The 57671-nt window shown below is 45.3% G+C and carries 55 protein-coding genes, 13 tRNA genes, 1 riboswitch and 1 other annotated feature (1 of these 70 only partly in view); of the genes, 50 read left to right on the forward strand and 18 right to left on the reverse strand.

From position 1 onward, the window contains the following. Positions 1 to 104 precede the first annotated feature (104 nt). The 13 genes from H509_RS0121000 to H509_RS0121060 all read left to right on the forward strand — a co-directional run bounded on the left by H509_RS0121000 (position 105) and on the right by H509_RS0121060 (position 1279). A tRNA-Val gene (locus H509_RS0121000) sits at positions 105 to 180 on the forward strand. Between the two features lie 6 nt (positions 181 to 186). Further along, positions 187 to 263 (forward strand) — tRNA-Met (locus tag H509_RS0121005). A 10-nt stretch (positions 264 to 273) separates the two neighbouring features. Then, positions 274 to 350, forward strand: a tRNA-Asp gene (locus H509_RS0121010). Positions 351 to 389: 39 nt separating this feature from the next. Further along, positions 390 to 465 (forward strand) — tRNA-Phe (locus H509_RS0121015). A gap of 12 nt (positions 466 to 477) precedes the next feature. Next, a tRNA-Thr gene (locus H509_RS0121020) sits at positions 478 to 553 on the forward strand. A gap of 4 nt (positions 554 to 557) precedes the next feature. Further along, positions 558 to 643, forward strand: a tRNA-Tyr gene (locus tag H509_RS0121025). A gap of 4 nt (positions 644 to 647) precedes the next feature. Next, positions 648 to 721: transfer RNA gene (locus H509_RS0121030), tRNA-Trp, on the forward strand. A 38-nt stretch (positions 722 to 759) separates the two neighbouring features. Beyond that, positions 760 to 835 (forward strand) — tRNA-His (locus H509_RS0121035). Between the two features lie 8 nt (positions 836 to 843). After that, positions 844 to 918, forward strand: a tRNA-Gln gene (locus tag H509_RS0121040). A gap of 3 nt (positions 919 to 921) precedes the next feature. After that, positions 922 to 996: transfer RNA gene (locus H509_RS0121045), tRNA-Gly, on the forward strand. A gap of 4 nt (positions 997 to 1000) precedes the next feature. Beyond that, positions 1001 to 1075: transfer RNA gene (locus H509_RS0121050), tRNA-Cys, on the forward strand. Positions 1076 to 1106: 31 nt separating this feature from the next. Further along, positions 1107 to 1183: transfer RNA gene (locus H509_RS0121055), tRNA-Arg, on the forward strand. A 14-nt stretch (positions 1184 to 1197) separates the two neighbouring features. After that, a tRNA-Leu gene (locus H509_RS0121060) sits at positions 1198 to 1279 on the forward strand. Positions 1280 to 1505: 226 nt separating this feature from the next. Here H509_RS0121060 and H509_RS0121065 read toward each other — a convergent pair. After that, entirely contained in the window at positions 1506 to 3023 is a 1518-nt protein-coding gene (locus tag H509_RS0121065) for a flotillin lipid rafts scaffold protein FloT (RefSeq protein ID WP_028546808.1), read from the reverse strand. Positions 3024 to 3139: 116 nt separating this feature from the next. Then, complete coding sequence (locus tag H509_RS0121070; RefSeq protein ID WP_028546809.1) at positions 3140 to 3655, reverse strand: NfeD family membrane protein; 516 nt, start codon at positions 3653 to 3655, stop codon at positions 3140 to 3142. 258 nt (positions 3656 to 3913) lie between these two features. Here H509_RS0121070 and H509_RS0121075 point away from each other — a divergent pair, with 258 nt between their 5' ends. From H509_RS0121075 to H509_RS0121105, 7 genes are all read left to right on the forward strand, one after another. Next, positions 3914 to 4216, forward strand: a complete 303-nt coding sequence (locus H509_RS0121075) for a LiaF transmembrane domain-containing protein (protein WP_028546810.1) — start codon at positions 3914 to 3916, stop codon at positions 4214 to 4216. Between the two features lie 40 nt (positions 4217 to 4256). Next, positions 4257 to 4925: a PspA/IM30 family protein gene (locus tag H509_RS0121080; RefSeq protein WP_028546811.1), complete on the forward strand. Its 669-nt coding sequence runs from the start codon at positions 4257 to 4259 to the stop codon at positions 4923 to 4925. Between the two features lie 7 nt (positions 4926 to 4932). Then, a complete protein-coding gene (locus tag H509_RS0121085; protein ID WP_028546812.1) occupies positions 4933 to 5421 on the forward strand; it encodes a PspC domain-containing protein in 489 nt (162 codons plus the stop codon). A 1-nt stretch (position 5422) separates the two neighbouring features. Further along, positions 5423 to 6100, forward strand: a complete 678-nt coding sequence (locus H509_RS0121090) for a PspA/IM30 family protein (protein WP_028546813.1) — start codon at positions 5423 to 5425, stop codon at positions 6098 to 6100. 112 nt (positions 6101 to 6212) lie between these two features. After that, positions 6213 to 6860: a cell wall-active antibiotics response protein LiaF gene (gene liaF / locus H509_RS0121095; protein WP_028546814.1), complete on the forward strand. Its 648-nt coding sequence runs from the start codon at positions 6213 to 6215 to the stop codon at positions 6858 to 6860. Positions 6861 to 6900: 40 nt separating this feature from the next. Beyond that, positions 6901 to 8019 carry a sensor histidine kinase gene (locus H509_RS0121100; RefSeq protein WP_028546815.1) on the forward strand — a complete coding sequence of 373 codons (1119 nt, stop codon included), beginning with the start codon at positions 6901 to 6903 and terminating at the stop codon, positions 8017 to 8019. Next, complete coding sequence (locus H509_RS0121105) at positions 7967 to 8629, forward strand: response regulator transcription factor (RefSeq protein WP_425414253.1); 663 nt, start codon at positions 7967 to 7969, stop codon at positions 8627 to 8629. Before H509_RS0121100 ends, H509_RS0121105 begins: the two co-directional genes overlap by 53 nt. A gap of 283 nt (positions 8630 to 8912) precedes the next feature. Here the strand turns inward: H509_RS0121105 and H509_RS0121110 are convergent, their stop codons facing one another. After that, on the reverse strand, positions 8913 to 9299 hold the full coding sequence (locus H509_RS0121110; RefSeq protein ID WP_028546817.1) for a hypothetical protein: 387 nt from the start codon (positions 9297 to 9299) through the stop codon (positions 8913 to 8915). 138 nt (positions 9300 to 9437) lie between these two features. Here H509_RS0121110 and H509_RS0121115 point away from each other — a divergent pair, with 138 nt between their 5' ends. From H509_RS0121115 to H509_RS0121135, 5 genes are all read left to right on the forward strand, one after another. After that, entirely contained in the window at positions 9438 to 10223 is a 786-nt protein-coding gene (locus H509_RS0121115) for a YwmB family TATA-box binding protein (RefSeq protein ID WP_051287504.1), read from the forward strand. Between the two features lie 112 nt (positions 10224 to 10335). After that, entirely contained in the window at positions 10336 to 11877 is a 1542-nt protein-coding gene (gene zwf / locus H509_RS0121120) for a glucose-6-phosphate dehydrogenase (protein ID WP_028546819.1), read from the forward strand. A 30-nt stretch (positions 11878 to 11907) separates the two neighbouring features. Next, a complete protein-coding gene (locus H509_RS0121125; RefSeq protein ID WP_028546820.1) occupies positions 11908 to 12531 on the forward strand; it encodes a cyclase family protein in 624 nt (207 codons plus the stop codon). A gap of 175 nt (positions 12532 to 12706) precedes the next feature. Then, entirely contained in the window at positions 12707 to 13159 is a 453-nt protein-coding gene (locus tag H509_RS0121130; protein ID WP_028546821.1) for a hypothetical protein, read from the forward strand. A gap of 60 nt (positions 13160 to 13219) precedes the next feature. Further along, positions 13220 to 14806, forward strand: coding sequence for a peptide chain release factor 3 (locus H509_RS0121135; RefSeq protein ID WP_028546822.1), 1587 nt, complete (start codon positions 13220 to 13222; stop codon positions 14804 to 14806). A 200-nt stretch (positions 14807 to 15006) separates the two neighbouring features. Here H509_RS0121135 and mgtA read toward each other — a convergent pair whose 3' ends face one another. Continuing rightward, complete coding sequence (gene mgtA, locus H509_RS0121145) at positions 15007 to 17655, reverse strand: magnesium-translocating P-type ATPase (protein ID WP_028546823.1); 2649 nt, start codon at positions 17653 to 17655, stop codon at positions 15007 to 15009. A 353-nt stretch (positions 17656 to 18008) separates the two neighbouring features. After that, positions 18009 to 18177: riboswitch (M-box (ykoK) riboswitch) on the reverse strand. Positions 18178 to 18358: 181 nt separating this feature from the next. Here mgtA and H509_RS0121160 point away from each other — a divergent pair. Then, complete coding sequence (locus tag H509_RS0121160) at positions 18359 to 19414, forward strand: MerR family transcriptional regulator (protein ID WP_028546824.1); 1056 nt, start codon at positions 18359 to 18361, stop codon at positions 19412 to 19414. A gap of 76 nt (positions 19415 to 19490) precedes the next feature. Here H509_RS0121160 and sspI read toward each other — a convergent pair whose 3' ends face one another. After that, positions 19491 to 19709, reverse strand: coding sequence for a small acid-soluble spore protein SspI (gene sspI, locus H509_RS0121165; protein ID WP_028546825.1), 219 nt, complete (start codon positions 19707 to 19709; stop codon positions 19491 to 19493). Positions 19710 to 19863: 154 nt separating this feature from the next. Here sspI and H509_RS0121170 point away from each other — a divergent pair, with 154 nt between their 5' ends. The 8 genes from H509_RS0121170 (at position 19864) to bshB2 (ending at position 28504) form a co-directional block, all read left to right on the forward strand. Then, positions 19864 to 20532, forward strand: a complete 669-nt coding sequence (locus tag H509_RS0121170) for a potassium channel family protein (RefSeq protein WP_028546826.1) — start codon at positions 19864 to 19866, stop codon at positions 20530 to 20532. A gap of 8 nt (positions 20533 to 20540) precedes the next feature. Continuing rightward, positions 20541 to 21347 carry a TrmH family RNA methyltransferase gene (locus tag H509_RS0121175; RefSeq protein ID WP_036698513.1) on the forward strand — a complete coding sequence of 269 codons (807 nt, stop codon included), beginning with the start codon at positions 20541 to 20543 and terminating at the stop codon, positions 21345 to 21347. Positions 21348 to 21947: 600 nt separating this feature from the next. Beyond that, positions 21948 to 22517 (forward strand): RNA polymerase sigma factor, encoded by a 570-nt coding sequence (locus H509_RS0121180; RefSeq protein ID WP_028546828.1) that lies wholly within the window; start codon positions 21948 to 21950, stop codon positions 22515 to 22517. After that, positions 22510 to 23991, forward strand: coding sequence for a DUF4179 domain-containing protein (locus H509_RS0121185; protein WP_028546829.1), 1482 nt, complete (start codon positions 22510 to 22512; stop codon positions 23989 to 23991). The genes H509_RS0121180 and H509_RS0121185 overlap by 8 nt, the downstream gene beginning before the upstream one ends. 398 nt (positions 23992 to 24389) lie before the next feature. Next, a complete protein-coding gene (locus tag H509_RS0121190; protein WP_028546830.1) occupies positions 24390 to 24884 on the forward strand; it encodes a hypothetical protein in 495 nt (164 codons plus the stop codon). 263 nt (positions 24885 to 25147) lie between these two features. Continuing rightward, complete coding sequence (locus tag H509_RS0121195; RefSeq protein ID WP_051287505.1) at positions 25148 to 27211, forward strand: methyl-accepting chemotaxis protein; 2064 nt, start codon at positions 25148 to 25150, stop codon at positions 27209 to 27211. 126 nt (positions 27212 to 27337) lie between these two features. Next, entirely contained in the window at positions 27338 to 27742 is a 405-nt protein-coding gene (locus H509_RS26220) for a YojF family protein (RefSeq protein WP_051287529.1), read from the forward strand. A 111-nt stretch (positions 27743 to 27853) separates the two neighbouring features. Continuing rightward, positions 27854 to 28504, forward strand: a complete 651-nt coding sequence (gene bshB2, locus H509_RS0121205) for a bacillithiol biosynthesis deacetylase BshB2 (RefSeq protein WP_028546832.1) — start codon at positions 27854 to 27856, stop codon at positions 28502 to 28504. Positions 28505 to 28688: 184 nt separating this feature from the next. Here the strand turns inward: bshB2 and H509_RS0121210 are convergent, their stop codons facing one another. Continuing rightward, on the reverse strand, positions 28689 to 29615 hold the full coding sequence (locus H509_RS0121210; RefSeq protein WP_036698619.1) for a DMT family transporter: 927 nt from the start codon (positions 29613 to 29615) through the stop codon (positions 28689 to 28691). Positions 29616 to 29873: 258 nt separating this feature from the next. Between H509_RS0121210 and yunB the strand changes: the two genes are divergently transcribed. After that, positions 29874 to 30950: a sporulation protein YunB gene (yunB, locus tag H509_RS27375; RefSeq protein WP_084159331.1), complete on the forward strand. Its 1077-nt coding sequence runs from the start codon at positions 29874 to 29876 to the stop codon at positions 30948 to 30950. A 132-nt stretch (positions 30951 to 31082) separates the two neighbouring features. Here the strand turns inward: yunB and H509_RS0121220 are convergent, their stop codons facing one another. Next, the gene (locus H509_RS0121220) at positions 31083 to 32201 is read right to left on the reverse strand and encodes a M23 family metallopeptidase (RefSeq protein ID WP_169450981.1); all 1119 of its coding nucleotides are present in this window, start codon (positions 32199 to 32201) and stop codon (positions 31083 to 31085) included. Positions 32202 to 32331: 130 nt separating this feature from the next. Here H509_RS0121220 and lipA point away from each other — a divergent pair, with 130 nt between their 5' ends. Further along, complete coding sequence (gene lipA / locus H509_RS0121225; protein ID WP_281169765.1) at positions 32332 to 33261, forward strand: lipoyl synthase; 930 nt, start codon at positions 32332 to 32334, stop codon at positions 33259 to 33261. A 91-nt stretch (positions 33262 to 33352) separates the two neighbouring features. Next, positions 33353 to 34159 (forward strand): YutD family protein, encoded by an 807-nt coding sequence (locus tag H509_RS26940; RefSeq protein WP_084159332.1) that lies wholly within the window; start codon positions 33353 to 33355, stop codon positions 34157 to 34159. Between the two features lie 82 nt (positions 34160 to 34241). On the opposite strand, the gene H509_RS0121235 is transcribed toward H509_RS26940, so the two are convergent. Both H509_RS0121235 and ylbJ read right to left on the reverse strand, forming a co-directional pair. After that, positions 34242 to 35063, reverse strand: a complete 822-nt coding sequence (locus tag H509_RS0121235; protein WP_028546836.1) for an NAD kinase — start codon at positions 35061 to 35063, stop codon at positions 34242 to 34244. 84 nt (positions 35064 to 35147) lie between these two features. Continuing rightward, positions 35148 to 36395, reverse strand: a complete 1248-nt coding sequence (ylbJ, locus tag H509_RS0121240; RefSeq protein ID WP_028546837.1) for a sporulation integral membrane protein YlbJ — start codon at positions 36393 to 36395, stop codon at positions 35148 to 35150. A 483-nt stretch (positions 36396 to 36878) separates the two neighbouring features. Between ylbJ and H509_RS0121245 the strand changes: the two genes are divergently transcribed. Together H509_RS0121245 and H509_RS0121250 are read left to right on the forward strand one after the other, a co-directional pair. Next, the gene (locus H509_RS0121245) at positions 36879 to 37262 is read left to right on the forward strand and encodes a globin domain-containing protein (protein ID WP_028546838.1); all 384 of its coding nucleotides are present in this window, start codon (positions 36879 to 36881) and stop codon (positions 37260 to 37262) included. A 51-nt stretch (positions 37263 to 37313) separates the two neighbouring features. Next, entirely contained in the window at positions 37314 to 38045 is a 732-nt protein-coding gene (locus tag H509_RS0121250) for a DUF2225 domain-containing protein (RefSeq protein WP_028546839.1), read from the forward strand. 115 nt (positions 38046 to 38160) lie between these two features. Here H509_RS0121250 and H509_RS0121255 read toward each other — a convergent pair whose 3' ends face one another. Both H509_RS0121255 and H509_RS0121260 read right to left on the reverse strand, forming a co-directional pair. Beyond that, positions 38161 to 38397: a hypothetical protein gene (locus H509_RS0121255; RefSeq protein ID WP_028546840.1), complete on the reverse strand. Its 237-nt coding sequence runs from the start codon at positions 38395 to 38397 to the stop codon at positions 38161 to 38163. Next, positions 38394 to 38573 (reverse strand): YycC family protein, encoded by a 180-nt coding sequence (locus H509_RS0121260; RefSeq protein ID WP_028546841.1) that lies wholly within the window; start codon positions 38571 to 38573, stop codon positions 38394 to 38396. Before H509_RS0121260 ends, H509_RS0121255 begins: the two co-directional genes overlap by 4 nt. A 202-nt stretch (positions 38574 to 38775) precedes the next feature. Between H509_RS0121260 and H509_RS0121265 the strand changes: the two genes are divergently transcribed. Continuing rightward, positions 38776 to 40566 carry a M3 family oligoendopeptidase gene (locus H509_RS0121265; protein WP_028546842.1) on the forward strand — a complete coding sequence of 597 codons (1791 nt, stop codon included), beginning with the start codon at positions 38776 to 38778 and terminating at the stop codon, positions 40564 to 40566. A 29-nt stretch (positions 40567 to 40595) separates the two neighbouring features. Beyond that, positions 40596 to 41786 (forward strand): MFS transporter, encoded by a 1191-nt coding sequence (locus H509_RS0121270; RefSeq protein ID WP_028546843.1) that lies wholly within the window; start codon positions 40596 to 40598, stop codon positions 41784 to 41786. A 108-nt stretch (positions 41787 to 41894) separates the two neighbouring features. On the opposite strand, the gene H509_RS0121275 is transcribed toward H509_RS0121270, so the two are convergent. The 3 genes from H509_RS0121275 to H509_RS0121285 form a co-directional block, all read right to left on the reverse strand. Continuing rightward, positions 41895 to 43151 (reverse strand): methyl-accepting chemotaxis protein, encoded by a 1257-nt coding sequence (locus H509_RS0121275; RefSeq protein ID WP_028546844.1) that lies wholly within the window; start codon positions 43149 to 43151, stop codon positions 41895 to 41897. Between the two features lie 209 nt (positions 43152 to 43360). Then, positions 43361 to 43585: an alpha/beta-type small acid-soluble spore protein gene (locus H509_RS0121280; RefSeq protein WP_028546845.1), complete on the reverse strand. Its 225-nt coding sequence runs from the start codon at positions 43583 to 43585 to the stop codon at positions 43361 to 43363. Between the two features lie 138 nt (positions 43586 to 43723). After that, complete coding sequence (locus tag H509_RS0121285; protein ID WP_028546846.1) at positions 43724 to 44689, reverse strand: aldose 1-epimerase; 966 nt, start codon at positions 44687 to 44689, stop codon at positions 43724 to 43726. A gap of 192 nt (positions 44690 to 44881) precedes the next feature. Further along, positions 44882 to 45155, forward strand: a binding site (T-box leader). A 69-nt stretch (positions 45156 to 45224) separates the two neighbouring features. Here H509_RS0121285 and trpS point away from each other — a divergent pair. Continuing rightward, positions 45225 to 46214 (forward strand): tryptophan--tRNA ligase, encoded by a 990-nt coding sequence (gene trpS / locus H509_RS0121290; RefSeq protein ID WP_028546847.1) that lies wholly within the window; start codon positions 45225 to 45227, stop codon positions 46212 to 46214. 63 nt (positions 46215 to 46277) lie between these two features. Here the strand turns inward: trpS and H509_RS0121295 are convergent, their stop codons facing one another. Next, positions 46278 to 46469 (reverse strand): DUF5325 family protein, encoded by a 192-nt coding sequence (locus H509_RS0121295; protein WP_028546848.1) that lies wholly within the window; start codon positions 46467 to 46469, stop codon positions 46278 to 46280. 150 nt (positions 46470 to 46619) lie between these two features. Between H509_RS0121295 and H509_RS0121300 the strand changes: the two genes are divergently transcribed. After that, positions 46620 to 46844: an alpha/beta-type small acid-soluble spore protein gene (locus tag H509_RS0121300; RefSeq protein WP_028546849.1), complete on the forward strand. Its 225-nt coding sequence runs from the start codon at positions 46620 to 46622 to the stop codon at positions 46842 to 46844. Between the two features lie 296 nt (positions 46845 to 47140). Here the strand turns inward: H509_RS0121300 and H509_RS0121305 are convergent, their stop codons facing one another. Further along, positions 47141 to 48121 carry a metal-dependent hydrolase gene (locus tag H509_RS0121305; RefSeq protein ID WP_028546850.1) on the reverse strand — a complete coding sequence of 327 codons (981 nt, stop codon included), beginning with the start codon at positions 48119 to 48121 and terminating at the stop codon, positions 47141 to 47143. Positions 48122 to 48208: 87 nt separating this feature from the next. On the opposite strand from H509_RS0121305, the gene H509_RS0121310 reads away from it, so the two are divergent. The 3 genes from H509_RS0121310 to H509_RS0121320 all read left to right on the forward strand — a co-directional run bounded on the left by H509_RS0121310 (position 48209) and on the right by H509_RS0121320 (position 50216). Beyond that, on the forward strand, positions 48209 to 48502 hold the full coding sequence (locus H509_RS0121310) for a hypothetical protein (RefSeq protein ID WP_245596222.1): 294 nt from the start codon (positions 48209 to 48211) through the stop codon (positions 48500 to 48502). A gap of 138 nt (positions 48503 to 48640) precedes the next feature. Then, positions 48641 to 49570 carry a heme o synthase gene (cyoE, locus tag H509_RS0121315; RefSeq protein WP_028546852.1) on the forward strand — a complete coding sequence of 310 codons (930 nt, stop codon included), beginning with the start codon at positions 48641 to 48643 and terminating at the stop codon, positions 49568 to 49570. Between the two features lie 34 nt (positions 49571 to 49604). Further along, complete coding sequence (locus H509_RS0121320) at positions 49605 to 50216, forward strand: SCO family protein (protein WP_028546853.1); 612 nt, start codon at positions 49605 to 49607, stop codon at positions 50214 to 50216. 7 nt (positions 50217 to 50223) lie between these two features. On the opposite strand, the gene H509_RS0121325 is transcribed toward H509_RS0121320, so the two are convergent. Beyond that, positions 50224 to 50580: a toprim domain-containing protein gene (locus tag H509_RS0121325; RefSeq protein WP_028546854.1), complete on the reverse strand. Its 357-nt coding sequence runs from the start codon at positions 50578 to 50580 to the stop codon at positions 50224 to 50226. Between the two features lie 526 nt (positions 50581 to 51106). Next, positions 51107 to 52348 carry an MFS transporter gene (locus H509_RS0121330; protein ID WP_028546855.1) on the reverse strand — a complete coding sequence of 414 codons (1242 nt, stop codon included), beginning with the start codon at positions 52346 to 52348 and terminating at the stop codon, positions 51107 to 51109. 274 nt (positions 52349 to 52622) lie between these two features. Here H509_RS0121330 and H509_RS0121335 point away from each other — a divergent pair, with 274 nt between their 5' ends. From H509_RS0121335 to H509_RS0121350, 4 genes are all read left to right on the forward strand, one after another. Then, positions 52623 to 53057, forward strand: a complete 435-nt coding sequence (locus H509_RS0121335; protein ID WP_028546856.1) for a hypothetical protein — start codon at positions 52623 to 52625, stop codon at positions 53055 to 53057. Beyond that, positions 53057 to 54277: a transglutaminase-like domain-containing protein gene (locus H509_RS0121340; protein ID WP_028546857.1), complete on the forward strand. Its 1221-nt coding sequence runs from the start codon at positions 53057 to 53059 to the stop codon at positions 54275 to 54277. Before H509_RS0121335 ends, H509_RS0121340 begins: the two co-directional genes overlap by 1 nt. A gap of 99 nt (positions 54278 to 54376) precedes the next feature. After that, positions 54377 to 56419, forward strand: coding sequence for a peptidoglycan D,D-transpeptidase FtsI family protein (locus H509_RS0121345; protein ID WP_028546858.1), 2043 nt, complete (start codon positions 54377 to 54379; stop codon positions 56417 to 56419). A gap of 335 nt (positions 56420 to 56754) precedes the next feature. Then, positions 56755 to 57671, forward strand: partial view of an endo-beta-N-acetylglucosaminidase gene (locus H509_RS0121350; RefSeq protein WP_028546859.1) — the start only. 1492 nt of this gene lie beyond the right edge of the window; 917 of the gene's 2409 nt are visible here — the first part of the coding sequence; it begins with the start codon at positions 56755 to 56757; the stop codon falls past the right edge of the window.

A 57671-nucleotide genomic window follows, 5' to 3' on the forward strand; every position in this document is an offset into this window, starting at 1 on the left:
CTACGGGTCACCATTACAATCTCTCAACTGGTAATAATTGAGGGTTGAACAAGAGTTAAAGATTTGATATGATATAAAAGTCGCTGATGAAACAACGACAACATGGACGCTTAGCTCAGCTGGGAGAGCATCTGCCTTACAAGCAGAGGGTCGGCGGTTCGATCCCGTCAGCGTCCACCATAATATCGCGGGGTGGAGCAGTTCGGTAGCTCGTCGGGCTCATAACCCGAAGGTCGTAGGTTCAAATCCTGCCCCCGCAACCAAATGAATCGTGGAGCTGTGGTGTAGAGGCCTAACATGCCTGCCTGTCACGCAGGAGACCGCGGGTTCGAATCCCGTCAGCTCCGCCATTTAATTAATATTGGTTAGGACGATTTAATCGAAAGTAAGGCTCGGTAGCTCAGTCGGTAGAGCAGAGGACTGAAAATCCTCGTGTCGGCGGTTCGATTCCGTCCCGAGCCACCATATAAGTAATATGCCGGTGTAGCTCAGTTGGTAGAGCGGCTGACTTGTAATCAGTAGGTCGAGGGTTCGACTCCTTTCGCCGGCACCATCTTGGAGGATTAGCGAAGTGGCCAAACGCAGCAGACTGTAAATCTGTTCCCGTCCGGGTTCGGTGGTTCGAATCCATCATCCTCCACCATTATAGGGGCATAGTTTAAAGGTAGAACAGCGGTCTCCAAAACCGTTAGTGTGGGTTCAATTCCTGCTGCCCCTGCCAAGAGCATCTTGGTGTAATTGAATATTTTTAGGAATGTGGCGGTCGTGGCGAAGGGGTTAACGCACCGGATTGTGGCTCCGGCACTCGGGGGTTCAAGTCCCCTCGATCGCCCCATATACCTTTGGGGATTAGCCAAGCGGTAAGGCAACGGACTTTGACTCCGTCATGCATAGGTTCAAATCCTATATCCCCAGCCATTTGCGGACATAGCTCAGTGGTAGAGTATCGCCTTGCCAAGGCGAGGGTCGCGGGTTCGAATCCCGTTGTCCGCTCCATTATGGCGCCATAGCCAAGTGGTAAGGCAAAGCTCTGCAAAAGCTTTATTCCCCAGTTCAAATCTGGGTGGCGCCTCCATAATTTTTTATTGATTGAAATGGCTTCATATGTGCCCTTAGCTCAGCTGGATAGAGTATTTGACTACGAATCAAAAGGTCGGGAGTTCGAATCTCTCAGGGCACGCCACTTAAATTTAATATGCCGGTGTGGCGGAATGGCAGACGCGCGCGACTCAAAATCGTGAGGGAAACCGTGGAGGTTCGAGTCCTCTCACCGGCACCATTTCAAACATTCAGACCCATGATGATTCTTGGGTTTTTTTATTGCGTACAAAGACTACTTAGCAGTTAGGCAACGGGATTTGACTCTGTCATGCAAAAGAATGGTTTATAGAATTCATAACTTATGCATAACGAAGATATACATAGCAAAAACAAACAACCATACAAAAGCCAAGCAGACGTGAGCGTAAGCTCCGCAGCTTGGCTTTTATACTTCATATAATTAATTATTGCGTATCACTGTTAGCAACCGGTGTATTTGCAATGGAAGGAATTTCTGTACGACTTGATTCACTTCCTGCACCGTCTGTTAATCTTTTGATCATTTTCTCGATATCGAGTCCTGAGACATCTTTAAGCATCTGTGGTGCTGTTGCCATAAGCTGGGTGACATAGTTACTAACTCGTGCTGCGCCTTCACCATTGCCAGTATCTACTACCGTTAATTTGTCAATTGACTTGATCGGCTCGGCTACCTTACCAGCTAATTCAGGGAGCATCTTCACGACAATGTCGAGCACTGCTGCTTCGCCAAATTTCTCGAATGCTTCCGCGAGCTTCTGTTTGGCTTCAGCTTCAGCTAGACCTCGCAAGCGAATAACATCAGCTTCCGCTGTACCACGAGCGCGTTCAGCGTCTGCAATTGCAAGACCTTCAAGCCGCTTCTGCTCAGCTAATGCCTTTGCTTCGGCTTCGATGCGGTATTGCAGCGCATCAGCTTCAAGAACTTTGCGTGATTTCTCCGCTTCCGCAGCTTGAACGACGGAATAACGCTCTGCATCGGCCTTTTTCTTCACCTCAGAATCATATTGCTTCTCGCGACGCAATATTTCTTTGCCCTCGAGATCGATCTCACGTTCTTTTCTAACGAGTTCAACACGCATTTGCTCTTCAACTACACTTTGCTTGGAACGTGCTTCCTGAATATGATAGGCCTGATCCGCTTCTGCTCTTGCTTGATCCTGTTCTTTCTTAAAGGAGGCAATCTTTAATTCTTTCTCTTTGCCGGCTTCAGCAATATTCGTATCACGAAGCAGTTCCGCTTTCATACCTTCTTCTTCTGCCTTTGCTTTCTGGATTCGAGAATCACGAATGGCTTCTGCTTCAGCAATGTCAGCATCACGTTTGACAGCTGCGATACGAGGCTTTCCGAGTGCCTCTAGGTATCCGTGTTTGTCACGAACATCTTTAATAGTGAAAGAGACAATTAGCAGCCCCATCTTCTTAAGATCTTTAGCTGCTACGGATTGAACCTCTTGTGCAAAGCGATCACGGTTGCGATATACTTCTTCAACGGTCATCGATCCAAGAATGGCTCTTAGGTGCCCTTCCAATACTTCTTGCGCTTCACTTTGTAATGCCTCGGTAGGCTTCCCAAGAAATTGCTCCGCAGCTGTGGCCACATCTTCCACTGAGCCTCCGATCTTAATGATCGCTACTGCGTCTGTCAGAACGGGAACTCCCTGCTCGGTGTACACTTCAGGTGTTGAGACGTCTAGCTTGTGAGAAAGCAAGGATAGAAACTGTGACTGTTGGAAAATAGGAAGTATAAAAGCACCGCCACCCCGCACGATTTTCATCTTACGGCCAGTTTCATCAGAGGACACATTGCGGCTCCCTAAATATGAGCCTGTCACAATCATAGCTTCGTCAGGACTAACAGTTTTGTAGCGTGCCCAAAATGCCAAGCCTAGTACAATGATAACACCCACTACGATAAGAGGAATCAATAAATAATCTTCCATCCTAATCTCTCCTTTTTATTCATATATGTATGAGAAAAACTTCGACAAGAAGCATTTCACAACAAACGAATGTATGGATTGACAATTGCAGTAAAAGATAAAGATTGAATAAGCGTTTATTCAAGAAGAGATACATATACGGTGTGTTCTTTTACCTCAATAACGACAACTCGGCTATTCTGCGCTATCACAACGCCATCAAAAGAGGCTGCGATTTGATTGGTGTTGCTTACCCCTACTTTAATGATCACTTCTCCGTATCCCTGAGCGGGTATCGTAATACTGACATCCCCAATGGAGCCCACCAAGTCCTGCATGGAATAACCAATAGAATTCTCACTGTTCTCCATCGGCTTAATATAGAGGAAGTAAACGAGCACGGCTAATATAATAGCTCCTGCTACGGCGATAGTGAGAATAATGCCCGTATGAAGTAAGGAGTATCGGGTGAGTAAAATACCGATTGCGCCAATTGTCGTTAAGCCGCTGACAAGTATAGTGGGTTGTAGAAATGGAACATGAGCATCACCGACTACAAAATGAAAGGCATGTTCCAATAAATCGCTAAATAGTAACGTCACTAGCGCATATACAACACCAAATACGAGTAAACCCCAATATAAAGTTTCCATCGCATCACTCCTCACATGAGAGCTGCCCCTCGGGTTACCATTTGGTAATGGAACCACTCTAATGGACAGTTATGGAATTATATACGTTTGAAACAGGTGTTAGTTTCAAGGGGCGAGGCTCATGCAGAACTGGAGTCTATGGAGTTCCCCGACTTCAGTCTAGGTTTAAATACCGTCCACAGCCTGTTTTGAGATGACAAGAAACCACCTAAAATAAAGACATAAGCAAACGACATATGAAAGGTGGTGACGAACACAATGCAAAAGAAAGGAAATACTCTAGCATTACTGTTGATCGGACTTGGGGCATTCCTCTTGTTGAGTAAGCTTGGTTTAAGCTTTGGAGGATTGTTCGGATACCTGATACCAGTTGCGATGATTGCACTTGGGTATTACGGCGTCAAAGAAGGAAATTCATTCTTTGGCTGGATATTCATTATCATCGGTGCCATTTCCTTAATCGGCAAGTTGTCCTGGATTATCGGCTTACTCGTTGCAATCGGTATGATATGTTTTGGTATATCCATGCTAGTAGGCAAACGTAAAGGGTATCCCTATTAAACATAAGCTATAAAATTCGAAATAAGGAGGGTTAAGCAGCATGAGCAATATATTCCGGCGAGTACGAGATATTACGCTTGCCTCACTAAATGAACATTTAGAGAAGTCGGAAGACCCGATTCGCCTCATCGACCAGTTTCTAATGCGTACTCGTCAAGAGATTACGGAAGCGGAGCGATTGTATCAACAGTATGTCATGCATGCGAACCAAATGAAACAGCAGCTTAATCAAGCAGCAGAACTTCGTGATCGTAGAGAACAGCAAGCTTTGTTGGCTCTGAAAGCGAACGAAGAATACGCAGCTAAGCTAGCCCTTCAAGAGAAATTAATGCATGAAGAGAAAGTGTTAAATTACACAGACTTATATGATAAAAGCAAGCAGGCGATTCTCGATCTGGAGGAACAACTGCACACGTTAAAAAGCGAATTCCAAACGGTGTATGACAAGCGTCAAATGTACATCGCCCGTATGCAGACGATTCGTTTGCAGCAGCGTATGAACGAACGTGGATTTGGTAATCCGAATCAGGTTGATGGTATGTTCCGCCGATTGGATGATCGTGTAACTGATATGGAGTGGGAATCCCAAAGCTTACGCGACGTTCGCCGTATGAATGATGCCAGCTATAGAGGTTCTTATGAAAAAGATGCGCAAGTGCAGCAAGAGATGGAGCGCTTGAAGCAGAAGCTGAACACACCTAAGGAGTGATTGAAGGATGAACAAGAAGCTGTATCGTTCCACACGTGATTCTAAAATGTGCGGACTGTGTGGCGGACTTGCGGAATGGCTGAATATCGATGCAACACTCATCCGTGTGTTGTTTGTGATCGGAGTCATATTTTCCGGATTCACTCTGCTCTTTGTCTACTTTGTCATAGCGCTTGTTGTTCCAAAAGAGCCGCGGCCGTATGGCCCGATGGGATTTAACGGCTCGAACGGATACGGTCCTAACAATTATGACCCACAAGGCTATAACGGTGGCTATGCAGGTGAAGGATACTCACATGACCGCGATGCCCAATACAATCGCAATAGTTATCGTAATCGAAACGATTATCGCTCACAGCAGCAATATAACAGTTCGTACGATAATAACAGTTCGAATATCGACTCTATGATGAGTGATATTGAGAAGAAAGCTATGATGAACGAATTACAACAATTGCGCGAGAAACTCGCAAAGTACGAGAAAGGGGATAAGTAAAATGGGAGTATTTAAACGTATTAAGGATATGACAAAAGCATCTGTACATGATTTGTTGGATAAGGTTGAGGATCCAGTAGTAATGTTGAATCAATATCTACGTGATATGGAGCAAGAAATTCGTGAAGCAGAAGTAACAGTCGCTAAGCAAATGGCTAACGAGCGCCGTATGAAACAACGTTATGAGGAAGCTGTACGTGTTTCAGGTGAACGCGAAGCACAAGCAGGGCGTGCTCTGACTTCTGGTCAAGAGGAACTGGCAAGAAAGCTGTTGGAAGAGAAATTGTACTATGATCAAAAAATAGTAGAATTCGGCGATCTTCATGCTCAGGCAAAAGCACAGGCAGATGAGTTGATGCATCAAATGCACGTCATGAAGGATGAGTTCTACAAACTCCGCAACAAACGAAATGAATTGGCTGCACGTGCTCAAATGGCACAAGCCCGCAAGCAAATGTCATCCATCAACACACTGCATACGATTGAAAGCGGAAGTGCATCACTTGGTTTCCACCGTATGGAGGAGAAGATTATGCAGCTAGAAGCAGAAGCTGATGTTCTGCGTGTGCCTTATAGCTCAACTTCATCAGTTTATCAACCGCCGGTTGATCCTGAAAAGCAGTTAAAGGTAGAAGAACAGCTTGCTGCCTTAAAGCAAAAGCTTGGCAAAACGGAATAACTTCTTGGGGTTTAGTGATTGAGTATGATATGCTAAACATTGGGCTAAATACGGCGATGCATCCTGCATCGCCGTAAGTGCCTTTGTACAATGACAGAACAGGAGGTGCGACATGAAGTCGAATAACCGAGTACTTGCTTATGTTCTTATAGTGCTGGGGCTGTTTATATTAATCGGAAAATGGCTAAGCTTCGGGACATTTGTCGCCCTTGTGCTGATCGTTGTTGGTATGCGTAAAGTACAGTTAATGGAGACCAAAATCGGATATGTGCTGCTAGGTGTTGGTGGCGCCATACTTCTGCTGGAGCATCTGCCGTTGTTTATCGGCATCGTTCTTATCTCACTAGGCTTATTTTATGTTCGATCACGTAAGGTGCAGTCGAATGAGCAAGTTATAAAGCGTCAAAACTTATCCACTAGTTTAAAGTGGGACCGCGAGCCTTATCATTTGTATAGTCAAAGCTTATGGCATCTTGTCGGGGAAAGTGATATCGACCTGTCACTTGCGATTTTAGAGGAACCAGAGACAACACTGCTCTTCCAAGGTGTTATGGGTGACATTGATATTATTATTCCAGATCATATCGGTGTTGAGATTGAAGCAACCGTTTTGTTTGGACAAATCGATGTGGGCCATGACAGAGATACGGGATTTTTTAATAAATGGATGTGGCGATCTCCAAATTATGAGAAAATGGACCAGAGAGTGAAACTGTATCTTTCTTATATCGTAGGAGATATTGACATTAAATTGCATTAAGTAAATTGCATTAAGTCAGGTGAAAGGAGAAGCTTTCCGCATGAATAGCAAGAAGAATGCAAATATGGTCATACGATTTATGGGAGAAACGCTGCTCCTTTCCTTTGCTTTGTTTTTTATTATCGTATACATGCTGCAATCAGCTGGGTATGTTCAGCCCTTTGATACATGGGCAATTGGAGTAAAGGCAACGTTATCAGCTCTGCTGGTCGTAGCGGTTATTGCAACGCTGTTTGGTTTCTATCAAGGTTACAAGATTAAGCGCAGAATTGAGCTGCTGCGCGAATCGATGGTGCTCTTAGAGAAAGGCAACCTGTCCAGACCGATGCCGGAGCTTGGTAATGACGAGCTCGGACAGCTTGCTGAACAATTAGGTCGGGTTAGTAAGCGCTGGGAAGAGCAAGTAACCTCTTTGCAGCGTCTATCGACCAACAATGCGCAGCTTGCAGAACAAGCGCGTATTACGGCTATCATTGAAGAGCGGCAGCGATTGGCGCGGGAGCTGCATGATGCGGTCAGTCAGCAATTGTTTGCGATCTCGATGACCGCAACGGCAGTGAAACGTACGTTGGGCCGTGATTTTGATCGGGCGGAGCGTCAGGTAGAGCTGATTGAAGAGATGGCATCGGTAGCGCAATCGGAGATGCGGGCCTTGCTGCTGCATTTGCGGCCGGTCCATCTGGAAGGTAAAGGACTAGTTCAAGGTTTACGGGAATTGGTACATGAGTTGCAGTCCAAAGTTCCGATTGATATTCATTGTGAAGTGGACGAGGATATCCAACTGCTAAAAGGTGTGGAAAATCATCTGTTCCGTATTATTCAAGAGGCATTATCGAATACGTTGCGGCATTCCAAGGCGGAGCGGATGGAAATAAGGCTTCAGAATCGTGAGGATGCTGTAAGGCTAATGATTCGTGATAATGGGGTTGGCTTTCATTGGGAGGATCATAAGCAGGCAAGTTACGGTCTGCGTACAATGCAGGAGCGTGTTAACGAGATTGGAGGCTCCATTCAATTTGTAACGGCCCCTGATAAAGGAACACGAATTGAGATTCGGGTTCCTGTATTAAAAGACGAACCGGCTTGGAAGGAGGATGAGGTTAGCGATGGCGATAGAAATGGATATCGAGACATCGATTCGAGTGCTGCTCGTGGATGACCATGAGATGGTTCGTATCGGTCTTGCGGCTGTATTAAGTACGGAAGATGGCATCGAAGTTGTTGGGGAAGCAAGCAATGGTGAAGAAGGAATTAGGCTTGCCCAGGAATACAAGCCCGATGTTGTGCTGATGGATCTTGTCATGGATGGCATGGACGGTATCGAATCGACGCGCAAACTGCTGCAGCTTTATCCGGAATGCAAAGTAATCGTATTGACCAGCTATCTGGATGACGAAAAGATGTATCCCGTAATTGAAGCAGGGGCTTTCAGCTACTTATTGAAGACTTCACGAGCAACTGAGATCGCAGAGGCGATTCGTGCAGCAGCAAGAGGGCAATCTGTTCTGGAGTCGCAAGTGGCATCCAAGATGATGAACCGTTTTCGTCAGCCCAAGCCGACCCAAGCCGCTCACGAACATCTCACAGAGCGTGAGATGGATGTATTACGATTGTTGGCACAAGGCAAATCCAACCAAGATATTGCGGATGATTTGTTCATCGGAATAAAAACTGTAAAATTTCATGTGACAAATATATTGGCGAAGCTTGGTGTAGAAGATCGAACGCAAGCCGCTATATATGCGTACAAGAACGGATTAAGCGAATAAATGACAAGGCAGCTCCACTTACTGTGCATACAGTAGAGGGCTGCCTTTTCTTTTGGGCTGCTGCAAGAAGCAAGCAGTCGGGATTATTGGTTCGCCTTGTGGGATAAGCTATTTATCCGTTCACAAGTGGATGAAGGCCTCTGCCCAATATGACTTCACCTAGTCCAATTAAACAAAAAGTAAGTGTGAGCACCTGCAAAATTTACCGAATTAAATAGGTCGATTTTCGTAGGAAATGCTCGATAAAGCTTGATGGAATGAGCATTTATAGAAAGCAGGAGTCTTACAAAACAAGCAGAAACAATAAAGAGACTAGTGCTAAATCCAAGTCCACTCGGGGGCCATAATGTAATGGTTGATAAGGATACGAGTATCTTGCAGTCGCGGAAGGATGTGCAGTATAGCTTGCAGCGGCTGTAATTGGAGTTGGAGTTGGGCCAGCATCAGGAGCAGTGTTAGCCTTTGATTTTTTGGCCTTCTTTTTTTTCGGTGTTGCGTCTTTTGTTTCCCCTGCCAAATGTGCTGGTGAGGAATCAGCGTTTAAAATGAGTTTGCCGTTCTCACAACGACTCAAACGACCAACATACTCACGACCATCTTTGGTCACAACACCAACTGAACGTCCACAAAACTGCGAAATCGTTTTCTCATCCAAAGGAATAGGGATCATCTTGTCAGTCTCCTTTCATCAAATGTTTTGCTACTTAATGTATTCAAGACGTGACAAACGTGTATGGACGTTTACCTACGGTCAGTAACTTATTTGGGCAGTAACAGACATTATCTTGTAATGGAGGTCGATGACAGGATGAAACGACAAGGAAGATGGATTGCTGTGCTTAGCTTGACTTTATTTGCGCTGTGCGGAGCCGCAGCATCCTGGGGGGGGCCTATGCTCAGCAGCGCTGCGGTAACTGTAGCTAAAGCGGATCAGAAGCAGGTACCGTCCATTTCGGAACGGGTAAGCATGTTGTGGGTGTTAGCCGAGCTTAGCGGCGAGCGTAAGTTTAACACGACCATTACGGTGCAGGGGAGCTTTCAGACGACAGCAGAAGACTGGAAGGATGAACGAAATGAATGGTCAGTTGCCATTAAACATAAGGAGTCGTTTGTGGAAGTTACAGAGCACGGGCGTACCGTGTACCGTTCTCATTACGGGACTTCCTCTTGGGAAGGCGATATTCTTTTATTTCGGGAAAAGGATGGACGTGCTTATTATGTCGTTACTATAAAAGGGGCTGCGAATGGCGGGATGAAGCAGAGCGTGGAAGAAGCGGATCGTCTTCGCAGCTTATTAACGGCGGGCGGCTTCGAGAACGATTGGAATGCAACTGTACAGACCGAAACAAACTTAAAACGTGACGCAGCATGGGCAAAGGCAGAGCTGGCCATTAAAGAATGGGGCAGCGCTAATCCACTAGATATATACGAGGATGACAGAACGATTAGTGCTTCTTATGAGACTAGTTATATGGGGGAAGGGGTTGCGATGAAGGAAGGGCATGCGAACCTTCAGGTTGCTGTGCAGGAGAATGGCATTACGGGAATAACACGAATCTCATTTGGAACGCCCTTAATCTCTGGAGAATACTAGTAATGATTTGTCTATAAAGATGGAATCCTGCAGATTTATGTGCTAAAATGGCATCACATTCGAAATAAAAATGTTGAAGTTCTATAAACGAGTGTAAGGATGATGGAGAGAGATGACTGAGATGCATAATCAAGAATCGATATTGTCCGATGGCGCCGTCTTTTTCATTTTTGGTGCTACCGGAGACCTTGCGCGCCGTAAGCTGTTCCCTGCCATATACAGCTTATATCGTGAAGGCAAGCTTGGCGAGCGCTTTGCCGTTGTAGGACTTGCGCGTCGCCCGCGCACGAACGATGAGTTCCGTGTAGATGTTCGTACATCGATTGATGAGTTTTGTCGTTACGATGTGAAGGATAATGGAGAGTGGGAGCGATTTGCTGAGCACTTCGAATACAAACCTCTCGATATCAACAATGTGGACGGTTTCCGCGAGCTGAATGTGCAGACGGAAGAGATTGAACGTAAGTTCGACGTTCCCGGCAATCGTTTGTTTTATATGGCGCTTGCGCCAGAATTGTTTGGCAGTGTTTCACATAACTTGCGTGATGGTGGAATGCTGGATACAGAAGGCTGGACTCGTCTCGTCATTGAGAAGCCCTTCGGATATGATCTGGAGTCGGCGGAACGGTTGAATGAGCAGCTCAGCTCTGTCTTTAAAGAAGAACAGATTTACCGTATTGATCACTATCTCGGCAAAGAGATGGTTCAAAATATTGAAGTGATTCGCTTTGCGAATGCCTTCTTCGAGCCGCTCTGGAACAACAAGCACATTGCCAATATTCAAATCTCTTTATCTGAGACCGTAGGCGTGGAAGAACGCGGCGGTTATTATGACCATGCTGGTGCTTTGCGCGATATGGCTCAGAATCATATGCTGCAAATGCTGACGATGATCGCAATGGAGCCACCAAGCCGTCTTCATCCGGAGGATATTCGTGATGAGAAGGTTAAAGTGCTTCGTTCCTTGCGTCAATATCATACTGCTGAGGAAGTACATGAGCATGTGATTCGTGGTCAGTACGCTGCTGGTGCTATGAAAGGCAAAGCTTTGCCTGGTTATCGGGAAGAAGAGAAGGTGAACCCTGCATCCGTTACGGAGACATACTTTGCCGCACGGGTATTTGTGGACAACTTCCGCTGGGCGGGAGTACCCTTCTACATTCGTACAGGCAAGCGTCTTCCTGTGAAGACTACGGAAGTGGTTGTGGAATTCAAGAGTATGCCATCCAACGTTTATCTGGGTCGTAAGCATAAGCTTGAGCCGAATCTTCTTGTCATTCGGGTTAACCCAATGGAAGGGATCTATGTCCGTATCAATGGTAAGAAGCCTGGAGCTGAAGGCGGCATTCAACCGCTTGCGATGGACTTTTGCCAGAGCTGCATGATCGGCATTAACACGCCGGAAGCATACGAGCGTCTAATCTTTGACGCTGCGCGCGGCGATTCCACCTACTTTACCCGTTGGGATGAAGTGGCAGCAGCGTGGTCCTTCGTGGATAAGATCGCTGAGGCTTGGCGCGAATCGAACGACGATCTTCACCAATATCCGGCAGGATCATGGGGGCCGCAGGCTGCTAATGAGCTGTTGGAGCAAGACGGTTATCGCTGGTGGCCTGTGAACGGGCAAGAAGAAGATACCGTGGTGTGGAAATAACGATCGACGACCGACTAGGAGGCGAAAGCGTTGTTTAAGATTTACGATATCTCGATGACGATTCAAGACGGCATGCAGGTATATAAGAATAAAGATGAGAAGAAGCCCGTTATTCGTAACGTACAAAATTTCTCTAACGCCAAAGCGTATGAATCGCGGATCGATATTGATGTACATTGCGGTACGCACGTTGATGCGCCGTTACATATGTTGGAGAATGGCGATACGATTGAGTCGATTGGACTTGATCAACTGGTTGGACATGCGCGTGTGTTGGACTTGACACATGTGCAGGACAGTATCGGTCGTGAAGATTTGGAACCATTTGGCTTGCAGCGCGGAGACTGGGTACTGTTTAAGACACGGAACTCTTCTTCGGAAGAGTTTGACTTCGAATTTGTATTTCTGAATGAGACGGGAGCTCAGTATTTAATTGAGCTTGGTGTAAAAGGTGTTGGTACGGACGGGCTCGGTATTGAGCGTGCGCAGCCGAACTATACGACTCATCGACCGCTTTTCCAGAACGATATTATCATTGTAGAAGGTTTACGTCTGAAGGAAGTGGAGCAAGGCACCTATTTTATGGTGATCGCTCCGCTTAAGCTGACGGGTATTGAGGCGGCTCCGGCACGTGCATTCCTAATAGGCTCCTAACATATAGGCGGATGAAAGAATGGACTGTGCTCTCTTATTTAGAGGCACAGTCTTTTCCGTACTAGAGCTGGGATTAGATCAGTCAGTAGGGGAGACACGCCAGCTGAGCTTTAACAGGTATAAAGCGGGTTATCGATAGACATAACAAGAATATGATGGAAAAGGATGATCATACATGACAACTCCTGTACGTATTTCCCAAAATAGCGCGGTGCTGCTCGAAAAGGCACGTCGGTTCGGTCTGTCTGACGAACAACTGCTTCAAGTCATTCAACATAACGACGTTGCTTTATTAAGTGAAGCGGGCAACTATACGGAATGGGTAACTTACGCTCGTGAGCATGGCGAAGATCTGGAATCAGCAGTGACAAAGGGCTACAAAATGACATTTAATACGGTGTACGGTTTGAAAAATTGGGTGCGGGAACGCTTGGGCTTCGAAGCAGGCTCCGATTATACTGAAAGTGAGGGGCGCATGGATGGCCTTCGAGTAAGTGAGAAGGACGCTGCTATGCTCGAGTCTACATTAGCGACGAACTGGGTTGTCGTAGATCAAAGCGGGGATGGTGAAATTCGTGATGTGACTTTGGTTATGCGAGCATTTTACCAACCAGAATCCCGTTTCTAAGATACCCTCTTTTATGTTAGAATAGATGTTATGTGATTTTGAGATGAGAGGGCTAATGTGATGAGTAAATCGTTAACAGACCAATTGATTAAAGAGGTCGATAAGCGTCGTACGTTTGCAATTATTTCTCACCCGGATGCTGGTAAGACTACGCTTACAGAGAAGCTGCTTTTATTCGGGGGAGCTATTCGTCTCGCAGGGACGGTAAAGGCACGGAAAGCAAGCAAGCACGCAACGAGTGACTGGATGGAAATTGAGAAGCAGCGCGGTATCTCGGTAACTTCATCCGTCATGCAATTCGATTATAATGGGCATCGGATTAACATTTTGGATACACCAGGTCACCAAGACTTCAGTGAAGATACGTATCGCACATTAACAGCAGCAGATAGCGCTGTGATGTTGATTGACGTGGCTAAAGGCGTCGAGGCACAGACGATCAAGCTGTTTCAAGTCTGTGCGAAGCGGGGTATTCCGATCTTTACGTTTATTAACAAATTGGATCGTGAAGGCCGCAGTCCGTTTGAACTGATGGAAGAGTTGGAAAATGTGCTCGGTATTCGTTCCGTTCCGATGAACTGGCCAATCGGTATGGGCCGCGGGTTATGCGGCGTGTATGATCGGATGAAGAAACAGGTCGAGCTGTTCCAAGGCGATGATCATTCCACAATCCAAGTACAGAAGGTTGAAGATTATCGAGATCCGGTAATACGTGAGATGGCTGGTGATTACTTGCATGATCAGTTGTGCGAGGAATTGGAACTGCTGGATGTTGCCGGAGATGAATTTGATTATGAAAAAGTAATGAACGGTGAGCTGACGCCTGTATTTTTCGGCAGTGCAATTAATAACTTCGGCTTGCAGACGTTCCTGGAGAACTTTTTGCAGCTGGCACCTAAACCATCTTCCCGTCAGACAACAGAAGGCGAGATCGAGCCGACCAATGAGAAGTTCTCGGGTTATGTCTTTAAGATCCAAGCCAATATGAACCCTGCTCACCGGGATCGAATTGCTTTCCTGCGTATTTGCTCAGGCAAATTCGAGCGTGGCATGAGTGTAAAGCATGTGCGCGTAGGCAAAGATATTAAGCTGGCTCAGCCGCAGCAATTTCTTGCGCAGGACCGAGATATCGTGGATGAGGCATTCCCTGGCGATATTATTGGTTTGTTTGATCCGGGTATATTCCGTATCGGTGATAGCTTGAGCCAAGGCATGTCGGTTGTGTTTGATGAGCTTCCAACTTTCTCGCCAGAAATTTTTGCGCGTGTAACCGTCAAAAATGCACTTAAGCATAAGCAATACCAAAAAGGTGTAGACCAATTAACCGAAGAAGGTACGATTCAAGTATTCCATAATGCTGGAGTATTTGATGAGACGATTCTTGGTGTTGTCGGTCAACTCCAATTTGAAGTATTCGAATATCGAATGAAAGCAGAATACGGAGTGGATGTGCAGCTTCAGCGGTTGACTTTCCAATTTGCTCGTTGGGTAGTCGCTGATCATATCGATCCAACGAAGTTCCGTATTAATTCGCAGCTCGTGAAGGACAAGAACGGCAATTTTGTTGCTCTGTTCGAGAACGAGTACGCGATGCGTACAGCGATGGAAAAAATGCCGGACGCCAAGTTTTTGGAGATGGCACCTTAGTCGGATACGAAGGACTAATACTAGGAACAAGGCGGCGCACCTGATCTATGAACTCAGGGGCTGCTTCTATGCAAATATACAAAACCTTCAATTCCGCTCGTCTTGCGGAACTGAAGGTTTTTGTTCGTTCACAGACAACGTATAGGCATAAAGCATATCAGATTCGTGCTGCTCTTATACCAACGAACGTAGATGTGGCATTATAACCACTCGTTAAATTTACGAATATACCAACGTTTAACCAATTGGGTTAACAGACAATAACCAAGTAAAATGCCGATTAGCCATGGGAAATAAGATAACGGCAGCGGCTGCAAACCGATTTCCTCACCGAGCAGTGTAAACGGAATACAGATGCCTGCAACCATGATGAGTCCAGTCAGCAGCAGAACGGGCCAACTGGCGCGGCTTTGGAAAAATGGTATTTTTTGAGTTCGTATCATATGCACGATTAACGTTTGTGAGAGCAGTCCTTCTATAAACCATCCCGATTGAAACAGTGACTGTTCTCCAATCGTATTGGCAGCAAATACGTAATACATAACAAAAAACGTCGTATAATCAAAGATCGAGCTAATGGGACCTATGCAAAGCATAAAACGACCGATTGATTTGGCATCCCATTTGCGAGGCTTAGATAAAAACTCTTTATCCATATTGTCCCACGGAATTGAAAGCTGGGAAATATCGTAGAACAGGTTCTGTATGAGCAGATGTATGGGCAGCATTGGCATGAACGGAAGGAAGGCGCTTGCACCAAGCACACTAAATACGTTTCCAAAATTAGAACTGGCTGTCATTTTAATGTATTTTATAATATTGCCAAACGTTTTTCTGCCCTCTATAACCCCTTCTTCTAGCACCATCAAACTTTTCTCCAGCAAAATAATGTCCGCCGATTCTTTGGCAATATCAACTGCCGTATCTACAGATATTCCGACATCTGCTTCTCGCAGCGACGCAGCATCGTTAATTCCGTCACCCATAAATCCAACGGTATGTCCCCTGCTCTGCAAAGTACGTACAATTCGTGCTTTTTGCAGTGGATTCAGCTTCGCAAATACGGAAGTTTGCTCTGCCAGATCAGCCAGATGATCATCCGACATCTCGTCGATTTCACTACCCAGCACGATACGATCAACAAACAGGCCTACATCTTGGCACACTTTGCGGGTTACGGCTTCATTGTCGCCTGTCAGCACTTTCACGGTTACACCATTCTCATGCAACGCTTGGATAGCCGGTGCTGCGCTTTCTTTGGCAGGGTCTAGGAAGCAGATGTAACCTATGAGCGTGAGGTTGCATTCATCGTGAACTGTATATTGATCTTTTGCTGCGTCTAGCTCTTTGGTTGCTACCGCCACAACACGCAGGCCATCGCTGTTTAACGACTGCACGATCTGCTGTATGCTTGCACTTATCTCACCTGTCATGGGCATAATCTGCCCTTGATCAGAGACATGGGAACAAATGCGGAGCAGCTCTTCCATTGCTCCTTTGCAAATGAGTAAATGACGGTTGTCCTTTTCTAAGATGACAGACATGCGGCGACGGTTAAAATCAAATGGGATTTCGTCTACTTTTTGGTACAAGCGTTCCGCGCCAAGCATATGTTGCAGTTCGGCGTGCTCAAGCACCGCAACGTCTAATAAATTTTTCAGACCCGTCTGGTGAAAGCTGTTTAAATAGGCGTGTTGTAGTACGTTTTCGTCCTCATGGCCATGAATGTCGAGATGCTGCTTCAACACAATTTTATCCTGAGTTAGCGTTCCCGTTTTATCTGTACATAAAATGTTCATGGCGCCAAAATTTTGAATGGCGTTTAGACGTTTCACGACCACTTTGTTGCGAGCCATTGTATTTGCTCCTTTTGCGAGATTAGAAGTTACAATGACGGGTAGCATTTCAGGTGTTAAGCCGACAGCAACGGATAAACCAAAGAAAAATGCGTCGAGCCAATCGCCTTTCGTGAACCCATTCAGGAAGAAGATGATGGGAACCATTATGAGCATAAAGCGGATCAACAAGAAGCTGACACTGTTCACGCCTTTATCAAAGCTAGTCATGGGACGTGAACCAACTAAGGTTTTGGCCATCGCGCCGAAATAAGTGCGGCAGCCGGTAGACACCACGATGCCTGTGGCTGAACCACTTATAATGTTGGTGCCCATATAACACATGTTAGGCAACTCAATGGCGTTATATCGCTGCTGGCGCTTGTGCGTGGAGAATTGGGCATGACGCGGCAGCGTATCTTGCTTCTCTACAGGCAGCGCTTCGCCAGTAAGCGATGACTCGCTGACGAACAGGTCCTTAGACGTCAGCAGTCTAATATCGGCGGGGACTAAGTCTCCGGCAGACAGATGAATAATATCTCCTGGAACGAGTGCCTCCATATCGATCTCGTAAGGTGCGGAATGTCTAATGACGGAGGCGGTTGACTTAACCATTTCTTTTAGTTTCTCTGCCGTGCGCTGAGAGCGGTATTCTTGTGTAAAGGAAATAAGAACGCTAATCGTTACCATCACGCTAATGATGATAGCCGCCTCGGTATCTTTGGTGACGATTGAAAATAAGTCTAGCCCGAGCAAAATCAAAATGAACGGATTTTTAAAGCAGGCAAGCAACTGCATATACCAAGCGGGAGTCTTGTCCTGAACAATACGATTGCTCCCGTATTGTGTTTGCCGAAGTGCAGCCTCCTCTTTGGGGAGCCCTTGCAGCGTTGTTCCGTATTCTTCGAGCACATCGTCTTCATGCCAGCATGAAATTTCAATTAAGCGGGTTGAGATTTGTTTAATTGTGTCTGTGTGATGTACCTGTTTCTTTTTGAATCTGCTTGTAAACATAGTGGTATTCCTCCTTCGAGTGGCAGCAATGCGAAGGAGATTCATAAAAAAACAGCCCTCCAATAGGAGAGCTGTTCGTTCAATTCTTGAAAGCTGATGGAACCGGTGACAGCTTTAAATACACCTGCTTATGTACAAGAGGTGGGAAAAGTTGACATATTCCTGTTCGCAGCTGCAAGAGTTGATTCTCTCCGCAATGCTTTTGCCAATTAAATGTGTAAAAAAGGTAACTAACATAAAAGGTCGCCAACTACTGCTGCCGTCCATCAGACTTTTCCCTCCTCTGACTTATAAAAATAGGCCCCCTAGGCATAGGGGGCCTTGTTGATTGCGCACGCGCAAATAAAATACCAACTAGAGCCCCCTGGTCGAGTTTTGGCACTATACAACGTAAAGACTGCTGTCTTAGCCACCTTATGAAAAGCCTTAATCCGGCAATTCCTGTTCTACCCGTGGGCATCTTTCGATATTTCTGGGCAGTGGCCTGTGTTTGTATAGGAGCCTCACCTAACGAGGTCATTTGACACCCCTAATAGTAGTCTGGACATTTGTCTTTGTCAACTGTTTTCAAACCGTTTAACATTGTAATTATTGGATATATGGTTACTTCTTTATGTTCCAGCACTTTACTTTAACGCTGCGTTAACGTTTACAATGAACGTATCACGTGAAAATGATTTGGGCGAATAGAGGTGACGTCACCATGAAAATACAGGAAGCTTCACGATTGTTGGGGATGACCCCACGATCGATTCGGTACTATGAAGAACGGGGACTGCTTGCTCCTTTAAAAAAAGAGGACAATGGGTATCGAGTGCTTACAAATGACGATATGGAACGATTGCGGATGATTGGCAGGCTGCGGGAGTTAGATCTGCCTATAGACGATATTCAACGCTGCTTAAACGATGCTATGGCGGGAGAATTGGCTAAGCTGCGTCCCTTTTTGTTACGTAAACGAAATGCGTTAGCAGAGGAATTTGTGCAAATGAGAACTTTGATGAAGCTGATGGATCATATGATCCATGCCACCGACGATATGGAAGGAGAAAAGGCGCTTATGGAATTGGAACAAATAACGGAACAAGCGAAGCGGGTAAGAGAGCTGCGGGGAAATTGGCAGGACCGATGGGATTTCGATAAGCAGGCACAAGGATATGACGCATCCGTAAATCGTATTCACGGGAGTTCCGATGTTCATGCCGATTATGAGAGCGTGTTACAGCGAACCAGTGGAATAATACAAGTAAAGCCAGGAGAACGCGGACTTGATTTGGGGATTGGAACAGGCAATCTGTCTGCTCGTTGCTGGGAGCAGGGCGCACTCATAACTGGGGTTGATCAGTCGGAGGAGATGTTAAAGCAATGCCGAGCCAAGTGGCCAGAGTTCAGGCTATACTTGGGAAATATGATGTCTTTGCCCTTGGCAGATGAGAAGTTTGATTTTATTATATCAACGTATGCACTGCACCACCTAACGGAAGAACAAAAGTGGATTGCGTTAGATGAGATGGATCGCGTGCTTGTATCAGGCGGTCGTATTGCGATTGGTGATCTGATGTTTGAGACGGAACAGCACCGCAATGAATATATGATCCGTTTAAAGAAAGCAGGAAAGTTTGAAGAAATTACGGGAATATTGGATGAGTATTATGCAGACCGTTCCCGACTGTTGGCTTGGTGGGAGCAGCACGGATATGAAGTTTATGCAGAGCAGCTTGGCCTGTTAGTTCATTTGGTATATGCGCGAAAAAAATAAAGTGGAACAATATATATGGCGGACGCGGTTATGCTTAGCATAGCCGCGTCTTTTGATTGACATTTTATCGAGGAAGCTAGTGGTTCTTTGTTAAATGTTGCTGAATAATCGTAATGTATTGCTGCTGCTGCTCAGGACTGCTTTCTTTCCATATTAGCTCAAACAGAACACCAAGACCAGGCAATGCACGCTCATCGCCGTCAACCGAGCCGACGATCATATCCTCTACATCTGCATCGGTTTTGTTTGAGATTTTCTGAATGATGGCCTGACGCAAGTTAATTAATACACTCATTCATATGCGCCTCCTTCTGTCATCGCTTTCATCCCTTAGCGTAACCATACGGCGGACGAACCATGCATGCGGAATATGGAGTGGGTTAGGACAAGCAGGGTGAGCTATGATATAATATTTCACAAAACGTGACGGAACACGGGAAGGTGAACCCATGGCAAATAAGAAGCAATATGCAATTATAGGTATGGGGCGATTCGGCTCCAGTATAGCACGCAGCTTAAGTAATCTCGGCTTTGAAGTGCTGGCGATTGACTCAAGTGAGCAGCGAATTCAAGAAATTGTGAATATGGTAACTCACGCTGTATCGGCGGATTCTACCGAGGAAGAGGCTTTAAAAGCGCTTGGCGTTCGGAACTTTGATGTCGTAGTTGTTGCCATTGGTCAAGATATTCAAGCGAGCATTTTAACTACCCTTATTTTAAAAGATTTAGGTGTGCCTATGATTGTAGCTAAGGCGCAAAATGAACTGCACGGCAAAGTGCTAAGCAAGATCGGTGCGGATAAAGTCGTATTCCCAGAACGCGATATGGGAACGCGTGTTGCACATAACCTCATTTCGCCTAATATATTGGATTACATTGAATTGTCTGATGATCATAGCATTGTGGAGGTTCGTGCTACGGGCAGTATGCTGGGGCAGAACTTGATTGAATTGGATATTCGCGCAAGGTTCGGCTGCAACGTAATGGCGATCAAAAACAATGGACATATTAACATTTCACCATTGGCGGATTACCGATTGCGTGAAGAGGATATATTGGTCATCGTTGGTCAGAACGACAATTTGAAAAAGCTGGAGTTGGCATATTCGGGAGCATGAGAAACAACATGAGCATAAATACAATTACATCTTTACACAATCCGCGTGTTAAGCAATGGTCGCAGCTTCAAGAGCGGAAGCATCGCAACCGTGAAGGGCGCTTTATTGCTGAAGGCGTGCATCTCGTGCAGGAAGCGCTGCGCTCTGAAAGTACAGTGGAATGTGTTGTTTACGATATGGACAAAGGTATTCCGAACGAGTTAAGAGTGGCTGCTGCGACTGAGGGAGAGGTCGAATGGATCGGTGTGACAGATGCGATTATTCGCAAATGTACGGACACGGAGACCCCACAGCCTTTATTTGCGGTTTTGAAGAAGCCTGCAACGGACTGGCGTTATTTGTTCGAAGACAAGCAGGCATTGGTTGTAGCTGTTGATGGTGTGCAGGACCCGGGAAATCTGGGCACAATTATACGTACAGCAGACGCAGTAGGCGCAACTGGTGTTGTTGTTGGCAAAGGGACGGTTGATTTATATAACAGCAAGACGGTTCGTTCTACAATGGGCTCTTTGTTCCATCTTCCTGTTGTTGAGGGAGATCTGGAGGAGCTTATTCCTGAGGCGAAGCGGCACCATGTGCGTGTAGTGAGCACTAGCTTGCAGGCGGAGGCCAATTGTTACGAGCACAGCTTCACGGGTCCGACTTGGTTAGTTGTCGGCAATGAGGGCAAAGGGGTATCTGCGCAAGTTCAGGCACTTGTCGATGACGCCGTCATTATCCCGATGCGCGGGCAGGCAGAATCGCTTAATGTGGCGATGGCAACTTCGGTGCTGTTGTATGAGGCAATGCGTCAGCGGTATTTTTGTAAACTATAATTGTTTGTAAATTATGACAGACAACGTTATAAGTCCTGATATTCAAGAAACCCTTGATATATTGGGACTTATTTATTTGATCGTGTTGGAGATCTGAATGTAAGATATCGGGTAAAGTATGAAACGTGATGAAGCACATCCATTTTATATATCTTATAAATCTAGTTACGAAGGTATGAAATTAGCCTTTAAAGGTGTGAGTAATACTAGTTTAAGCACGAATAGTCTGTGTTTCGCTAGTGGATACGAAAGTAGAGGAGCTTGCATGAAGCAGCTCCTTTTTCTTTTGTTAAAGTAAGGGGCAAATAGTTAAGTTTACATCTGAATCATGCAGGTTGAAAATTCCTTCAACTATACGGTTAGGTGTAAAGATGGTTTATCGCTACAGTTGAACAAAATAAACCGTTTTTTTCTTAATCGGTGCAGTGCTAACGAAGCTGACACCATTCGTAAAGGATATATGAGCAAGAGGAAAACGTATTGATAACCTCGCAAATAGCATATCACCCAAGTGCGGGAAAAGTTTTTTCCCCTTTTTATGAACCAAAATACGAGAACTGGTGAATAAGAAGTGAAAGGAAAAACGAGGAGGTCTTTTAAGTGAAAGGAAGTCATCATTTTCCAATTCCTAAGGAGGTAGGTCCGATTGATTTTGAAACACTTGTTCAACCTCACTTAACTAGTGCATTTCGAGTCGCTTTTTTGATCGTCCATGATTACCATCTGGCGCAGGATGCTGTTCAAGAAGCACTATGGGAAGCCTATCAATCACTTTATCGATTTGATAAACAAAAAGGTTCATCGTTTCGAGCTTGGTTTATCAAAATCGTGACACATCGTGCACTTAATATGGTGCGTAGAAAGAAAAAGACAGAACCATATATGGACTCGATTGACCCTGGGCAAAACCCATTGGAGAGTATTCTTCAAAAGGAGAAAGAGCAACAGATTTGGCGAGCAATTCAGATGATGACACCGAAGCATCGTTCTGCAGTTATTCTTTACTATTATGAGGAGTTTAGTATAGCTGAAATTGCAAAAATCCTTGGTGTATTTGAGGGAACAGTAAAATCAAGGCTGCATAAGGCCAGAAAGTTAATTGCTGAAAAAATGCAAGGTAAGAAGGAAACACAAATATTTACCGAGTTAGGAGTGAACATGCATGACTAATCTTGACAATCAGATTACACAAACTCTAAAAAAGGTAGCCGGAGAATTGGATCAACCTAATTTTGTGATGCCTGACCAAGTTGTAGCCTATAAAAGAAAAAGGTCGCGTTTACTAAGCACTTTATTACTTCCTGTCTCAATTAGCTGTGCTTTGCTGTTAACGATATCGGTGAGTCCTACCTTTGCGGCCTATGTGAAATCGTTATTTGATGGTTCTGATCAAGAACTGCAACATGCAGCACAGGAGGGGTATTCACAGAAGGTAAATGCCTCTGTTACTGACCGAGGCTATACTCTTGAAATAGAGGAGATATTGGCTGATCCGATGAGAATTGTGGCCGTTTATTCGATCAAGGATCAGCAAAAGAACTTTATTCATCCGGATAAACTGTACATAAGCAACGTAGAGGTAACAGATTTGCAAGGGAATGTAATTAAAGAAACTAAATCGTATGGGATAGAAATCCAAGAAAATTACGGATATATTACTCTAAAAAAACCGGGGGAAACGGACCAACAGAAGCTTTTATTACAGTTCGAGGGGAAACAGATCGACTCTGTTGAGGGAAATTGGGCCTTAAAAATTCCTTTTGATTTAGAAAAAACAACTAAGGCTTCAAAGGTGCTGTCAATCGATAAAACGTATACTACACCACAGGGACTGCAAATCAATCTAAACAGTATTATGCATTCACCGACTGCTGCTCGTGTGGATTATGAAACGAAATGGACGGAAGAGGCAAAGAAAAGATTAGTGCAGGAAAGTAAACAAGTGAAAGGAAAAGTAGATTCAGCTGATCCTTATGTTCGCTATGATGATTTTAAACTGAATTTTCATGTTGAAAATGAACAAGGAGAGATAGTAAAAGATTTAACTAGAGCGCTTGATACTCCACGTAAGGTCGTGGGCGAATACGGCCATTCTAATCGGAAGTATGGATTTGCTCCACTGTCTCCTGATCATCAATATACGTTAGTATTGGATTCTTTAGTAAAAACAGAACCGTATGAGCTAGGCGTCTCATTTGAGCCGAAACAGCTTGCCGAAAAACCTGTAAGAGTAGATAAGGATGGCAAAACGATTGAGATCAAGTCAGTAACCTTTGAAGAACCATTAAATGAAGCATCTCCAAACAATGAGAAGCACGCTACTATTTTACTTGAGGCTTATTTAAAGGATATATCATACATTAATATAGCAGATACAATTTTATTGGATGATGACACAGATAAAATCGTAAATCGCTTTGGTTGGACTATAAAGGATGAAAAGGGTAAAATATACAATGTAACAGGTGGAGATTTTAAAACGATAGGGAAGGATGAACAAGGAAGAAACCATGTTCGAATAAAATTACAAAGTTATGAAATGAGAGAACTACCTCAAAAGATCAGTCTTACTTCAGAACTGGCCAAAAAGAGTTATGACCTGGATTGGAAAGTACCATTGCCAATGCCAAAAGAAGACAAGTAAGAACGGGATACGTTAGTTCAAATAGATTGAGGCAGTCTAGGATTTAATTTTTCGGTCCAAGACTGTCTCTGTTGTCATACTTTCCATTAGTGTAAGTTATAAACTGTCTCAAGCAGACATTGTATGTTTTTTAAGTTTTCCGTGGACAAATACCCATTATGACGTATTATTGGTACGAATGTAGGAGGGAATACATGACTATGACCATTCAAAGGACAGCGTATAAATGTCCTCATCCCCTTCGTTGCCGAGATTGGAAAATGTCCATTTGCGCTTACGATACACCTTTTAATTGGCAACTGACCTTTATTAATTCTAGTATTTAATGCAATAATTTTGTGTATCTAAAACTAAATGCTTCTCTCATGCATCTATTTAATTAGTTAAAGAGGGGAGAATTGGGGAAATTGGAATCGAAGTATGGAGTCAAGACGGTAATCTGCATTCTATCTGGCATTTTAATAATGACAGGTTGTTTATTTATATGGCCAATCTATCAGCACAGCGGAAATTTGTCTGCACTAAGCGATACTAGAACCGAAAAAAGCGTTCATATTGGTTTACATGTTGCAATGGAACCACAATTATATGAATTACAGCTAGACACAATAAAGGCAGGCTTACAAGAGGGCACACTCCTTCGAATCAAGGACCAGAAGGAATCCCCATTATTGCTTGAAACAAATGCTTCATATGAATTGCATAAGGAAGAGGGCCACTGGAGAATTGTTTTTCAAACATCTGGCAAACAGCAGTTTACGTTATATTGTACGTTGCCAGTCCGAATAGAGGGAGAAGGAGTTACGGTAATCCAGCAGGAGGGAGCACACGTCGTTACTGTCACACGTGTGGGCAGTTATAGTCCCATCGACTTGTACTGGTCCTCCTCATAGATAGCTGCGGCCTCCAGTATTTTAGAAAGAAAACGATGCACTCAGCTTTGTGATTTCATTAAACTAGACATCATTCAGATCATATACGCAACGATTGACCGGATATGTTCGCAGTAATACTATGCGAATTACGGTCTTTTTTGCATTTGGAAAGAAGTAGTTCATTAATACTTATAACGAAAGTCCTAGATTGTTCCGATATATGAACTGAAGAATGTTTGAACAGCATTCGTTCAACAAGATTACTGGGGGGTTACACCACGATGCAATTAAAAGTAAAAAACCCATTAAAGTTTTATTCACAATTGTCTTTGCGAATAAAATTGCCTGTACTTATTAGTGCGTTAGTTGTATGTACGTTGGTCAGTGCAAGTATATTTATGTATTCGTTCGGATCAAGCTTACTCTTGGACAAGAGTAAGGATGAAATGCAGGCTAATGCTGATCGGATAGGAGAAAACCTGCTATCTATGGTTCAAATGGAGCAGCAGACAACCTATTTGGTTGCAGTACATAATACGTTTAAAGAACTGCTAGAGCTTCGCAACAACAACAGCATGACCGACAAACAGTTTTTCTCACCTCAAAATGAACTTTATACTAAAGCTAATGACATATTAGCAAAAAGTTTGTTAGGCGCTCCAGAGAAACAATCGTTGACTCTCATTGATACGAACGGGGTTATCGTAGCAAGCAGTAACTTGGAATCAGTCAAAGATAATCGTGGAGATAGAGATTATTTTAGACAAGCCATTAAGGGAGAATTCTTTGTCAGTGATGTGCTAGTATCTAAAAGCACCAATTCATTAATAGTGGTGACCGCTGAACCCGTGAAAGATGACGCTGGCAACGTGCTTGGGGTATATATTAGCACGATTGACACAGCGGCTGTAGTTGAGATGCTACAGGATATCCGGATCAATGATGAAGGTTTAATTTACATTGCCAGTCGCACAGGAACGCTTGTATACCATTCAAAAGACCCGGCGAAAGTGGGCAAAATGTTAGATGAAGATTACTTAAATGAGCTTATGCTAGAGCATACAGAGGGTAAAATATTACGCGGTGATATTGATCACCCAGACAAATATATCCGTTATTCCAAAATTCCGATTGCTGATTGGACGGTAGTCGTGGAGGATAGCTATCAAGATATTAAGAAGCCTCTGGACTTGCTTATGGGCAACATTATGGTCATTACGTTAATTGCAATCGTTATTGCTGTCGTAGCTGGTATAGTATTGTCGAGAGCGATAACATCACCTATCGTCAGATTGATGAATTTGTTTAAGCAAATGTCGTCGGGCGACCTGACCGTAAGTGCAGATGGAAAGTATAACAGCGAGTTTAAGGAACTAGCAAACAGCTTTAATGTGATGGCTTATCAAAATAAGAAGCTGATTTATAACATGAACAAATCGATCGAAGTGTTAAATAACAGTACAAATGAATTGGATCAATCGTCAAAAACTGCTGCACGCTCCATGCAAGAGACTTCGGTGACGACGATGGAAATTGCGAAGGCGATGGAATCCCAATCTAATGATACGGAACACATCGTAACCAAGTTTGTCGGTTTAGGAGACAAAATTGGTTATATTAATACTCGATCACAGTCGATTAAAGAACGTGCGGAAGCCATTATTGAAATATTTAACGTGAACAACGAAATCATTCATGAATTGATCCAAATTAACACTCGTAATGAGCAAGAAGTGAAGAAAATTTCACTGACGACTCAAATGCTAGCCGAAAGCTCCAATCATATCCGAGCAATTACAGGAGCGATTTCTAATATTGCAAGCCAAACTAATTTGCTCGCATTAAATGCTTCTATTGAAGCAGCACGAGCTGGCGAGCACGGTCGCGGCTTTAGTGTGGTTGCGGGCGAGATCCGTAAGTTGGCAGAGCAGAGCTCAAGGCAATCCAATGAAATTAACGCCATTATTGAACAGACGCTAGTGCAAGTAGAAGAGAACAATCAAAGTGTGAGTGATATCCAGCAGATTGCCTTGATTCAGGATGAATACGTAGGCAAGACGCAGCAATCGTTTAAAGACATTTTGGAATACGTAGTCGGCATTACGGATCAAATTAAATCAATGGCGTTGGAAGTAGCGAGTATGGAAAAGGATAAGGACGAGGTGCTTGATTCTGCACAAAGCTTGTCCGCATCGGGAGAAGAAGTGTCTGCCTCGGTAGAGGAAGTAACGGCTACTGTGCAAGATCAATCAGCGATGGTACAGCAATTGGCGGGCATGATTGAAACCATCGATAACCTGACACAAGAATTGGCTAGTACCGCTGCTCGATTTAAAGTGGAGTAAGCATTCAAAGAGTACTTTTCATTTGCAGCTAATTCCTATAAGATAAATAAAGAACACGTATAGCTATGAACAGCCCCTTTTGCTTATGAGCAAGGGGGCTGAATTTGTTTGTCGGAGGTAGTCAGCGTGAAATCAATCCATACAGAAGATGTACAACGTCGTCTTGATGCATATAAAGGACAACCTATTTATCTCCATCTGGAAATGACAACGGGAGCTTATGCCTCTCATCAAGATAGCACGAAGCTTACAGCTTCTACGTTTATAAGTAACGCGATTATAAGGTATTCTCATGGCCTAATTACGGGACATGGCCCTTATCGAGTGGGCTTAAAAACAGGGCAAGGCTGGGTATACTCGGAAGGTTTGACGCACTGGGATGATAGCGATAACGAGCGATTGATAATGGCCGGGCACGATCAAGAAGGCAAGCTTGTGGTCGGATTGCAGTTAAGCTCAAAGCCATTTGGAACCGTAAATGAATGTGAGGACATCACAGAAGTAACGGGAAATAAAGAAATAAAAAAATAAAGAAATACAGTAGAACTACAGAACGATCGAAATGAGTCCACAATTGACATAGGCGGCGAGCTGCCAATGATAGCGGAATGAATATCTAAAATGGAATGAAGGAGTGTTCACATGGAGCGATACGAACACATTTTAGTTGTGCTCCCACATCCTGACGATGAGGGGATTATAGCGGGAACTTTGGCTGCTTATATCGCACAAGGGGCCCGTATAACCTATGTTTGTCTTACTTTAGGGGAAATGGGGCGCAACATGGGCACCCCTCCTTTTGCCAACCGAGTGTCCCTTCCATCTATTCGCAAGCAAGAACTGATAGATGCCTGCCAAAACATTGGCATACAAGATTTGCGCATGTGGGGACTACATGACAAAACGGTTGAATTCGAAGATCAGGAGCGGCTCGATGAACGTCTTCTAGCCACAATTTCGGAGTTGAAGCCGGAGTTGATCATGACGTTTTACCCGGGGTATAGCGTGCATCCCGATCACGATGCAACAGGTGCGGCTGTTATTCGAACCGTGGCGCGGATAGCAGCAGACACTCGGCCTATTGTACAGTGCATCGCGTTGTCAAAAGGCTGTAAAGAGATGATTGGTCCACCAGATATTACACATGATGTCAGCCGTTATATGCCGCAGAAGCAGGCTGCGATCCGAGCCCATCGCTCGCAATTTCATCATTTGGTAGGCGATTCCTTTGATAAGCCGGATAAATTGGCCAGATTTACGAAGGAGCGGCTGTGGACATACAAGCTGAGCTGAGCAAGATTGCTGATGACACAATGGAATTGAAATGATGGTTAGAAGTTTACCGTGAAGCGCGATCGCTTTCCAGTACTTGACGGGAGAGCGATCGCTGTTTTATGAAGGGGGCGTTCATCATTCATTGTTTCATCATTTCATCGAGATCATCGCACGGATACGCCCCAAATTTCAATTATGCTCCTTACATGGATGCTCTGTGCTGGGAAGCAGGGAGCTTTGTTTTGCTGCCAAGCAAATTAGTACCTAATACACCTGCCAAGATCATAATTGCTCCAATTATATGATAGTAAAATAACGGTTCTCCTAAGAAAATAACGCCAGCTAATATCGTCACTAACGTACCCAGATTACCAAATACACTCATCTTGGAAGCTTCCATTTTGGAAAGAGCATAATTGGTTGTCACTGCTGTGACGAGAGAAGACAAAATACCCAGATAAGCGATGGACAGTAAAAAGGTTGGGTTAGCCAGTGGTTCGACAAATTGATGCCATGTCCCGTTGATCGCGTGGTTGCCTAGTGCAGCAGCGTTAAAGCTGACAAAACCGATCGCTAGCATAATAAAAGTAATGTCCATCGGTTTGTATTTCTTCGCAAGCGGCCTCGCCATGACGCTGTACCCTGCCATACATAAGGTAGATAATAGGAGCAGCAACAGCCCAGACAAATGAGTGAGGTCAATGGATGCCCCCTGCATAACAAATATAAAGATTACTCCGGCTACCGAAACGGAGACGGATAATTTTTGCCACGCATTTGTTCGTTCCTTCAGAAACAGAGAAGCCAGAAATAACGTAAAAATCGGCACGGCGGCCATTAATATGCCCCCTTCTGATGAGGAGGCGTGTAACAATCCAAAGCTTTGAAAGCCGAAAAACAAAGCGGGATATAACAATCCGAGCGGTAAAATGGCTAAAATATCACGCATCCGGATATTGACCGTTATAACGCGGCACACGAGGAGTAGAATGGCTGCTGCAAAAGATAACGTAAATCGGTGGGCAAGTGTATCAAGTGGGCTTGCAAATTCTAGCGCTACCTTTACGAACATAAAAGACAGTCCAATAATAAGAGCGTTAAGTACAGCCGCAGCGTAGGCTTTCCCCATATGTGTGTTAGATTTCAATTCGCTCACTCCTTGAAGTTAAGTAGTTCATTTCGTATCAGGGCAGCTACGATTACGATATAGATTTTACTCTACATGGGTTCGTTCGATGCCGCAATCGCTTCCTATGCAAACTGTACCGGTACAGTTAGTATTTAACTTTCAACCCTCCTATGAAATGAATGGTACAACCTATACATGCATACATATTAAACGTACAGGCCATGCATGACCGAACGGACGGGGAGGGGAGGAATGCTCATGCGATGGGGACAAAGTTCCGGCTTACGCCGTTTGCTGCAAGGGCTGTCATGGACGCGGCGGCCACGTAAGTGGGGACGAACGAGCGGCTGGTTAAATGGTGCCGTAAGGACGCAGCCACGTGCCAAGCGTGTGCGTTGGCACTCGCAATCGTTTAGCCGTGCCACCGCGCATGAAGCGGCAGATCCGCCGCAAGGAGAGCGCTTGGCACGTCATGGAGGTGGCGGTTGGAAATCTCATCCGCCGAAGCCGAAGCGCCGTAGAAGAATATGGTTCATAGCAGTGCTCCTTTTGATCGTGCTTACTGTGCAACTATTTGTATACGTAGACCGTCACCTTCGCCCTCCGCTTATGCATCTGGCCAAAATCAGAGTCAAACAGATGGCGACACAAGCGATCAATAAAGCGATTTCCGATCAGGTAACGCAAGGGCGTCAGCTGGATAAGCTTGTAGAGTGGAAGACCGATAATCGCGGCAAAGTCACTAGCTTTATTTTAAATTATAATGAACATATGCGTATTACCTCGGAGACTGTTAGCATCGTACAAAACGCACTGCATGAGGTAGAGGAATTTCGTGATCATATTCCGTTGGGTCAAGCGCTTGGAAGTACACTTATTGCCTCCTTTGGCCCACGCATACCGATAAAAATGGAGCCGCAAGGTGCCGTGAAGGTTGAACTGAATACAAGGCCAATGAATGTAGGTATCAATATGGTGCTTGTAGAGGTGTTTATTAAGGTAGTGGAGGAAGTGGCAATCGTTATTCCGTTTGACTCAGAGCCTGAGGTAGTAGAAACGGAAATTCCGATCTCATATTTACTCGTCGTCGGTGATGTTCCGATGTATTATTATGATGGCAAAGGTCAGCCTGTTGGACAAAATAAGGATCAGGCGCCGTCGCTCGCACTACCGCCTGTAAACCCGGATTCAGGCGCGGCTAATGGGACACAGAGCCAAAGTTCCGGGCAAGGTATCAGCTTACAGCCGAACCACCCTCAGCCGGTTAATAAGCAGGATCAAGTTACGGATGGAACCATCTCGTCAGGGAATGATGCAGGTAATGCGAACCATTAGGTAAACCATTAGCCTATAGGATGAAAGGCTAGCTGACGGTCCAGAAGATGGGCTTGGCAGCTAGCCTTTTTGATTACGTATTGATTGTGTGCTGTGATACAAGCGATAAAGAGCGTACGTTTAAACGTTCAATTAGGACGATTTCCCTTTTGCAGCTTGCTTGCGGGCCGCGCGCTCCTTACGTTTGTCATCTTGCTCCCATTTTTTCAAGGAAGGGTAAGGATCAAAAGCATACTCAATCAACCCACGGTCGCGATAAATCCCGAAATGCAGATGAGGAGGAAACTTGCCTGAGGTGCCAGGTTTCCCATAGCCGGAACTTCCCACCCATCCGATGATTTGCCCTGGACTTACAATGTCGTTTTGCTTGATTTGTTTGTCATACCCTGACAAATGGGCGTAATAGTGATAAAGATTGTTAATATCACGAATGCCAATCCGCCACCCACCTAAACGATTCCAACCCTTTACTTCAACGATGCCAAAGCAGGTGCTGCGTACAGGAACGCCGTGGCTAGCGAAGATGTCTGTTCCTTCGTGAATACGGAATCCTCCATAATGGCGCCCCATCCCCCATGTACTCCGGTAAGCATATGTAGCACTTACAGGTAAGGGAAAGGCACGTTCATTAATTTGAATGCGGTCAAAGTGCTCGTACAGGCGCGCAAATTGAATAATACGTTGAACAGCCCGACTGTTCTCGTAATAATTCCAAAGTCCGATAGCAAAGTCATCATTATGCGGTCCAAACGAACCAATATAAGATGCAACACTATACAACAGGTCAGTTTCGTCGTTTAAGTTTGCACGGTCATCTCCTGAACCATCTTTACCGATTCCTTTAAATAACTGGATGGATTTAGGGTTGTCATCATTCAGATCAGGGTTTAACATGCCGACCCACTTAGGCGGTTCAACGACAACACCAATGACAGGATTGCTTGCTGTTTTTCTTTTTTTGGGATTAGCAATCGTCATCGTACGCTCGTATTGATCAATGGCAGCTAGACGGTACCATGGTATTCCTGTAACTGTGCTTAGCTTGTCATAAATGTGCCGTCTTGCCTGATATGGATTAGCCGATACTTCACTTGAATGCGGGCCTTGCTCCTGAACGCCTGCTCCGTGCAAATTCCTTTTGCTTTCTTGCTTTGTAAGTTCATTTGAGCTTGCAGGGTCGCTCGCTGCCGACACTAAAGAAGCACCCCATACGAGAAAGCAGACGGTTAAAAGGACAATAAAACGATTCAAGATCTGTACCTCCCTTCCCGAAAATATGTGCTCATATCGTTAGGATGTGCGGTTATTTCATTCTTATCCCAACAGGAACAGTTTGTACAAGAGAGGTATGGATTTTTAACCATTCATGATATAATACTGAATTAGGTCAAGGTTAAGCGAACAGAGAAAGAAGGTAGACTTCATGAAGAAACAAGGGGAGAAAAAACCCGACTGGATACGCATCAAACTGACCACTGGCGAGAACTACACAGAAATTAAAGATATGATGCGCTCTAAGACATTACACACGGTCTGCGAAGAAGCGCGCTGTCCGAACATATACGAATGCTGGGCGAATCGCACGGCGACGTTCATGATTCTCGGGGACATTTGTACTCGCGCTTGTCGTTTTTGCGCCGTGAATACAGGCATGCCAACTGAATTGGATCTCCAAGAACCTGAACGCGTTGCTGATGCTGCTGAGAAGATGGGCTTGAAGCATGCGGTTATTACTTCGGTAGCCCGTGATGATTTGGCGGATGGCGGCGCATCAATATTTGCGGCAACCGTGAAGGCCGTTCGCAAGCGTTTGCCTTTCTGCTCAGTGGAGGTTCTAATTCCTGACTTTATGGGGAATCGAGACGCTTTGCAAGTTGTGATGGACGCAAAGCCTGATATTTTGAATCACAATGTCGAGACGGTAGAACGGATGTCGGATCGGGTTCGGGCTAAAGCAAAGTATGGTCGTACACTGGAACTGCTCCAACGTGCGAAAGAAATGCAGCCGAAGATCCCGACCAAGTCGAGCATTATGCTTGGTGTAGGCGAAGAGTGGGACGAGATCTTAAAGACGATGGATGACTTACGTGCACATGATGTTGATATTTTGACGCTCGGCCAATATTTACAGCCGACACCTAAGCATCTAGTTGTTGAGAAATACTACACACCAGAACAATTCGCCCAATTAAAAGAAGAAGGGCTCAAGCGCGGATTCAGCCACGTTGAATCGGGACCGCTTGTCCGCAGCTCTTATCATGCGCATGAGCAGGTCAAGTCCGCAAATGATAAGTTGGCTGCAAGAGCGTAACGAGCAGTCGATTGTGCAGCAGGAGTGAAGGGACGCGCTTCGCCGTTGTTCACCTAAAGGTGGAATGAACGGGGAAGGAGGAATAGCGGCAGTGATTCATATCAGTGGGAAGACTTACGAGCTTGTCCATGAACATCGGACGGCATGGAATCCGGAAATGTTCCGGGATCGTTACAGTGAAGTGCTGGAACGTTATGATTATATTCTGGGTGATTGGGGATACAATCAGCTTCGCCTAAAGGGATTTTTTAAAGAGGGACATCCAAAGGCAACAAAGGAATCGTCTGTATCTAGTATGATGGATTACATTAACGAATATTGTAACTTTGGATGTGCTTATTTCATCCTGGAGAAGACAGCACATAAAGAAGGTTCAGCCATTCCACCTCAGGAATGGGAATCTGAGGCAGAACTTGAAGGGGCGGCAGCGGCCGAGGATAATGGAGCTCCTGTACAGCAGCGTCAGGGTATTACTTTGCAGCAGCGACAACCGGCTCAAGGGGCCGGATCGACATCTCCTGAGGATGAGCGCGAAGAGGGGCGTTCAGAGCGCCCAACACGTCCAGAGCGGTCAGAACGCCACGGTCAAGGCCAAGCTCGCCAAGGGCGTCCAGATCGTCAAGGACGTCCCGGCCAGCAGCGTCCAGAGCGACCGCAGCGTCCTGAACGGCCGGATCGTCAGGCACGCGGTGAACGTCCTGAGCGAGCCGAACGTCCAGAGACGGCGGATCGTCAGAAACCGTTTCGTCAGCGCAACAAGCCGAAGCCGAATAAGTTTAATTCGGGGACTCCGTCTGATGCGGGCCAACAGTCCAATTCGACTTCAAGCAAGCAAGCAAATGCTCAACTTGCACGATCTGCTGATACAACGCGACCCGTTGAGGAAGTACGGACATAATTACGCTTTCCATACAACAACAGCCCTGTTCACGCCTAGTGGCGCGATGCAGGGCTGTTGTTGTATGGATGCGTATACATCATTATAGCTGTTCGTCATACCCGAGAAAGGCGCCGCGTACCCGATTCCAGAAAGGAAATGGCCGGTACCGTACAAAAGTAACTTTCTGATGAGCAACTTGGCAACGAACAGATTGTAAATTCTCCAAGGGCACATTAATATGATCAATCGTTAATAGCAAACGCTGCTGCTTGCGAGAATAAATATCAAAATGATGATGTTTAGGCAGCACGATCGAGGAACCTAACGTACGGAACACTCGATTATTAATCGAAGCAATCTCAGCTAGCTGAATGGATTCAATGGAGGGGTGAACCATCGCACCACCCAAGCTCTTGTTATAGGCTGTACTTCCCGAAGGTGTTGAAATACAAATGCCATCACCTCGAAACATTTCAAACAGCTGATCGTTAATATCGATTTGTGCGACAACCGTACCATCTACACCTTTTATGGTAAATTCATTAAGTGCGATATAACTCCGTGAAATGCCTTCATCCAGATTAATGCTAAGTTCAATTAACGGGTACTTCACGATACGTGGGCCGATAACGTCCTTTACGGCATGCTCAGACATAAGCTTCACGAGCAATTCAATCTCATTTGCCTTCCAATCCGCATAAAAGCCAAGGTGTCCAGTATGAACCCCGACAAAGGCGATGGAATCCAATTGGTTCATATAACGATGGAACGCTTGAAGCATCGTGCCGTCTCCTCCGATGGAGATGACGATCTCAGGCTGGACGTCATCCTGAACTAAACGATGCTCGGAAGCGAGTTGGTGGAACTTGTCTGATAATTGCTTAGATAGTTCATCTCCACGATGTAACACTGCATATTTCAAGGTATAAGCTCCTTTATGACATTGTTCCTTGCATGACATATCAATACCATCTTAATCGTTCCTTCGTAGGAAAACAATCGCGATCTATGATCGAATCAAGCGAATGGCGCGAAGGATAACGCCTAATAAGGCCAGTAGGATGCATATAATGGCGATCGTTAGGACCCCATATACGATCGAACTGACAATGGTACTCCAACTCCCATTTGTGTGCTGGAATGTGGGTGGAAGCCATGCTGTAGTAGCAGCACTCGCATCATATAACATGGGATATAGCAAGTATGCCCCGACAGCTGCCATGATGCTGTGAAGGAAGCGCGCCGCAAGAAAAGGCATGTATCGTAAATCAGTCTGATTTAAAATACTTGCAATCTGTGCATGGACGGACAGACCTGCCCATGATAATATCCATGCAGCAGCAACGGCTTGCATATGCAGACCTGCTGTATATGCGGAACCTGCTCCTTTGGCGCCTAGGGTAACTTCAAACACCCCGCCAGAGAAAGCTGGGGCTAACGAATCGGGCAGATGCAAAGCAGATAACACGACTCCTAGCAGGGAGTCCCATACTTTCATTACGCCTGCTGACGTAAGAAGTTCCAGCACAACCGAGAAGAAGACGACTAAGCCGCCGACAACGATCATCAGTTTCAGCGAGGATTCAACTGCATCTCGAAGCAACAACCCAAGGGGGCGCCCATCTTGTACCCTTGCGTTATGCATAGCTTGAAACGCCTGTACTAGCCTGCTCGTTGTTTTTTTAGTTGTGGGATTGTCAACGGTGTTGGTAACATCCTCTGGAGTAACTGGTGCATGATAACGATAAAAGCGCATCAGCACGCCTAAAATTAAGCCGGAACCATAGTGCGCGGCTGCTAAAGTAAGCGCAAGTCCAGGGTTGCCAAAAAAGCCTACGGAGACCGCTCCGATCAAAAAGATCGGATCAGAAGTAGTTGTGAATGCAACAAGCCGTTCTCCTTCTTCTCTTGTAATCATACTTTGAGATCGCAAACGGGTTGTTAGCTTGGCACCTACCGGATATCCAGCGGCATATCCCATCGCAACGACAAAACCACCTACGCCGGGTACACGAAATAACGGACGCATGATCGGGTCCAGCAGTGCACCGATAAAATGGACGATACCGAATCCAAGCAGTGCTTCGGATATAATAAAGAACGGCAAGAGTGATGGAAACAAAACATCCCACCATATGGCCAAGCCACGAACAGCGGCTGACAGAACCGAACCGGGAAATCGCAGCATAAACAATAAAAATAAAGTAAATAAAGCTGCCGTCAGCAGCAAGTTAAGACGACGCCATCCCGACATAATCGTTCCTCCCTTTTGTCACGTTGGACGAGGATGGTTAAGGACAAGGGTTCATAATCATCGTATGAGTCAGATGGATTAAACATGCTTGTCTCGATCGGGTTGGACATGGACATGCACAGTTTCTTAATGTTTGTAATATAAATGTAAAGAAACCGTTTGCATTTTTTCATGTTATTACGTCTATCCTTATGATACAATTGTGCTATAGAAAGCTTAGCGCGTATCCATGAGTAGGGGTGATTCGGATGAGTATTATTGCGGGCATCCTAGTTTGCGCTTTCGTCTATGTCATTCGAGAGTCGTTAATGGGTCCACCAGAAGATCATTGGGAAACATAATTATATTACGTTATGGCGCTGAACATGATTCGGCGTCTTTTTGTGTTACGCACCGATTTCTTAACGTGACGGATACTGTATTTTTATCGATTAGAAACCGTTATAATCAATATGGAGATATCACATCAGACAGGAGATTCATATGGAACGATACCATCAGACAATTTATGAGGCGATTGGCGGCGAGCAAACTGTACGCCGCATGGTTGAGGCATTTTATCCACGTGTGCAGTCCGAACCGCTGCTCGCTCCATTGTTTCCCGAAGATATCACGCCGGTCATGGAGAAGCAGTTTATGTTCTTATCTCAATTTTTTGGCGGCCCTGCATTGTTTTCCGATGCTTATGGACATCCGATGATGCGAGCGCGTCACATGCCATTTCCCATTACACCGGAAAGAGCAGAGGCATGGCTTAACTGCATGCGCCAAGCGATGCAAGATATCGAGATGGACCCTGAACTTCGCGAGATAGTTATTCAGCGTTTATCTGGGCCGGCCCATCATTTTGTGAACCAACCTTCCTGACATCTCCGTTTAAATCTTCGTTTAGATATAGATAGAAGGAGGATGACGTAGATGGAATTGGAACCGTTGTACGAACTAAAGGCAACATGTCCTGCATGTGACCACATATTTGTGACCTCACGGGTTCGTCCGCGTTTTAAGCATGCGACGCAAGTTGACAGTGATTTTTGTCCACATTACGCAGAAGAAAGCTTGAACCCCGATTATTATGTTGTTCAAGTGTGTGATGCATGTGGCTGTGCGACAACCGAGCACGCACTTAAACGTTGGAACGATAAACAACTGTCATTGTTTAAGAGCAAGGTAGCGAGTCAATGGAAAGGTAAAGATTACAGTGGAGAGCGTTCATGGGAAATCGCGTTGGAAACTTATCAGTTGGCACTTTTAACAGCCCAGACCATTGGTGAGAGCAAGCGTGTTGTAGCAGGGCTGCTGCATCATATCGCTTGGCTGTATCGCTACAAACAAGATGAAGTACAGGAACAGCGATATTTACGTTTTGCACTCCAAGCCTACATTGCTGTGTTTGAGGGTGATGGCAGCGAGCTAAATGATGCGCGCCTTATTTATATTATGGGGGAGCTGTATCGTCGTCTTGGGGAGTACAATGATGCAGCCAAGTGCTTTGCTCGATTAATTCATGATAGGGGGATCATGGATGCAGCTATGATCCGTGCGGCGCGTGAGCAATGGGCCGTGATGCGAGAAGAGATGACCAATCAGAAGCTGGAGACGCCGGATCATATGTTTGAAGAGAAGCGAATCAAGCTAAAGCGTACATAAGCATACCATAAAAAAGAAGGACCTCGAATTCACTTCAGTGAATGTTGAGGTCCTTTTTGTGTGCGTATTGGTTAGATATCAGTATGAGCCTGTGTCAAGTGATTATGTTAAGTGACTAGGTCGAGCGGATTGCGACATCTGCCAGCAAATAGTCCTGATCGGCATCTACAATGGTGATGCGGTTGCTACAGCAAGGAAAGACGAGCAGCCGCTTCTTGCCCTCGTGGATGAGGGCAAGCTCCTTTGGTTTAATGGGGAGCAGTACGTTCTCTTGCTTGCAAAATGGACATTGCTGCGCGAACAGATCGCCCATAATTTCGTCATACGGTAATGTGTTCTTAAAAGGTATCATGACGGTTCTCCGGTTGAATCTGCCTTGGCATTATCGTTGTCTGATGGCTTGTCCGCCAGTTCGGCAAGCTTCTTCAACAAAATATGTTGGGGCATATGCATCAACTGCTCCAAGGGGACGCCCATCGCTTTGGACAGCTTTACTGCGGTATCCGCAGATATCGGTAATGGTCTCATTGTTGAACCTCCTCAGGTGCACAGTGTAAGATAAAGTATAGTATAGTTATACACGCTCCGTACGAAAATGACAAACAAAAACCGAGCCTAAGCTTACTTAGGTTTGGTAAAGCTGCACTGGTTAACTTGTAGCAGCCTGGGCCTGCAACAAGAAGTGTAGATGAAGTCATCAAAATTCCGAAATTAGAAAGGTGTGCTGACTATGAAACAACCACTTCATATGACGTGGGATTTGGACATCATTTTTCCTGGAGGATCATCGTCTAAGGAACTGGAAACGGTATTGACTCAGACTGAGCAGGATATAGCAAGTTTGACCCAAGCTTTGAAACAGATGCCGGAGCTGAAATCAACTGAGCATATACATAAGCTTGCTGAATATGTTGATGCTGCGCAAGAACTGTCCCAGCGTTTGAGAGAGGCAGGCGCGTTTATTAGCTGTTTGACATCACAAAATACGAAAGATAAAAAAGCGTTGCAACTTACTGGTCGTTCGTTTGCCTTGTACGCTCAATTAAACACGCTGTCCACTGTGTTGGACCAGAAGCTTGAGCAGCTTCCAGACAGCTTGTGGCATGCTTTTATCGAACTGCCTCATATGGCCAAAGTGAAATTCAACTTAAATGAGCGTCGTCAGCTCTCAAAAGAGAAGCTTCCACCTGAGCAGGAAGCTTTGCTCGGTGACTTGTCCACAGATGGATACAGCGCATGGGGCTCCTTATACGATACGATCGTGTCTCATATTCGCATTGAGACAGAAGTAAACGGCGAACAAGTTCGGCTGTCAGCGGGTCAGGCGCACAATAAGTTGTCAGACCCTAATCGTGAAGTGCGAGAGCAAACATTTAAACGTTGGGAAGAGGCTTGGGAAGAGAAAGCGGATTTCTTTGCCGACGCGCTTAACCATCTGGCGGGATTCCGTCTGAAGATGTATGAGCACCGTGGCTGGGATAACGTACTCAAGGAGCCGCTTGCCATCAACCGGATGTCTCAAGAAACACTTGATGTGATGTGGGCGACAATTGTCAAAAATAAACCTGTATTTGTGCAATATTTGGAGCGTAAGGCAAAGCTATTGGGTGTAGATAAACTTACTTGGTGTGATGTAGAAGCCCCGATCGGGGAAAGTCAGGCCAAAATTTCTTATGATGAAGGCGCTGCGGTGATCGTGGAGCAGTTCCGTAAGTTCAGTCCAGCAATGGCTGAATTTGCAGTTAGGGCTTTTGAGAACCGCTGGATAGAAGCTGAGGATCGCAACGACAAGCGTCCAGGCGGGTTCTGCACTTCTTTACCAGTAAGCCGTCAAACTCGAATTTTTATGACGTATGCGGGGACACCTTCCAACGTATCCACCTTGGCTCATGAACTGGGTCATGGTTATCATCAGTTTGTGATGGACGGTTTGCCGGCATTTGCACAACGCTACGCCATGAATGTAGCAGAAACGGCGTCCACCTTTGCCGAAATGATTGTGGCCGACTCGGCTGTAAAAGAAGCCAGCAATGAGCAAGAGAAGTTGGCGCTGCTGGAGGATAAGATTGCACGTTCAGTTACATTTTATATGAACATTCATGCTCGATTTTTGTTTGAGACGCGCTTCTATGAAGCACGGAAGCAAGGGTTGTTGTCTACAGAGCAGATTAGTGAGCTGATGGTGGAAGCACAAAAAGAAGCCTACTGTAATACGTTGTCGTCCTATCATCCGCATTTTTGGGCTTCTAAACTGCATTTCTACAAGACCGCTGTACCGTTTTACAATTTCCCGTATACGTTTGGTTACCTATTCAGTACGGGCATCTACGCACGTGCACTTGCAGAAGGCGAGTCATTTGCCGCGAAGTACGATGCTTTGCTGCGTGATACAGCCAGCATGACTGTGGAAGAGCTTGCCGAGAAGCACCTGAACGTAGATTTAACGAAGCCGGACTTCTGGCAAAGTGCGATCGACGTTACGTTGGAAGACGTGAAGGAATTTATGGCAATGACGGAATAAGCGCAGTATGAAAGTAGAGGGATTTTGGTGTGGGGCGGTTATTGAAGTTTTTGCAAGCGTTGTTTTATTCTACAAATGCAATTTTGATTCCCTATCTTCCGCTCTTGCTACAGGAGCGGGGATTTAATTCGGTTGAGACAGGGACACTGCTAATGCTGGGTCCTTTTCTCGCTATGTTTGCGCAGCCATTAGCGGGTATTATGAGCGACAAGCTGAAGGCTGCTCGTCCAATCCTCATCATATGTTGGATTGCGATGGGTATGAGCTCGTATGTATTATTTACGTCTCATCATCACGGGATTATGGTAGCTAGCTTGTTATCCTTGTACATATTTTTGATGCCTACCGTATCATTGCTTGATGCATTAGTAGTCAGAAACGCTTCTCTCCTCGGGGAATCATACAGTTCTCTTCGTATGTGGGGATCTGTCGGCTTTATGATTACACTGCTTATTCTTAGTCAGTATTTCGAGATTTGGGGTGGAGTCTACTCCTTAACGTGGATATTTGCACCGATCTGGGTTGGTGTATTTCTAATTTTGTGGGTACTCCAAGAATCATCATCTCAGTCTTTGCTTCCGTCTGATTCAAAAGGAACTGTAGATGCTACGGCGGAATCGAATCTGAACTGGAAGGCGATACGAAAGCTGCTGGCCAATCCAAGCCTGCTCGTTTTTTTAGTTTTGATTTTTATTTTGGCGATGCCGCACCGTATGAACGATGCCTTGTTATCTATTCATATGCAGAATCTGGGCGCTACGTCGGGGCAGATCTCTTGGGCATGGGCGGTAGCAGGCGGCAGTGAGATCATTGGCTTTTTCATTATGGCAAAATGGATACGAGCTGAGCGTATTCTCTCAATGTTAGCCGTAAGTGCACTGTTGTATACAGTTCGCTGGTTATTGTACATGTACGTTACAGACCCTTGGTCAATTGTATTTTTGCAGGCGACACATGCGTTTACTTATGTAGCCGTGTGGGTATTGGCAATTGAATATGTTTCGATGATCTTACCACGAAGCTTGGTTGGCACTGGTCAAGCGATTTTAAGTATGGTGTTTCTCGGATTAGGAGGACTGGCAGGCGGATCGCTTGGTGGAGCGTTGCAGCAGCATGTGGGTGAGTCCGCCATGTATGCGATGGGTGTCGTATGTGCGGGAATTGCTGCGCTTGGTTTCTATATGTGGACGGTACGTAATCGGCGTGCTGCTAAGCCATAACAACAAACGCGCTTTAGTCTTTAATATAACAAGACATGATACAATTCCGCCATCAGGGCGGATTGCCATCATGTCTTGTTTGTTATGTAGCACAGGTTTGTTCATTAACTAAATCTTAAACACTTGTATAGTACGTTGGAGTTGGAGCACTTTGTGCTGCATCATCTCCGTAGACTCAACCATGTTCTGCACAAGGGCTATCTGTTCATTCATAGAGGCAGATACTTGTTCCGTTCCGGCAGCAGACTGTTGTGTGATAGCAGATATGTTCTCGATGGACCCCGATATCGCTTGGGCATTATCCAGCATAATATCGCTTTCAGTAGCAAATGCAGCGATTTGTTTCGTTATGAACTGGATGCTGTCCACGATTTCTTTGAAAATGCGTTCTGTTTCTCGAATCATCTCGCTTTGTGTGCGTACGACCTCTTCGTTCGTCTGGATATTCGTTATCGCCTGCTTGATTCCCGATTCAATTCCTTTGACGAGCGCAAATACTTCCTTCGTGGAAGCTGATGATTCTTCAGCAAGCTTACGTACTTCTTGCGCAACAACAGCGAAGCCGAGTCCATGCTCACCTGCGCGTGCTGCCTCAATAGAAGCGTTCAGAGAGAGCAGGTTAGTTTGCTCTGCGAGCTCGGAGATGGTGCGCGTAATCTTGGAAATGCCTGCTGTCTGGTGGGCAAGGTCGTCGATCGTCTTTGCGACATGATCAGTCGCTTCGATATTACGCTTCATCCCCTCAGATTGCGTTTCAACAGCTGTACGGCCCTTGTCAACCAATTGGATCGTTAGTGCTGAGCGTGCGTTCATTTCTTTAGTTGAATGTGCATAAGTTTCAACCTTTTGCTCAATCTGCTTAATGGAATCGGACATAGAGCCTATGTCTTCAGAAATTTCAGTTGCACCGATTGCCAGTTCATTAGATGAGGCAGCTACTTGTTCCATGACTAGCTTCATGTTTTGATTTTTGTGGTACATGTCACGTCCAGCATCAGAGACATGCTTCGAAATATCTGTTGTTTGCTGTAGAATTTCACGCAGCTTTTCAATCATCCGGTTAAAGGAATGACCAAGTTCCCCCAGTGCATCGTCGGTAGTTACGTTAATAGTTGTCGAAAAATCTCCTTTAGCGACTTGTAATGCGGATCGTGACATTTCCATAACAGGTTCGCTTATTGAACGTTCAAGCTTATTGATGATGGGGTAACTAATGCCAATGAGGATGACAAGCGTAATCAGACCGGATACTACAGTTGCGTTCGACGTTAACAGTACAATTGTTGTTAGCGCAAACAATCCTACGATGCTGTAGCACCCGATAAGCATTTTACGCTGTAAGCTTAGCGAGTTGAACCAGTTCATATAACCGCCCCTTTTTAGTTGAGAAATACCATAATAATGAAATAATTATAACATTGTATGGTAAACGGGGTCTATGGAAATGTATATGGTTACAAAATATTCGCGAAAAAAGACATATGATGTCTACAATTTAAAAAAGCCTTCAACGCGTCAACGTTGAAAGCTTATTGTCTTAGTTAAGTATAGTTAGACAGGCAAGCGGGACAAAATTAGCGGGAGGAATGACCAGCCAATTGTTGTTCAGCGATTTGAACCAAACGTTTTGTGATGTAACCACCGATAGAACCTGTATCACGGGACGTATAGTTGCCATAGTAACCATCTTGCGGGATTGGAATACCTAATTCGTTTGCAATTTCCAGCTTCATTTGTTGCAAAGCTGCTGTTGCTTGTGGTACGACCAAGTTGTTTGTGCGGCTTTGTTGGTTTGCCATGTAAATCACCTCCTTGTGAATGTTATTATGGTGAACTTGTGGAGAATTATGCGAGGTCGTTCTAAAAAAATGAATGCAAAAAATGCCAAACGGATCAAGCCGCTTGGCATTCGTCATACAGGATTCATTTTAATTGTTTTAAGGTTGAATAACTTCCAGATCCAGCACTAATTCAACGGGGGTTTGCGGCTGCAAATCAATTAAGCCTGTTGTTGCCTGATCAAAAGGAAGATTTGGTGCGTCAGGCAGCCACGTGTAAGGCTCTACGCAAATGATCTCGTCTGCTTCACCGCGCGTATACAGCACCCAATGTTTAAAGTAAGGCTCATTACCCGTATACCGAATACGATAACCGTCATCACGCGTCAGCCATGCTTCCGGCTGATGGCTGCCGATGCTAAATACCGTGTCAAACTGGCTTCCCTTCAAGTTAAGGCCATGATTTAACGTATCATGCTCTTGCAGCGGCAACGTGCGACCTGTCATAATAAGCTCTTCGTCCAGTTCGTATACGCCTGTGACAGGAACAGTAAGCGACCACCGTTCAGGTTGTTGATCGAGCATTAACCACGTATGCGTACCAAAACCAAAAGGTGCGGCTTTGTCGCCTAAATTTGTAACGGTGAGCTTCTGCGTCAGTGTACCGCCAGCAAGTTTAAGCTCCATACTGATTTCGAGCGGTGTCGGATACTGGCGCATCCAATTCGGATCATCTGTCGTGCGGAATGTTGCTGTAACGCTGCAATAGGAGTCTGTGATGTGTTGGCCAACAACAGTCCACGCTTGCGTGCGATGCAAGCCATGAATGTGGTTCTCATTGGCCGTATTTTGATCAAATTGATAGTCTACTCCTGCATAAGCGAAACGTCCGCGACGTATCCGTCCAGGTGGCATTAGCATAGGGATGCCGAAGTGGTAAGGCTTGGTCAAATAATAATCCAGCTCGCTTTCAGCCGGTGTGCGGAGCACGTCTCGTTCGGAAGCTTTGTCCCATAAGCGAATGACATTGTTCCCTAGCCCGGGGAGAAGTGTGGCCTCCAGCGTGTCGCTATGTAAAATAAATGTGTCATATCCATTCCATTTTCCTGTCGTGATCTGGTGCATGGTTGTCCTCTCCTTTATGTATACAACTTAATTATCACATGTCCTCATGATACCAAATCGAATGGACAAAGTCATACGTTAGCATGCACCTACAAGGTATTTTCGTTGACAAATCGTGCCGGATTGATTATTCTAATGTGTAAATTCGATGATGAACATGGAGATGTTTATCATCCTTATAATCTATAGTCAGACAAATCGTTGATGAGGACAAGTAAGCTTCAGCAAACGCTTCAGAGAGCCGATGGTTGGTGGGAATCGGTGCGGCTGCTATTGCCGAATGGACCTCAGAGTACCAGAAGGAAATTCTTGACTTTATCATTTGAATGGTCGAGAACGTATGTCAGGTCGTTGCTCCGCGTTAAGGAGAAGAGGTCTAAGCTGATGTTTGCCGTGTAGGTATTGTACACGAATTAATGTCTGTATTAGATAAATTAGGGTGGTACCACGGTCTTTCGTCCCTTACGGGGAGACGATAGGCTTTTTTTGTTGTTCTGCTGTACAATAAATCAATTATTTGAAGGAGTGAATCCACATGAAACGCGTACTATCAGGTATTCAGCCAAGTGGCCAGCTCACGATTGGCAATTATATCGGAGCTATGCAGAACTTTGTTAAGTTGCAGCATGAGCATCAATGTTTCTTTATGGTTGTGGATCTACATGCTATTACGGTGCCGCAAGATCCAGCAGCGCTGCGCGAGCAATCGGAGTCGGTGGCAGCATTGTATATCGCGGCAGGCATCGATCCCAATAAGGCCGCTATTTTCTTGCAATCACACGTGCCGCAGCATGCTGAACTGGGATGGCTGCTGACGACCCTCACTTACATGGGGGAATTGGAACGAATGACCCAATTTAAGGATAAATCAGAAGGCAAAGATTCCGTTGGAGCAGGTCTGTTTGTTTATCCTTCTTTAATGGCAGCAGATATTTTGTTATATAACGCTGATCTTGTTCCAGTTGGTGATGACCAAAAACAGCATTTGGAGCTTACTCGTGATCTCGCGGGTCGCTTCAACAGCCGTTATGGTAATTATTTTACAGTGCCGCAGCCGTTTATTCCGGAAGTAGGCGCACGGATTATGTCTTTGGATGATGCATCGAAGAAGATGAGTAAATCAAATGCGAATGCAGGCAGCAACATTTTCCTGCTGGATGACCCAGCTGTTATTCGCAAAAAAATAAGCCGTGCTAAAACGGATTCGGAAGCAATTGTGAAATATGATCCTATCCATAAACCTGAAATTAGCAATCTGATGAGTATTTATTCACATACGGCTAACGTTTCAATAGCGGATATTGAGGCAAAGTATGAAGGCCAGATGTACGGTCCTTTTAAGAAAGATCTTGCAGAACAAGTGGCAGCCTTTATTGAGCCATTACAGACACGCTACCACGAGGTGCGACGCTCTGGTGAAGTCTACGATGTGCTGCAAAAAGGTGCCCAACAAGCACAAGAAGTAGCAGAGCTTACGCTGAATGAAGTCAAGCGCCATATGGGCTTTGTTCTTCCACGTCGATAACAGCATGAATGAGGAATCGAGCCCTGGAACCCACATGGATGTGGAGCCAGGGCTCGTTCTCTGTTAAGCGCTCGTAGAAGCAGCTTGTTCTTTTCTGCGAAGTCTGGCTTTAACAATGAAGCCAGCCCCCATATTAAATATCGACAGCAAACCAAAAAGAATAGCCAGCCAAGCGTTATAGCTTATGGCGATAGCAGTGGCCATCAACAGTGCGATGGAAGAGCAAGCAAACCATAATGATAATCCTTTGCTCATGTTAATCTCTCCTTTTTTAAGTAGCCCACAAGAAGCCCGCATGATGAAATCAACAATTGTGAAGTCTGCGTATAACATCTGTAGAAGCGGTTACAATAAGCTTGCAAGCTTGCAAAATAGAAACGCCATAGTGAAGGGAGATTTCTTATTATGTCAGCACAATCTTCGAGTCGTACTAACAACTTGGTCGTTCCTCAAGCAACTGCAGCACTGCAACAAATGAAACTGGAAATCGCAAATGAATTGGGGATTCCAGTTGCACAAGACGGTTACTACGGCAATTATACGTCCCGCGACATGGGATCCATTGGTGGATACATGACGAAACGTCTGGTCCAAATCGCTGAGCAATCGCTGAGTGGCGGCAGCCGTTAATATCGGCTAGACCGTAGATGGATGCTCAGCACGAGCACACAGAGGCTGCCCCGGCGCGCGGGGCGGCCTTTTGTTATCTCTGATGGCTTTATTTGTCCCGCACTACGGCTATTGTTGCAGGGGACGTATTTACGCAAACGAAGCCCTTTCCAACAAGAAAGGGCTTCGTTCGTCTATGGTGACGGGATTGAATCCATCGACCGATTGTAAGCGCATTTCCTTACTTCTAAATGTAGCACTTCTGTCCTGCGTCGGAAAGGTCCAATTGTTATCAGATGATTGGATTTCGGTTGATCTTATGACTGGACTCCGTATTGATGTTTCATTTGTTTCTCGCTTATCCAGCCAATATAAGTATCGAGTGGTTCAAAGTTGCTATTCATTTTGACAAGAGCTACAAAAGGATATTGTTTGCGATGACGGTAACGCACATCTACCCACCTTACGATGTATCCGTATCCTGTAGGCTGTACCGTTGCACAGCCATAACGGGTAAAGTACAAAAACGTTTTAACGGCGGATTGCATTTTTGATGCTTCGATGGCAGGATGAGAGTCACATCTGGCCGTTTCTTTCCACATTAATCTGCTGCGGCGGAGCTGACCGACTCGGAAGGCGCCATCTGTCTGTTTTTTTACAACGTTCCAAATGGACCAGGACACGGTAGGAATAATGGTGTATCGCTCACCGTTGTTGTATTCAGGATCAAGCTGCGGCATACGGCGCAGTATTCGCCGATGCTCTAATGTACGCCATACGAAATAACCGATTAATAGGACGTACAGTATAGGAAAAATGAGGATCGGCGACAACAAGTTAAAGCCCCACAAGGTTACAGCTACAAGGTGAGTAGTAAATATAAAAGGATCAAATAACGAAATAATGTTCCACGAGATCCATTCTTCGGAAAAGGGCCGGACTGCCTGTGTACCGTATGTATTAAACAAATCGGTAAATACGTGCAGTACAACGGCCAGTCCCGTCCACGCAAAGGTATGCTGCCAATTTGAAGCAGGCATGCTCCAACTGAGCAGTGCAGTAATAACAACGGTCCACACAAGCAGCATAGGGATGGAGTGAGAGAAGCCGCGATGATTTCGCACATAGGCTTCATTGCTTTTTAATTTTAGTAGCGTATCCACATCAGGCGCTTGTGAGCCAAGCATCACGCCAATAAAAACAGTCGTGGCCGTTACACTGTGTTCTGCAACTAAAGGATCAAGCTGAGACAAGCCGGCCAAGCCCAAACCAATGGCAATATGGGATACAGTATCCATCGACATTCACCTCCTGCTTGTTGTATTGTGGACGTTGACGAAACAAAATATGACTCCGCTCAGGCGGTGAAAGAAGGGATGTTAAGGATGCCAAGCATAATTTTTGTAGAATATCGCATCGACCCAAAGAAGCGGAACCTTTATTTGACACATATTAACAAACTGCTTCAATATAGAAAAGATGTAACTTTATATGAGGGAACGGATCAGCCAAACGTATTTGTTGAACAATGGCATGACACAACACCGCAGCAATATGCTGATATGAAGCGTGTCCGCTTGCAAGAACAAAGCGAATGGGATGCTGTAACCGCCTGTATTCCGGGTGGAGCCGCAAAACTGCACATTTGGGAATTTGCAACACGAGAGGATACTATGTGAAATAAAGTTCGTTGAATTGTCAAATTGATGAACGATTCCAAGGATCATTGTCATAGCTTGCGCATTTTTGCTATGATGAAAATTACAGCAGGCGAACTTTTTTCTGCTGTTGGATTACAACAAGGAGGAACGGGGCACGTGGATAAACCTATGACTTATCGGACCTCTTCCGATTCTGTTTCGCTCAAGCCTGAGCAAGTGGGAGTCGGGATATGGAAAGAATTCATTCAATTAACGAAGCCAGGTATTATTCGATCAAATTTATTGGCTGCCTTTACGGGGTTCTGGGTTGCCGCACGTTGGGACATCCCTTGGATGATGATGTTATGGATGCTGCTCGGGACAACACTTGTCATGGCTTCTTCCTGTGTATTTAACAACTACTTCGATCGAGACTTCGATATGAAGATGGAACGTACGCGCAATCGGGCACTGCCAACGGGGAGGCTACAGCCACAGGTTGTGTTCATTTATGCGGTCATACTTGGTGTTGCTGGACTTACGGTATTATTCTCGTTAGTTAATGTGCTGGCCGGCGTATTAGGTATTGTGGGCATGTTTGTTTATGTCGTCATTTATACGCTCTGGTTAAAAAGAACGTCAACGTGGAGCACCTCTGTTGGGGGGATATCAGGAGCAATGCCTCCTGTCATCGGCTACGTGGCAATCACAGGCAAGATCGATGTAATAGCAGTTTTGTTATTTGCACTCATGTTTCTATGGCAGCCGCCTCACTTCTGGGCACTTGGGATTCGTCGTGTGGAAGAGTATCGTGCAGCGGGTTATCCGTTGCTGCCTGTCGTAAAGGGAATTAAGCGTACCAAGTGGCAAATGATTCCGTATGTACTGCTGCTGTTACCAGTCCCTTGGCTCTTCTATTATTACGGCTATGCGGGTATCATCTACGCAGTAGCAGGCACATTTATTAATGCTTTTTGGTTGTACGTATGTATTGCTGGATTTCGCACGAATAACGATGAGCAGTGGGCCAAGAAGAATTTCATCCTGTCAATCAACGTCCTAATGCTTCAATTCTTTATTCTTATCGCGGATACGATGGGCAAATAAAGACACTTATTATGACGTTACTGGAGGATGGACCGTGGCACAATTTGCGAAGCGTTACTCATTGCAGTTATTTCTATGCAGTCTCGTGCTTATATTTGCTGTTGCAGCAGCTTGGATCTATTGGCCTAAAGGCAGCGACCTGCCTGTCGTAAAGGCTGCACCTGATTTCTCAATGGAAAATGTAGATGGCCAGACGGTATCACTCGCGAGCACGAATGGCAAGGTTCGACTGTTTTATTTCTTTTTTTCTAATTGCACAGACGTATGCCCCCCTACAACCTACATGTTAAATGAGGTGCAGGATGTACTAAAAGAGAAGGGTGTATTCGGAGACAAAGCAAACATCGTCTCCGTCACATTTGATCCGAAGCGGGATACTCGCGAACGCCTGATGACATGGGCTACAGATATGAATAAGGCAGACCTTACAGGCTGGTACTTCCTACGCGGCGACGAGGCCGAAACGGCACAATTTATGAACAAGTTTGGTTCGGCCGTTGTAAAGGACAACGATGGGAACTTTACACATACGAACCTTGTAACGCTTGTGGACCAAGATGGCAACGTACGCAAATATTACAACGCAAATGACCTAGAGGTCACTCCAGAATTAATAGCTGACGATGTTGTCTCGCTTACTAAATAGCATAGATTTACTCTGAAGCAAACGGGGTTGGATCGGGATATATAATATATTCCTCCAACCCCGCTTTTTCTAGCTGCTGGATGAGGTATTCATCCGGCGTACCCTCTACGCCAGCATATCCTCTACGTGTATATAGATGCTCCGCATCCTGGAATGTATCTCTAAGCACGCCTCTTATTTTTTTTCCAGATGCATCATTGTCCATAAACAAATAAACGTTCATATCCCCAACTTCTTTACGGAGCGTTTCCGTCTTGTTTGTATTTAAAGTTCCATATGTACATAAGATGGTGACGTCATCCCTCAGTAAGCGGCGAAGACGGCTGCGATCATTTTTTCCTTCTACAATGATTACGATATCCATGAAGTTCACCTCAGCGCTGTATAAAGTTAGTTTAAATGAGTGTGTAGTATGACCGACAAGGCCGCTCCATTATTATGCCGGTTCATCGATATATTAAGTCCTCTATGTACGTAGTGTACCACATAGAAGCTTTACCTTTACACGTGCCCATAAGGCGATAAGAAGGAGGATGCTGATGTTCGATTAAGCGCTACAAAAACGAACGGCTTGCTCAAGAGCAAGCCGCATGAGGAGAGAGCGAGTTGGCAATTAACACACACCAGCACGGAGGATGATAACTAATAAGATGTAAAGTACAAGAATTGTTCCAGTTGCTGTCCAGAAAGCACCGCCGAAACCAGGTCCAATAGGTCCACCACATGGATCTACACAATGCGACATTCGGTTCACCCCTCTTTCTGACTTCAAGTCGTGAGGCACAATGTATAGTATGTCGGAGGGTAGATGTCGTGCTGTGCAAATACCCAGAAAGTCCAAAGATAGGTATTCGCCTGTCATTTAAGCGTTGGTGCAATTATGAAGCTTCTTATGAAGCTTTAGATTCAGGCATGGACGGTGTGGAGGTTGTAAAAGGTTGAAAGGGCTGCTTGGCAGGCATAATGGTAACGGCAGCCATCAAGACAAGAAATGCGATAAAAAATGGAGATACAACGTTTCGGAACTGACCTGCCAACAGCGGCCCTAAAAAGGAACCAATCGAGAAGGCAATGGACAAGTACGAGAAGATTCGGCCGTACTTCACGCCGCCGCTTAGTTGGAGTAAATGGGCAGACATCGCAGGCAGAATGACCCCTTTGGTCATGCCAATTAGAAATAACGAGATAAACAAAGGTACAGGCCAATGAATAGCAATCACAAAAAAGAGCAAGGACAACACAAACGTCCCGATCCAGGTTCTGGCATAGGCTGGATAATGATTCAGGAACAGCATGCTTAATGTACACAAAGCCCCAAGACTAACGGCAGAAAACAGAATGCCAGAGTGCATAATCGATTGCAGCTGGTTTCCGACAAATGGCAGTTCGAAAAACAAGATGCCCTGAGAGCATGAGATGGCAAAAGGCATAATGTAGAACGACCAGGGAACACCGACAGTATGTGCAGCCATAGCGGGCTTGGAGACTGCTTTCTCATCACTGTCTGCATGGATGGGAAAGGATACCTTCTGCCCTGCCGCAGCAGTTGGATTAGAAGTAGACGGCGGCGAGACTGGTGTCGCTTGAGCGGGAACTCTAACCATAAAGATTGCCAGCAGCCCGATTATAAACAAACCGATGCCGAGTGCCTGAAAAGAGGCGGTAAAGCCAAGCTTTGCCACAAGATAGGCGCCAGCCGCTGGCGACACAACGGAAGCAAGTGTATGCACGAGCCCATTGCCAGCCATCAATTTGCCCTGCTGAACCTGATTGGTAGCAAAACGTGCCAGCAAGGCCAGACAGGCAGGGGACAAGAAGGCAAGTACAAATCCACTGATAGAGCGGACAACGAGCAGTTGCCACGGATTCACGACATGTGCTTGCAGCACGAGCAGAATACCAGCTCCAAGCAGGCTTAGCACAATAAATATACGGCTGCCAAAGCGATCGACACTAAAACCTGCTAATAAATTACCAGGCAAATGAGTGAAGGAATACATGCCCATCATAAGTCCAATAAAGGAAGGGGCAGCTCCTAAAGAAACCGCGAAAGGGGTCAGAATTGGATATTGGGCATGTAGATCAAAAAATGCAATAAACAAAAATAAATAAAGCCAAACGACAGAGCGCATGTGCCGTCACCTCCACAGTGCTATGGTATACTTGTACGTTGGAAGGGACGAACTTATGACCTTAATTACAAAGGATACTGGATTGAGTCTATTTCATGTATGCTTTCATGCATGCGTGTCATATAATCACTGAATGTTTGCGGCTCGATGCTAGATTTCACTTCTATTCGAATAGGGTATACCAGCTTATACGTTGCTGATCGAAAAGGTATGACCTTACTGAATAATTGGTAATGATGTATAATACGTGTTGGAAAGGATGGTAGATAGAGAAATGGATATGAATCAGCTTTTTGAGTTTTTGAAGCAGAACTGGCTAATTTTCCTGATTGCACTTATTGTATTGTTTGTCATCGTGAGCTTTGTGAAGACGGTGGTCAAATGGGCACTTGTACTTGTCATCGTGGCGGCTGTCGCTGTATATAGCGGCATTACGTGGAACGATATCGACAACGTCGTCACGACGGTAAAGGACGAGACCGTGCAGCAATTGAAGGATCAAGCAATGAATGCAATGGTTCAGGAAGCCAAGAAAGCGACTTTTTCGGCTGGAGCAGATGGTACATATACGATCAAGTCCCCGAATGTAGAATTAAAAGGCTCTACGAACAGCAGCAAAGTAAAGCTTGCCTTTAACGGCGTGTCGTTAGGGGAATGGGAGATTAACGATACTATGAAGTTGTTTATCGATGAGGCGAAGAAGAAGTGATGGACACCGTTCGGCAGTTGGCAGAGTTTAACCTCGTGACGATTGTACTGGTATGTGTCATTCTTTTTAGCGTATGGCAAGGGGTGAGCAGAGGCGCTTCAGGGTCTGTGCGTCACCTCTTCTTTCTTATAATGGAGTCAGGATTGACGGTTATAGCCTTATTGCTGTCCTATAAGGCTGCTCAAGCCTTATCACCGACAGTGGCGGCTTGGCTACAGGAAATGACCATTCAAATTCCAAGCCACGAGTTGTCCTGGTGGGAGCGCATGTATTATACGACGGTAACGAGCATAAGGGACTTTGCGCTGCTGCGATTCGCGTTATTGTGTATAGTGCTGTATATGTTAATACGGGTCATAATCGGTGCATTGACTCGACTTGTGTTGACGCTGCTTGCCCCTTCGTCAACCAATGATACACCGTCTGGTCAGCCACATGCTGACCAGCCGCTTAGACGTCAAGATTTGCATCAGTCTGCACATAAACCGCTTGTTATACGTTTTATGAGCCGTGTGGTGGGGGCTGTGGTCGGAGTCGTAACGGGTTTTGTTCGTGCGTTTTTTATTGTAGTGCTTCTATTTGGTTATGTAACCTTGCAGCAGGATTCAGTTGTTAGCAAAATGATACAATCATCTGCTGCATACCAAGCGGCGGCGAATCAAGTTATTGAGCCGCTTGCAGGGGCGTGGGTAACTAAACAGCTGCCTGTATTTACAGCGCAAGTCGAGGAGCAGTTAAGTGACTTGATGCAGCGCAAATACGAGGTCATTGATTATCGCATTCCGCATAATGTGGAGAAGGCTGCCTTTGAGGTGACCAAAGGAGCACGATCTGATGAAGAGAAAGCGCGTAAGTTGTATGATTGGGTTGGAACACGTGTGGCGTATGACTGGAACAAGGCGAATAATTATATCCAGCGTGGCGAGTGGAAGGAACAAACACCAGAAGAGACTTTTGATAGCCGGTTAGGGGTTTGTATTGATTATGCGAGACTGTACGCGATCATGGCACGTACGGTGGGACTAGAGGTTCGTGTAGTGACTGGTAGGGGGTACGATGGGAAAGGCGGATATGGGCCTCATGCCTGGAATACAGTAAAGCTTGGAGATCAAGGCTGGATACCTCTCGATGCAACTTGGGCGAGTACGGGCAACTGGTTTAATCCACCAAACTTTGAGGCTACCCACATTCCAGATAAAGGAGCATTATCCAACAGTTAATATGCGCTGTTTAGTCTTTGAGCGAGCCGTTCTTATGTGATAAACTAACATAATGAACATTACTCAACGAACATACTACGCAGGAAGGATGATGGTGCTTTGAGTCATCCACATTCGGACGAACCACACAAGCGCGAACTATTAAACCGCCGCCACTTTTCATTTCGACTAAATACTTTTTTCTTTGTTACTTTTGCTGTCTTTACGGTGCTTATAGTGCGCCTTGCTATATTACAATTTGTAGAGGGACCTAGTTTAAAGGAGAAAGAAACAAGATTAGGTTATAAGACAACCGCTATTCCTCCGCTGCGGGGAACTATTTATGATGCTGGCCAAAAGCGATTGGCTTATTCGACTTCGACGCAGTCTCTTTATTTTAACGTGGACAAGAATTACACGAAGGAAGAGAATATGGCAGATGCGAAGCAGCTTGCCCATACACTTGCTGATGTATTTAAGGAATACGGAGATACCTCTAAGGAGAAACCACTGACCGCTGAAGAGATTCTAAAGCGTATGGACTTAACAGGCAAGCTGAATTATGTGTTTGTGCCACGTTTAATCAAGACGGGATTAACCCCTAAGGAAATTGCTTATTTTTTGGAGCACAAGCCTGAGTACAAAGGACTCGATATTGTTGAGGACAGTGTACGGAACTATGATGAGGATACCGTTGCTGTACAGACAATTGGGTATTTGAAGAAGTTTAAAGGTGTGCGTGAATCATATGATTACTACAAAAATATTCAGAAAAATAAAGATACGTTGCCAGATGAGTTAAGATACCTTGATTATGAGGATGTTGGCGTAGACGGTATTGAATTGATGTATCAAGAGGAATTGCGTGGAAAGAACGGCTTGAAGAGGTTCCCTGTTAACGTTGCTGGTCGTATTATCGGTCAGATGGAGTTAACGAAGCCAGAGCGCGGGAACGATCTGCATCTGACGATTCATAAGGACATTCAGATGAAGACAGAAGAATCGATTATGAAGACGCTAGAGAAAGTGCGCAATTCTTCTGACTCCCTTGAGAGTGCTCCTAATGCGCGCACAGGTTATGCGGTAGCAATGGAAGTTAAGACTGGCAACGTCGTTACGATGGCAAGCATGCCTGATTATAATACAAACGTGTGGAAAAACGGCTCTATTAGCCCTGAAGATTACGAAAAGTATAAGTTTAATATGAACAACGGTACGATAAAGGCCGCATACGGTCCTTACGATGACGAGGAAATTAAGAAGCACCCCAACTCCATCGTTTACCTAGGTTCAACTATGAAGCCGCTATCGGTACTGATCGGCTTGCAAGAGAAGCTGTTTGGCTTATATGATAATTATTTTGATGGAGGATACGCTGAATTTGGACGTAAAGGCTACGAGACCAAGGTATGGAACTCTAGCCGGAAGTCATTCGGTTATATCGATGCAGCAGAAGCTTTGCGCGTATCGTCCAATGCTTTTATGGTTGAAATGATCGGCAAGCGATTGTACTCTCGGACTGACATGAACGGCCTTGAGGTGTGGGACAAGTACATGGAGATGTTTGGACTTGGTGTGAAGACAGGGAGCGGGCTTCCTGGTGAATTTGCCGGTTTGAAGGACTATCTTTCAGAAGCGGAAAGAAACAATTCACAGTCTGCACTCGTATACTCCTCTTTTGGCCAGCAAGGTAAATATACGACATTACAGCTTGCACAATATGCGGCAACTTTAGCTTCACATGGCAAGCGCATGAAGCCGCAGTTTGTCAGCAAGATTACGGATGGGGACGGTAAGATCGTCAAACAGTTCAAGCCGGAAGTGTTAAATGAAGTTAAGTTTAATGACTCGTATTGGGATATAGTAGAGCTTGGGATGAGTCGCGTTAACGTTCACGGCTTTGATGGATTCCCTTATAAATTCTATCGTAAGACAGGTACGTCACAGCAAGATGTTGGGGGCAGAACGATTGAAAACGGGGTGTTTATCGCTTATGCACCAGCTGAGAATCCAACTTTGGCTGTTGCGGTTGTCGTACCGGAGGGGGGCTATGGCTCCTATAGTGCGGCACCAATTGCACGTGCCATCTTTGATGCTTACGATGAAGCTGTAGGGCTTACAGGCACGCCGCGCAAAGCGACACCACCAGCTACAACGGAATAAGAATAAAGCGGCTGTTCTCAGATGAGGGCAGCCGCTTGTTTGTTGAAAGGCCTAGTAAACAGCATTAAAGGGAAAAATGTTGACTTCATTAGGTTTATATGCAAATTTGTGATAATAGTTTGTTATTCACTGTTATCTAGTATTTTTGCACTCTCCAGTATATAAATATTAGTAATATTTAGGTGAAAATATACGGTGTTATATTTAATTTGTACAACAAATATATAGTTTGTCCATTATGAAAGCGTTTACTATTTGCTTAAAATGAAGGGGTACGTCTCAGGGCCAGCGCGCGGTATGAGACGATACATAACTGAACAAAATGAGGTGCTAGGATGAAGCAGAAACAAAGAAGAGCAAGATGGGCGGCCATTCTTGGCTGGAGCATGATGGTATTCGTATTATCGGCTGGCGCAGCCCATGCACAGCAGCCATATACCTCTTATTGGTTTCCAGACCAACTGCTGAAATGGAGTCCGGCAGCGGACAAAGACGCGGAGTTTAACAAAGGGACGATTCGTCTGGCTGAACGTTTCACTGGTGAAAAGGTTAACGGCAACGCAAGTACCCAGCCTAAGCTGATGGGGCTTGCTGCTATGAATCCGCATACGAGTAATGTGCCTTCTCAAGGATCGGATCAGGACAGCGTTGATGCGTTCAGCTTCTGGCAGTATGTAGATACGATGGTGCTTTGGGGTGGATCTTCAGGAGAAGGGATTATCGTGCCACCAAGTGCTGACATTATTGATGCCGCGCACAAAAATGGAGTCCCGATCGTGGGCACGGTATTTTTCCCGCCAACTGCCTACGGTGGTACTTATCAATGGGTGCAGCAGACGCTGCAACAGCGCCCGGATGGTTCGTTTCCAGTAGCAGACAAACTGATTGAAGCAGCGGATTACTTTGGCTTTGACGGCTGGTTTATTAATCAGGAGACAGCTGGCGGCAATGCTGCGGATGCAACTAAAATGCAGCAGTTCCTCAAATATATGCAAGATCACAAAAAGCCAAACATGCAAGTAGTCTGGTACGACTCCATGACAAAAGGTGGCGGTATTAGCTGGCAAAATGCGCTGAACGCCCAAAATGAAATGTTTTTGCAAAGTGGCAGCAGCAAAATATCTGACTCGATGTTTATCAACTTTAACTGGTCCGCCTCTGGACTGCAAAGCTCAGCTAGTAAAGCCTCCAGTCTTGGCCGCAGCCCCTATGATGCTTACGCAGGCATTGATGTAGAGGCCAATGGAACCGG

It is taken from the genome of Paenibacillus taiwanensis DSM 18679, from assembly GCF_000425125.1.
Lineage (GTDB): Bacteria > Bacillota > Bacilli > Paenibacillales > Paenibacillaceae > Paenibacillus_B > Paenibacillus_B taiwanensis.

Coding starts and splice junctions, on each gene's coding strand:
- H509_RS0121065 (WP_028546808.1), bottom strand. CDS start 3,023: ATGGAAGATTATTTATTGATTCCTCTTATCGTAGTGGGTGTTATCATT.
- H509_RS0121070 (WP_028546809.1), bottom strand. CDS start 3,655: ATGGAAACTTTATATTGGGGTTTACTCGTATTTGGTGTTGTATATGCG.
- H509_RS0121075 (WP_028546810.1), top strand. CDS start 3,914: ATGCAAAAGAAAGGAAATACTCTAGCATTACTGTTGATCGGACTTGGG.
- H509_RS0121080 (WP_028546811.1), top strand. CDS start 4,257: ATGAGCAATATATTCCGGCGAGTACGAGATATTACGCTTGCCTCACTA.
- H509_RS0121085 (WP_028546812.1), top strand. CDS start 4,933: ATGAACAAGAAGCTGTATCGTTCCACACGTGATTCTAAAATGTGCGGA.
- H509_RS0121090 (WP_028546813.1), top strand. CDS start 5,423: ATGGGAGTATTTAAACGTATTAAGGATATGACAAAAGCATCTGTACAT.
- liaF (WP_028546814.1), top strand. CDS start 6,213: ATGAAGTCGAATAACCGAGTACTTGCTTATGTTCTTATAGTGCTGGGG.
- H509_RS0121100 (WP_028546815.1), top strand. CDS start 6,901: ATGAATAGCAAGAAGAATGCAAATATGGTCATACGATTTATGGGAGAA.
- H509_RS0121105 (WP_425414253.1), top strand. CDS start 7,967: ATGGCGATAGAAATGGATATCGAGACATCGATTCGAGTGCTGCTCGTG.
- H509_RS0121110 (WP_028546817.1), bottom strand. CDS start 9,299: ATGATCCCTATTCCTTTGGATGAGAAAACGATTTCGCAGTTTTGTGGA.
- H509_RS0121115 (WP_051287504.1), top strand. CDS start 9,438: ATGAAACGACAAGGAAGATGGATTGCTGTGCTTAGCTTGACTTTATTT.
- zwf (WP_028546819.1), top strand. CDS start 10,336: ATGACTGAGATGCATAATCAAGAATCGATATTGTCCGATGGCGCCGTC.
- H509_RS0121130 (WP_028546821.1), top strand. CDS start 12,707: ATGACAACTCCTGTACGTATTTCCCAAAATAGCGCGGTGCTGCTCGAA.
- H509_RS0121135 (WP_028546822.1), top strand. CDS start 13,220: ATGAGTAAATCGTTAACAGACCAATTGATTAAAGAGGTCGATAAGCGT.
- mgtA (WP_028546823.1), bottom strand. CDS start 17,655: ATGTTTACAAGCAGATTCAAAAAGAAACAGGTACATCACACAGACACA.
- H509_RS0121160 (WP_028546824.1), top strand. CDS start 18,359: ATGAAAATACAGGAAGCTTCACGATTGTTGGGGATGACCCCACGATCG.
- sspI (WP_028546825.1), bottom strand. CDS start 19,709: ATGAGTGTATTAATTAACTTGCGTCAGGCCATCATTCAGAAAATCTCA.
- H509_RS0121170 (WP_028546826.1), top strand. CDS start 19,864: ATGGCAAATAAGAAGCAATATGCAATTATAGGTATGGGGCGATTCGGC.
- H509_RS0121175 (WP_036698513.1), top strand. CDS start 20,541: ATGAGCATAAATACAATTACATCTTTACACAATCCGCGTGTTAAGCAA.
- H509_RS0121185 (WP_028546829.1), top strand. CDS start 22,510: ATGACTAATCTTGACAATCAGATTACACAAACTCTAAAAAAGGTAGCC.
- H509_RS0121195 (WP_051287505.1), top strand. CDS start 25,148: ATGCAATTAAAAGTAAAAAACCCATTAAAGTTTTATTCACAATTGTCT.
- bshB2 (WP_028546832.1), top strand. CDS start 27,854: ATGGAGCGATACGAACACATTTTAGTTGTGCTCCCACATCCTGACGAT.
- H509_RS0121210 (WP_036698619.1), bottom strand. CDS start 29,615: ATGGGGAAAGCCTACGCTGCGGCTGTACTTAACGCTCTTATTATTGGA.
- yunB (WP_084159331.1), top strand. CDS start 29,874: ATGCGATGGGGACAAAGTTCCGGCTTACGCCGTTTGCTGCAAGGGCTG.
- ylbJ (WP_028546837.1), bottom strand. CDS start 36,395: ATGTCGGGATGGCGTCGTCTTAACTTGCTGCTGACGGCAGCTTTATTT.
- H509_RS0121245 (WP_028546838.1), top strand. CDS start 36,879: ATGGAACGATACCATCAGACAATTTATGAGGCGATTGGCGGCGAGCAA.
- H509_RS0121250 (WP_028546839.1), top strand. CDS start 37,314: ATGGAATTGGAACCGTTGTACGAACTAAAGGCAACATGTCCTGCATGT.
- H509_RS0121255 (WP_028546840.1), bottom strand. CDS start 38,397: ATGATACCTTTTAAGAACACATTACCGTATGACGAAATTATGGGCGAT.
- H509_RS0121260 (WP_028546841.1), bottom strand. CDS start 38,573: ATGAGACCATTACCGATATCTGCGGATACCGCAGTAAAGCTGTCCAAA.
- H509_RS0121265 (WP_028546842.1), top strand. CDS start 38,776: ATGAAACAACCACTTCATATGACGTGGGATTTGGACATCATTTTTCCT.
- H509_RS0121275 (WP_028546844.1), bottom strand. CDS start 43,151: ATGAACTGGTTCAACTCGCTAAGCTTACAGCGTAAAATGCTTATCGGG.
- H509_RS0121280 (WP_028546845.1), bottom strand. CDS start 43,585: ATGGCAAACCAACAAAGCCGCACAAACAACTTGGTCGTACCACAAGCA.
- H509_RS0121285 (WP_028546846.1), bottom strand. CDS start 44,689: ATGCACCAGATCACGACAGGAAAATGGAATGGATATGACACATTTATT.
- trpS (WP_028546847.1), top strand. CDS start 45,225: ATGAAACGCGTACTATCAGGTATTCAGCCAAGTGGCCAGCTCACGATT.
- H509_RS0121295 (WP_028546848.1), bottom strand. CDS start 46,469: ATGAGCAAAGGATTATCATTATGGTTTGCTTGCTCTTCCATCGCACTG.
- H509_RS0121300 (WP_028546849.1), top strand. CDS start 46,620: ATGTCAGCACAATCTTCGAGTCGTACTAACAACTTGGTCGTTCCTCAA.
- H509_RS0121305 (WP_028546850.1), bottom strand. CDS start 48,121: ATGGATACTGTATCCCATATTGCCATTGGTTTGGGCTTGGCCGGCTTG.
- H509_RS0121310 (WP_245596222.1), top strand. CDS start 48,209: ATGCCAAGCATAATTTTTGTAGAATATCGCATCGACCCAAAGAAGCGG.
- H509_RS0121325 (WP_028546854.1), bottom strand. CDS start 50,580: ATGGATATCGTAATCATTGTAGAAGGAAAAAATGATCGCAGCCGTCTT.
- H509_RS0121330 (WP_028546855.1), bottom strand. CDS start 52,348: ATGCGCTCTGTCGTTTGGCTTTATTTATTTTTGTTTATTGCATTTTTT.
- H509_RS0121335 (WP_028546856.1), top strand. CDS start 52,623: ATGGATATGAATCAGCTTTTTGAGTTTTTGAAGCAGAACTGGCTAATT.
- H509_RS0121340 (WP_028546857.1), top strand. CDS start 53,057: ATGGACACCGTTCGGCAGTTGGCAGAGTTTAACCTCGTGACGATTGTA.